Raw genomic sequence first — 56,556 nt, 5'->3', positions numbered from 1 at the left:
GCCGCGCTCAAGATCGCCGGCGTCGCCGAAGTCGAAACCGACAGCCAGATGGCTGCCCGCTAAGACAGACTACACCAATCTCCGGACCGTCCTCTCCCTCTCCCCGACGGATCCACAACACTGGGGCGGCACTCGACACGAGGCCGCCTCATTTGTTTATGCGCGCGCCGTGCGTTAGGATGTGCGCCGACATGAACCGAAAAAAACATCGCCGCGAAACGCCACCGACGTCTGGTGCCGCGATGCCGCTCTGCCGTTACGAAGAACTCGCAATGCGCGAAAACCAATTGCGGCGGGCCAGAACGGAGAAGCCCGTTCGCGGCGACTAGATCCGCCGGTAGCGAAAATACCAGACCTCGTGCCCTTGCGCGCGCGCCTTGGCTTCGTAACGCGTTTCGGGCCAACCGCCGGGCCGTACCTGAAAATCGCGGGCGTCCTTCGCCAGCCATTCGAACTGGTGGCGGTGGCGGCGCATCACCATCAATGCATGCTGAAGATAGACGGGGTGGTCGGTGCCGAAGCGGAACTCGCCGCCGGGCTTCAGCTTCGCCGCGATCAGGTCGAGCGGGCCGTCGTTCATCATCCGCCGCTTCGCATGGCGCGCCTTGGGCCAGGGGTCGGGATGAAGCAGATAGGCGAAGGAAAGCGCGCCGTCGGGAATCCGCTGCAGCACTTCGAGCGCGTCGCCGTGATGGATGCGGACGTTGCCGAGCGGCAGGCTCGCGCCGTGATCGCCCGCGACATGGACCAGCGCCTGCGCCACGCCGTTGATGAAGGGCTCGGCGCCGATGAAGCCGTGATCGGGCAGCATGTCGGCGCGCCCCGCCATATGCTCGCCGCCGCCGAAGCCGATCTCGAAATGGAGTGGACAGTCTTCGCCGAACAGACGCGCCGCGGTCACGTCGCCCTCGGCAGGAACCGCAATCTGCGGCAGCAGCGTGTCGACCAGGTCCTGCTGGCCCGCGCGCAAGGGCTTGCCCTTCGAGCGGCCGTAAAGGCGGTTGAGAGTCGTCGGATCGCCGGGTTTGTGCGCAGTCATGGCGCGCCCGTTAGCGCGGCGAGCCGGGAGCGGCAAGCGCCCCCGGCCGATATCAGGCCGCGAGCGCGGCCTTGAGCTTGTCAACGAGGTCGGTGCGCTCCCACGGGAAAGCGTCGCCCTCGGCGGTGCGGCCAAAGTGGCCATAGGCCGCGGTTTGGCGATAGATCGGCTTGTTGAGCCCGAGATGGGTGCGGATGCCCTTGGGCGTCAGGCGCACGAGTCCGGGGATCGCCGCCTCGATGCGGCTTTCCTCGACAGTGCCGGTGCCGTGCAGGTCGACATAGATCGACAGCGGCTCGGCGACGCCGATCGCGTAGCTGAGCTGGATCGTGCAGCGGCGCGCGAGACCCGCAGCGACGATATTCTTCGCCAGATAGCGGGTGATATAGGCGGCCGAGCGATCGACCTTGGTCGGGTCCTTGCCGCTGAACGCGCCGCCGCCGTGCGGGCTCGCGCCGCCATAGGTGTCGACGATGATCTTGCGGCCGGTCAGCCCCGCATCGCCGTCGGGTCCGCCAATCTCGAAGCGCCCCGTGGGGTTGATGTGATAAACGGTGTTCGCGGTGAGCAGCTCGGCGGGCAGCACGTCGGCGATCACGCCGAGGACGTACTTGCGAAGCTCGGTATATTTCGCTTCGTCGCCTTCGCCGTTGTGGAAATAATAGCCCGGCGCGTGCTGCGTCGACACGACGATCGCGGTCGCCTCGACGGGGCGCTCATTGGCGTAACGCAGCGTGACCTGGCTCTTGGCGTCGGGTTCGAGGAAGGGCGCGGTGCCCGCCTTGCGGTCGGCGGCCATGCGCTCGAGGATCTTGTGGCTGTAATCGAGCGTCGCGGGCATCAGATCGGGGGTCTCGTCCGACGCATAGCCGAACATGATCCCCTGGTCGCCCGCGCCCTCGTCCTTGTCGGCGCCTTCGTCGACGCCCTGCGCAATATGCGCCGACTGGCCGTGGAGATTATTTTCGAAGCGGAAGCTCTGCCAGTGAAAGCCCGACTGCTCGTAACCGATCTCGCGCACGGTGTTGCGCACGGTCGCCTCGATCTCGTCGAGCGCGCCCGGCGCCCAGGCGTCATTCTCGAACACACCCTTGCAGCGGATCTCGCCCGCCAGTACGACAAGCTGCGTCGTCGTCAGCGTCTCGCATGCCACGCGCGCCTCGGGATCCTTCGACAGGAACAGGTCGACGATCGAATCCGAAATCTGGTCGGCGACCTTGTCGGGATGCCCCTCCGACACGCTCTCGGAGGTGAAAAGGAAGCTGTTGCGCATGGGAAAGCCTTCTCGAAGTCGAATATAAAGGATGCTTTATGTCCGGGCGCTGTTAACGCCCCGAGCGCCGGAACGCAATGGCCAGCGCGAGCAACAGCAACGCGAAACCGACCGAGAGAATGTTACCGAAGCGTGCGAACAGAGTCGGCGGTTGTGCGGACGGCACCGTCGTGTCGATGCGCCCCGCCCTGTGCATCGGCAGTGCGTCGACAATGCGGCCGTCGGCGTCGATCACCGCGCTGATTCCGGTCGGCGTCGCGCGGATCACCGGCAAGCCCTCCTCGATCGCCCGGAGACGCGCCTGCGCCAAATGCTGCGGCGGCCCCCAGCTGCCGAACCAGGCGTCGTTCGACGGGTTAAAGATGAAATCGGGGCGGTGGTCGCGATCGACGACCTGCCCCGAGAAGATGATTTCGTAGCAGATTTGCAGTCCGGCGCGGCCGAAGGCGCCGAGGTCGAGCGTATGCGGCCCCGGCCCCGGCCAGAAATCGATATCGCCGGGCGCGAGCCGCGACAGGCCGATCGCCGAAAGGATCGGCCGCATCGGCAGATATTCGCCATAGGGCACAAGATGCGCCTTGTCGTAGCGCGGGCCGAGCGTCCCGTCGGCGTGGACGGTCATCACCGCATTGCGCGCGCCGACAACATCGCCCGCCTTGTCGAGTTCGAGCTTGAGCGCGCCGAGCAGCATGACATCGCCCGCGTTCATCAGAGCGACGATTCGCCGACGGGCTTCGGCGGGCGAACGATCATAATAGGCGGCGGGATAGCCGCGCTCGAGATAGTCGGGGACGGCAGCCTCGGGCCACAGGATCAGGCGCGGCGTGTCGTCCTTCGGCGTCGTCAGCCGCGCGAGCTTTGCGAAATTGGCGGCGGCCTTGCTGCCTTCCCATTTGTCTTCCTGGCCGACATTGGGCTGGACGACGGTGATGGGTGTCCGGGCAATACCCTTGGATCGGACGGCGGCGTCGGCGTTGCCGGCCATCTGCGAAAGGCAGGCGGCGCCCCAGAAGGCCAGCACGCTGCCGAATAGCGCGGCAGCAGCAACGCGGCGGCGGAACCACGCCAGTATCAGGACCCCGGCGAGCAGGAAGACGATCCCGCTCATGCCATAGGTTCCGATCCAGCGCGCGGGCATGGCAGCATGCGGCACGGCGATCACGCCCAGCGGATTCCACGCGAAGCCCGTAAAAATCCAGCTGCGAAGCCACTCGGCAAGGGTCCACAGCCCGCCGAACGCCAGCAGATAGGACGGCGCGGCAAAATGCGTTTCGCCCCTGGGCTTCATCATCCACGCCCCCCACGCCGCCAGCGCCGGATAGACCGCCAGATAGAGCGACAGCAGCACGACCGCGATCCACCCCAGCCACGCGGGCATCGCCGCCTGATAGGTGAAAGCGGTCGCGATCCAGTTGAGGCCGATCGCGAAATGGCCGACGCCGAACGCCCAGCCGATGCCGGCCGCCCGCCAGCCGCGCGGGCTTCGTGCGACCAGCGCCATCCAGCCCGCGAGCGCCAGCAGCGTCAGCGGCCAGAGATGGAGCGGCGCGAACCCCGTCGCCGAGATGGCGCCGAGCAACAGGGCGAGGAACTTTGGCCAGCGGTCGGCGAAAGCGGCGATGCGGAGGGAAGGCAGGGTCACCCGCGTTGCCTTAGCCGGGCGGCGGAGCCGCGACAATGACGATAGCGGCGGTTAGCGCAGCCCGGCCGCCTCGATCGCCGCCAGCGCGTTCTCGACGCGCGCGTCGCCTTCACCCTCGACCCATGCCCATGACAGGCGGCGCCGATCGAGTTCGCCGATCGCGACGTCCATGAACTGCGCGCGCGCGAGTTCGCTGCCAAACAGACGCGTGCCGTCCTCTTGCCAGGGCAGGTCCATCGCGGGGACGAGATAAAGGTCGGCGACATCGTCCCACAGGTCGATTTCGGGCAGGCGGCGGCCGAGCAGCATGATCGCCCACGCCTGCGTCATCAGCGCGTCGGTGTCGGACACAAGCCATTCGGGTTCCTGCGCGAGCGTCTCCCGGGTGGCGGCGCGATGTCCATCAAAGATCGCGAGCAGGTCGACTTCGTCAAGGCGTGTGCCATTGGCTTCGGCATAAGTGCGGCCATATTCGGGAACGACAAGCCCGCCGAGCCGCAGCGCGAGGCGCGGCGCGAGGGTCGACTTGCCGGTGCTCTCGGCGCCGTGGAGGCAGATGTGATGCGTCACAACGCCATCCTGCCGGTTGCGGCCGCGCGGCGCCACTGGATCAGCCCGTCGATCGACAAGCCGAGCAGCACGACATAGACAGCGCTGGTCGCATAAAGCCCGCGCGAGGCGAAGAGCGGCACCGCGATCAGGTCAACGAGAATCCACAGAAACCAGCTTTCGACACGGCGCCGCGCGAGCAGCCATTGCGCGGTGATGCTGAGCATCGCGATCGCGCCGTCGATCCATGGCGCGGCGGCGTCGGTGTAGCGGTCCATCGCGAAGCTCCAGCAGCCCCAGGCCGCGATCGTCGCCAGCGCCCAGCCCCCGCGCGCGCGATCGGTCATCCAGCGCACGGGCACGCCGCGGTCGTCGCGCGCGCGCATCCATGCCGCCCAGCCATAAAGGTTGAGCGCGAAGAAAAAGCCCTGGAGCAGCATGTCGCTATACAGCTTCGCTTCGAAGAATACGAAGGCATAGAGCGTGACCGCGACGAGCGCGAGGGGATAGTTCCACACGCTGCGCAGCGCGACGAGCGCGACGTTGATCAGCACGAACGCCGCGGCCACCCATTCGAGATAGCTCATGCCTCCGCCCGGCTATGGGGACGTGTCCAAAGCCCTTCGCGGCTGATCCGCCGTCCGGGCGGTCGGCGTAGCACCGACCACCCGGCGCGCGCGACCCAGCCCAGCTTGGCCCCCAGCGAGCTCGCGGCGCGGTGGTCCCACGCATGGTCGCCGCGGCGTCGAACCTCGCGCGCAATGTCGCCATAGATGCCCGCAGCGGCGAGTACCGCCCAGCGGCTGCGCGGCGGCAGCTTTCGGGCACCCCAGCGCCCCGACGCCTCATATTCCTCGGCCATTTCGGCGAGCCATTTCGCCATGACCGACAGGCGGCCGCGAAAGGCGGGGTGCATGTGCTGCCCCGGGGGGATGTCGAGTTCTACCATCCATTCGACGGGCAGGTAGCAACGATCGGCGGCCGCGTCCTCGGCGACATCGCGCGCGATGTTGGCGAGCTGGAAGGCGATGCCGAGGTCCGATGCTCGGTCGAGCGTCGCTTGATCGCGCGGGTCGACCCCCATCACCAGCGCCATCGCGACGCCGACCGCACCCGCGACATGATAGCTATAGCGCAGCAGGTCGTCTTCGCTGCGTGGACGCCAGTCGCGCGCGTCGAGTTCGAAACCCGCGATGATGTCGTCGATCACCGCGCGCGGAATATCGATCTCGGTGAGTAGGAGGCCAAGCGCGTCGAAGGCCGGTTCGCCGGTCGCCTCGCCGGCGAAGACCTTGTCGGTCTGCACTCGGATGTGCGCGACGGCGGCGGCCGGATCATGGCCCGGCGCCATCGTGCCGCCGTGATCCTGGCCGTCGGTCAGGTCGTCGGTCGCGCGGCACCACGCGTAAAGCAGCCACACGCGCTCGCGCGTTTCGCGGTCGAACAACTGGCTCGCCAGAGCAAAGCTTTTCGATCCGCGCGCGATGCTGTCGTGCGCGAAACCGTGGAGGGCGTGCGCGTCATAGGCCCCCTCCTCGCTCATCAAAGATTTTCGGCCTTCATCGCGAAGATCGTCTTGTGCGGGACGTAGGATGCCATCTTGTCGAGCAATTCGTCGAGCGCCGCATCGACGATCATGATCCCGGCGTGCGCGGGGCGGATAAAGCCGACCTCGACCATATGGCGGTTGAAGGCGATGAGGTCGTTGTAGAAGCCGGCGGCGTTGAGCAGCCCGACGGGTTTGCTGTGATAGCCGAGTTGCGCCCAGCTGATCGCTTCCCACAATTCGTCCATCGTGCCGACGCCGCCCGGGATGGTGAGGAAGCCGTCCGAGAGGTCGGTGAACATCTTCTTGCGCTCGTGCATACCGCCAACGACGTGCAGTTCGGTGCAGCCGCGGTGCGCGACCTCTGCACCGACAAGGGCGTCGGGGATGATGCCAATGACTTCGCCGCCCGCTTCGAGTGCGCTGTCGGCGACCGCGCCCATCAAACCGAGCCGGCCTCCGCCGTAAACGACGCCGATACCGCGCTCGGCAAGCGTCCGGCCGACGTGGCGCGCGGTTTCGATGTAGATCGGATCTTCCGGGGTCGCGGACCCGCAATAGACGGCAAGGCGTTTCATCATATTTCCAACATCAACTCGGCGGTCGCCTTGGCACTGCCGACGACGCCGGGAATTCCCGCGCCCGGATGCGTCCCCGCGCCGACGAAGTAAAGATTCGAAATGACGTCGTCGCGATTATGGGCCCGAAACCAGGCACTTTGCCACAGCACCGGTTCGAGGCTGAATGCGCTGCCGAGGTGCGCCGAAAGGTCGCGGCCAAAATCGGCTGGGGTGTAGTGGAATCGGGTGACGAGGTTGGCGCGAAGGCCGGGCAGCACGCGGCGTTCGACCTCCGCCAATATGGCGTCGGCGAATCGCTCGCCGAATTCGCCATCCCAATCGGCCTTTGCCTTGCCGAGATGCGCGACGGGGGCGAGCGCATAGAAAGTCGAATGTCCCGGCGGCGCCATCGCGGGGTCGGTGACACTCGGATGGTGAAGGTAGAGCGAGAAATCATCGGGGACGAAACCCCCGTAAATGTCGTCGAGCAGCCCTTTGTAGCGCGGGCCGAAAAGGATGCTGTGGTGCGCTATGTCGGGATATTCGCCCTTCACCCCGAAATGAACGACGAACAGCGAGGGCGACCAGCGTTTGCGCGACAGGCTGCGCGCGGCCCTGGCGCCGCGCGGGTGGTCGAGCAAATCCTTGTAGCTGTGCATCACGTCGCCGTTGCACGCGACCATGTCGGCGCGGGCGCGCCAGCCGCTTTGCGTCGTCACGCCCGTCGCGCGGTCGCCCGCCGTTTCGATGCGCGCCGCCGGATCGCCGAGGCGCAGTGTTCCCCCGAGCCGCTCGAACAATCGCACCATAGCGCTCACTAGCGCGTTGGTGCCGCCGCGCGCGAACCAGACGCCGCCCTCCTTTTCGATCGTGTGGATCAGCGCATAGATCGCGCTCGTCGTCATCGGATTGCCGCCGACGAGCAGCGTATGGAACGACAGCGCCTGCCGCAGCCGCTCGTCCTCGACATAAGAAGAGACGACCCCATAGACGCTGCGCCACGCCTGATATTTCATCAGCGCGGGCGCGGCTTTGATCATCGTCGCGAAATCGAGGAAGGCGACCGCGCCCAGCTTCACATAACCCTGCTCATAGACCCCCTTCGAATAGGTGAGAAAGCGGTCGTATCCGGCAACGTCGGCAGGGTTCAGCGCCATGATTTCGGCGCGGAGCGCGGCCTCGTCGTTCGAATAGTCGAAGCTCGTCCCGTCCGGCCAATCGAGCCGGTAGAAGGGCATCACCGGCATCAGGTCGACATCGGCCGCCATATCCTGTCCGCTGAGCGCCCATAGCTCTTCGAGGCACGGCGGGTCGGTGATCACCGTCGGCCCCGCATCGAAGGTGAAGCCCTTGCGCTTCCAGTGATAGGCGCGCCCGCCGGGTTGGTCGCGCGCCTCGACGATCGTCGTTTCGACCCCCGCCGATTGCAGGCGGATCGCCAGCGCAAGGCCGCCGAAGCCGGCGCCGATCACGATTGCGCGGCGACTCATTTCCAGTCCAAGCGCCGAAGTGCCGCGAGCGCGCGCCCGACCGGCACCGGCGGTTTGCCCGACAGGATGCGCAGCTTGTCCGCCGCCGACGAGCGCCCCGCATAGAAACGCGCGATCAGGCCGGGCGACAGGCGATAGAAGCGCTGGAAGATGCGGTAGCGTTCGTCCGGCTCGGCGGCGCGGAACAGCATCGCGCCGAGCATGCGATAGAAGCGCTGGTGCCGCCATGCCGACGCGGCGCGTTCGCGAAGTCGCTCGGGAAGGTCGGGGTGGCTGACCAGCGCGGGCAGCGCAGTGGCGGTGCGCACCGCGTCGGGCAGCGAATAGCCCGTCATCGCATGAAACATGCCGGCGCGCGCGCCGATCCGCGCGGTGCGGTCGGATGCGGGCCATAACCGCTCGAACTCGCCCGCGACCACCACCGCGAGCACGCCCGTCTCCTCGCGCGTCGTCGCCACGACCTCCCAGCCCTGCGCCCTGGCATAGGCGGCGATCCGTTCGCGGATGACGGATATGTCGATGTCGGGATTATCGCTGTAATAAGTGTCCTCGACGAATATCGTCTCGGCGTCGAACGGGAGCAGATAGACGAAGCGATAGCCGTCCGCCTGTTCGACAGCGGCGTCCATCACGACCGGATGCTCGACGCCGTGTCCGCCCCGCACGGTCAGCGCCTGCCCGACGAATTTCTGCCAGCCGCAATCGAGCGTCGGAAATTTCCCGGCGCCGCGCGCGTCGATAACATGCTTGGCCGACAGCCGTCCGCCCCGCGCCAGCAGCAAATGGTCGGGCGCGACATGCTTCGCCTTGTCGGGTATGATGTGCCCCGCGGGCAGCGCCGCCGCGACTGCCTCCGCGAGCGCATCGCCGGTAATGCTCTTGTAGCCCATGCGCAGACTGCGATCGTGCGAGGGGAAGCGGACGTCGTAGCGCGGCCAGTGATGGCGGACGAGCGGCGCAACGAGCCAGCGGTCCCTTTTCGCGATGTCGCTGTCGAAGAAGGACCAGACATGATTGCCGCCGACCGGTCCCGGCTCGACCAGCCTTATGTCGAGGTCGGGCCGCTTCGCCGCTAGGGCGAGCGCCGCGAGTCCGCCCGCGAGCCCGCCGCCGACGATCGCGATATCGCATTTATCGATGCTCTGCCCCACCATGAGTCCGCCTTAGCCACCCCGGCGCGCCGGCGCAAAGCGATTGCAACATGGTGCCGAACGGCTAGCCTCGCGCCATGACCGGCTGGACGATCCTTTTTTCCGCGCTTGCGATGACCGCGATCGTCGGGGTGCGCTATCTGATCACGAGCGGCGCCTTCGCCTTGGCGACCCGCTTGACGCGCCCCGGCCTCTATAACGGGCTCGAGCCCCAGATGAAGCGCGAGATCGGCTGGAGCCTCGCAAGCGCTGCGATATACGGGGTTCCGGCGGGCATCGTCGCCTGGGGATGGCGGGAGCATGGCTGGACGCGCATCTATACCGAGCTTCATGCCTATCCGCTGTGGTATCTGCCCGTCAGCCTCCTCGCCTATCTCCTGCTCCACGACACATGGTTCTACTGGACCCACCGCTGGATGCACCGCCCGCGCCTGTTCCGGATCGCGCATGCCGTCCACCACGCGAGCCGCCCGCCGACGGCCTGGGCGGCGATGAGTTTTCATCCGCTGGAAGCGATCACCGGCGCCGTCGTCGTGCCCGCGCTGGTATTCGTCATTCCGATCCACGTCGGGATGCTCAGCCTCGTGCTGGCGATCATGACCGTGATGGGCGTCGGCAATCATATGGGGTGGGAGATGTTCCCGCGCGCGCTTGTCCATGGACCGGCGGGACGATGGCTGATAACCGCAACGCATCATCAGGCGCATCATGCCGCCTACCGGGGGAATTATGGTCTCTATTTCCGCTTTTGGGACAAGGCGTGCGGCACGGATATCGGGCTTGGCACTTTTCCCGATGCTGCTGACCGCCGCCGCCCCGCCGCCGACGGTTGAGGTCAGCGTCACCGGGCTGCGCAGCACGAAAGGGCAGGTGCTTGTCTGCCTGACCACGAACCGCAAGGCCTTTCCCGATTGCAGCAAGGACGCAGGATCGGTGCGCATGGCGGTCAAGGCCGCCGACGCGGGGAATTTCGCCGTCCACGCGCCCGCCGCGGGAACCTATGCGATCGCGGTCGTCCATGACGAGAATGGGAACAACAAGCTCGACAAGGCGATCTTCCTGCCCAAGGAAGGCTTCGGCTTTTCGCGCAATCCCACGATCACCGTCGGGCCGCCAAGCTTCAAATCCGCCAGCTTCGCGGTCTCGGGCGACATGCGCCAATCGATCAAGATGAAATACATGCTGTAGGCGCCATGCACGCGGACGGAATCGTCGCCACTCCAGCGACGGGCGGGCGAGAGTTTCGGGAAGGGGTACGGGCTTCCTCCTATCCGTCATCCGGCCGAACCCACCTCAAAAAACCGGATTGTCAGTTCGCCGGTTTGGTCTCGTCGATCTTGTCGATCCATTCGGGGTAGAAGCTCGGCTCGCGCGCCGACCAGCCCGGCGCGGTCGCGGCGGCTTCGCTGATCGACTGGAGCAATATCTTGCGCTTGTCGGGGTGGAGGTGCGGCAAAGACGCCGCGGCGCAGAAGGCGCCGGGCAGCCACGGCCGCACATGTGCACCGAGAAGGCGTTCGTAAAGGAAGCGGTAGGCGGCGAAGGCCGGCAAGCGGTCTTGCCCGAGGTCGAACGCCGACACCGCGATCAGCGGCGCCATGAAATGTTCGAGCGCGTCTAGCCCGCTGTCGTCGGGGATGTTCGTGCGGATCTCGCCGAGCCGCTGGTAGACGCGCGCCTGGACGCGGATCGCGGTTTCCTCGACCATGTCGCGCGACCAGCGCAAGATCGCGTCGTCGCGTTCGAGCCCGATGTCGAGCGAACGCCGGATGTAACGCTGGGTCGCCGCGGGAAAGCCTGCGAATTCCTTGATCTCGGAAAGGGACAGGTCGCCTGCGGCCGGTCCTGAACGCGTCGCCATGGTCATGCTCCCGCTCGGCGCCCGGGGAGCCATCCCCCCCGGAGGCCTGCATTAAACAGTCTGCCACCGAATTGGTTAGTGGCAGGTTAACCATGGCGTCGGCGACCGTTCAGCTTCTTCGGGGCGTTGCGCGATGTCGCAGCGGAGCTTAATCATCGTGTCCTGAAACGATAAGACACGAGAGCCACCATGTCGCACATCCCGCAGCCGGTCATTTCCGCAACCGGCCTTTTCACTCCCGCCGAACGCATCTCCAACAAAGAACTTGTCGCCAGTTTTAACGAGTATGTTGCGCTGCACAATAGAGAAAATGCGGCGGCCATTGCCGCGGGCGAAGTGCCCGAACTGACTGAATCGAGCGTCGAATTCATCGAGAAGGCGAGCGGGATCGGATCGCGTTTCGTCGTCGACAAGGCAGGCATCCTCGACCCCCGGCACATGGCGCCGCGCATCGCCGAACGCGGTAACGACGAGCTGTCTATCCTCGCCGAAATCGGCGTCGCGGCGGCAAAGGATGCGCTGGCGCGCGCGGGCCGGGATGCTCCGGACGTGGATGCCGTCCTCTGCGCCGCGTCGAACATGCAGCGCCCCTATCCCGCGATGGCGGTCGAAATCCAGGACGCGCTCGGCATCGACGGGTTCGGCTTCGACATGAATGTCGCCTGCTCGTCAGCGACCTTCGGCATCCAGACCGCCGCCGACTATATTCGCGCCGGCCATGCGAAAAGCGTGCTCGTCGTGAATCCGGAAATCTGTTCGGGGCATCTGAACTGGCGCGACCGCGACAGCCATTTCATCTTCGGCGATGTCGCGACCGCAATCCTGATCGAGGACAAGGATATCGCGCCCGCGGGGCATTGGGACATCCTCGACACCAAGCTGAAGACGCAATTCTCGAACAATATCCGCAACAATTTCGGCTTCCTCAACCGCGGCCACGGCGGGATCGACCAGTCGGGGCCGAAGAGCGACAAACTCTTCGTCCAGGAAGGGCGCAAGGTGTTCAAGGAAGTCGTGCCGATGGTCGCCAACATGATCGTCGAACAGATGGAGGTGCTCGGTCTCGAAGGCGGCGATATGCGCCGGCTGTGGCTGCACCAGGCGAACACCAACATGAACCGGCTGATTGCGCAGCGCGTGCTCGGCCATGAGGCGAGCGAGGATGAAAGCCCGACGGTGCTCGACACCTATGGCAACACGTCGAGCGCGGGGTCGATCATCGCCTTTCATCGGAACCATGAGGATATGGTCGCCGGCGACATCGGGCTGATCTGCTCGTTCGGCGCCGGCTATAGCGCGGGTACGGTGTTCGTGCGGAAGACTTGAAGTTACAGCCGTTACGGCACGAACGTCGTGAACAGGTAGATCGCGAACAGCATCAGGTGGATTACCCCCTGCAATACGGTGGTTCGGCCGTTCGCGAGCGTCTGGACCGACACGATCAGCGACAGGAAGAGCAACACGGTCGATTTGGCGTCGAGGCCAAGGCTGATCGGCATGTCGGTCATGATCGACAGGATCGCGACAGCCGGAATTGTCAGCCCGATCGTTGCCAGTGCCGAGCCGAGCGCGAGGTTGAGGCTGGTCTGGAGGCGGTCGGCCTTCGCCGCGCGCACCGCGGCCAGGCCTTCGGGCGCGAGGATCAGCGCGGCGATCAGCACGCCCAGCACCGCCGGCGGTGCGCCCCAGTCGGCGAGCAACGCGCCCATCACCGGCGAGAGATTCTTGGCGAGCAGGACGACCGCGAAAAGGCTGGCGAGGAGCAGCGCGCCCGAAATCGCCGTGCGCTCGACGCTCGGCGGTGCCGCGTGCGCGTCGGGTTCGTCCTGCGCCTCGCCGTCGGGCAGGAAATAGTCGCGGTGGCGCACCGTCTGCACGAGCGCGAAGGTTGCATAGAGGATCAGCGATACCACCGCGACGAAACCGAGCTGCGTCGCCGAATAAAAGGGGCCCGGCACGCTCGAGGTGAAATTGGGGAGTACCAGCGTGACGACCGTGAGGACGGTGAGCGTCGCGAGCGCGGCGCCGATGCCGGTACGCTGGAACCGCTGTTCGTGATGGCGGATCGCGCCGCTCAAGAGGCAAAGCCCCATCAGCAGGTTGAGGATCACCATCACCGCCGCGAACACCGTATCGCGCGCCAGCGTCAGCGCCTTTTCGGGTTCGGCCTGCATCAGCGTCAGGATCAGCCCGACCTCGATCACCGTCACCGCGAGCGCGAGGATCAGCGTGCCGAAGGGCTCGCCGACGCGGTGCGCGATGACTTCGGCATGATGGACCGCGGCGACGACCGCACCCGCGAGGATGAACGCGACGAGCCAGGCATTGAGCGGCATCGCAAGGCTGGCCATCGCGGCGAGGAAGCCGAGGATCGGGAAAAGGTCGTTGGTGCGGTCGGCGATGCGAAGTTTTGCGGTCATCGGGCTTCTATTGCAGCCGCCTTTCCGCATGGCCACCCCAAGCCGGAATATCGGGCGAATTAATGCGCGCGGACGGGCAATCCGGCGGCGGCGAGCCGCGCGTGCGCTTCGGCGATCGTCGCTTCGCCGAAATGGAAGATGCTCGCGGCGAGCACCGCGCTGGCACCCCCTTCGATCACGCCGGCGACGAGATGGTCGAGATTGCCGACGCCGCCGCTGGCAATCACCGGCACGCTCACCGCATCGGCGATCGCGCGGGTGAGCGCGAGGTCGTAGCCGTCCTTGGTGCCGTCGCGGTCCATGCTGGTGACAAGCAGTTCGCCCGCGCCGAGGGTGGCGAGCCGCACGGCATGTTCGATCGCGTCGATCCCCGTCGGCTTGCGTCCGCCGTGGGTGAAGATTTCCCAGCGGCCCTCTTCGACCCGCCGCGCATCGATGCTGCCGACCGCGCACTGGCTGCCGAAGCGGCCCGCGATTTCGGCGACGAGTTCAGGGCGCGCGACGGCGGCGCTGTTCACCGCGACCTTGTCAGCGCCCGCAAGCAGCAGCGCGCGCGCATCGTCGGCGCTGCGCACCCCGCCGCCGACGGTAAGCGGCATGAAGCAGACTTCGGCGGTGCGGCCGACCATGTCGAGCAAGGTGCCGCGGCCTTGGTGACTGGCACTGATGTCGAGAAAGCAAAGCTCGTCGGCACCCGCGGCGTCATAGGCGCGCGCCGCTTCGACCGGATCGCCGGCGTCGCGCAGATCGACGAAGTTCACGCCCTTCACGACGCGGCCGTCAGCGACGTCGAGGCAGGGAATGACGCGGACGCGGACGGTCATTGACGCGCCTTTTCTTGTTCCCCGGCGAAGGCCGGGGTCCAGGGCGTTATCACGCAACGCCCGCTTAGTGGCGCTCTGGGGCCCGGCCATCGCCGGGGAACAAAAAGGATTTTACCGCTCACGCTTGCCCCGCCGCAATCGCCTCGGCGAGATCGAGCCGGCCGTCGTAGAGCGCACGGCCGGTGATCACGCCTTCGATGCCGTTTGCGACATGCGGGCGCAGCGCATGGATATCGCCGATATCGGCAACGCCGCCCGAAGCGATCACCGGGATGGCAACCGCCTCAGCCAGCGCGACCGTCGCCTCGACATTGCAGCCTTTGAGCAGTCCGTCGCGGCCGACGTCGGTGAAGAGCAAGGCCGCGACCCCCGCGTCCTCGAAGCGGCGCGCGAGGTCTTCGACGCAGACGTCGGAGACATCGGCCCAACCCTCGGTCGCGACCATCCCGTCGCGCGCATCGACCCCGACGACGATCCGGCCGGGCAGTTCGCGCGCGGCCGATCTGACGAATTCGGGGTCCTTCAGCGCTGCGGTGCCGATGATCACACGGCTGACGCCGAGCGCTAGCCAGCGGTCGACGCCGGCGCGGTCACGAATGCCGCCACCCACCTGCACCTTGCCCGGGAAAGCCGCTATGATGCTCTCCACCGCCGCGCCATTGACGCTCGCGCCCGCGAAGGCGCCGTCGAGGTCGACGACATGGAGGTGCGTCGCGCCCGCGTCGGCGAAGAGACGCGCCTGCGCCGCCGGGTCGTCGCCATAGACGGTCGCGCGCGACATATCGCCCTCGGCGAGCCGCACCACCTGCCCGCCCTTCAGGTCGATCGCGGGAAAGATGGTCAGGCCGGATACTACGGGCGCCATGCGAGGAATCTCTCTAGTGTCGCGAGACCATAGGCCTGGCTTTTTTCGGGGTGATATTGGACGCCGACGATATTGTCTTTCGCGACCGCGGCGACAAAGGTCTCGCCATGGCTGCTCGTCGCCGCGACATCGACCGCATGGACGAAGTGATAGCCATGGAGATAATAGGCCTCGCCCGCCGCTATCACGGGATGCGGATAAGCGGGCACGACGTCGTTCCAGCCCATGTGCGGGATGCGCAGCCCCGGCGCCGGTTCGAACGCGCGCACCGTCCCGGCGATCCAGCCAAGTCCCGCGTGCCGTCCATGCTCCTCGCCCGCGTCGGCAAGCAATTGCATGCCGACGCAAATGCCGAGGAAGGGGGCGCCCTCGCCGCGCACGCGCTGCTCCATCGCGCCAATCAGCCCGTCGATCGCCGACAGCCCGTTCATGCACGCGGCGAACGCTCCGACGCCAGGCAGCACGATGCGGTCGGCGCTGGCCACGACAGCGGGATCGGCGGTAACGGCGACATCCTCGGCGCCCGCCGCGACGAGCGCATTACGCACCGAGCGAAGATTGCCCGCGCCATAGTCGATCAGGGCAATGGCGGTCATCGGCTGGTCCTACAGGACGCCCTTCGTGCTGGGTATCGCATCGCCCTTGCGAGGGTCGATTTCGACCGCCTGCCGCAGCGCGCGGGCAAGCGCCTTGTACATGCTTTCGGCGATATGATGGTTGTTCTCACCGTACAGCATTTCGATGTGCAGCGTGATCCCCGCCGCCTGCGCGAAGCTGTGGAACCAGTGCGGGAACATTTCGGTGTCCATCTCGCCGAGCCGCGGCTGCGAGAAGGAGGATTTATAGACGCAGTGCGGACGCCCCGAAATGTCGAGCACGCAGCGCGTCAGCGTTTCGTCCATCGGCGCGTGCGCCTCGCCGTAACGCGCGATGCCGCGCTTGTCGCCGAGCGCCTTGGCGACAGCTTCGCCGAGCGCGAGCGCCGAATCCTCGACCGTGTGGTGCTGGTCGATGTGAAGGTCGCCCTTCACCTGCATCGAAATGTCGATCAGCGAATGGCGCGACAATTGCTCGACCATATGGTCGAGGAAACCGATGCCGGTGGACACCGAATAATCGCCCGTCCCGTCGAGATTGACGGCGATCGCGATATCCGTTTCCTTGGTCGTGCGCTGGACGGTGGCGGTTCGCATGGCGCACGCCTTAGAGCCTCATTTTCACGTTGCAAGGCGATTCTCCCCCCTTGACCGGTGCGCGGAGCGCGTTCATCCCCTCGCGCATGAGTGATGACGTTCGCGACAGCCTGATTCCCTATGACGAAATCGTGCAGGATGCGCTGCGCGCCGTGGTCGGCCGCGTGCTGAGCCAGATCGAAGGTTTTGACAGCCTGCCCGGCGAACATCATTTCTATATCACCTTCAAGACGCAGGCGATCGGGGTCGATATTCCGGCGCATCTGATCGCCAAATTCCCGGACGAAATGACGATCGTGCTGCAGAACCGCTTCTGGGACCTGAAGGTCGAAGAGGATCATTTCAGCGTCGGCCTGTCGTTCAACCAGACGCCGTCGATCCTGACGATTCCCTACGCCGCGATCACCGCCTTCGTCGATCCGTCGGTCGATTTCGGGCTGCAATTCCAGGTCAGCGACGACGAGGCCGCACAGCCCGAACCGCATGACGAGGCCGACAACGACCGCCCCGAGGTAACAACCGAGGACGGGTCGAACGTCGTGACGGTGGATTTCGGCAAGAAGAGGTAGCGTGACGGGCCCGCTCTGGCCCCCGAGCCGCTTTTGGCAATTCTGGGCAATCGCGGGAATGCTCGTCCTGACCGGCGCCTTCTGGTGGGGCGTCGAGGGCTATGCCTTGTTCGAGGGCAATTACGCGCGCGGACAGGTCGCCGACGGGCTGCTGCGCTTTAGCCTTCTCGTGCTGACCCCGGCGCTCGTCCTTGTCTGGCTTGCCGCCGCATGGCTGCGCCGCCGCGTCGGCGAAACCGGATATTGGCAATTGCTCGGCCTCGTCGCGATGATCTGGGCGGGGGCGATATTGGTGACGAGGATGCTGGTGGCATGAGCACGCGAATCGAAAGCGACAGCATCGGCGAGATCGAGGTTGCGGCCGACGCCTATTGGGGGGCGCAGACCGAGCGCAGCCGCCATAATTTCGCTTTCCCGGCCCACGAACGCATGCCGATCCCGATCGTCCACGCGCTCGCGCGGATCAAGGGCGCGGCGGCGCGCGTGAACCGCGCTCACGGGCTCGACGCCGACTTGGCAGACGCTATCGCTGATGCGGCCGAAGCCGTCGTCGCCGGCCGCTACGACGACCAGTTCCCGCTCGCGATCTGGCAGACGGGCAGCGGCACCCAGTCGAACATGAACGTGAACGAGGTGATCGCGGGGATCGCGAACGAGAAACTCGCGGGGACGCGCGGCGGCAAGTCGCCGGTCCACCCCAACGACCATGTCAACATGGGCCAGTCGTCGAACGACAGCTTCCCGACCGCGTTGCACGTCGCGGTCGCGGTCGAAACGACGGCGCGGCTGATCCCCGCGCTGAGCGACCTGACCGACGCGCTCGCTGCGAAGGCCGAGGCGTGGGGCGATATCGTCAAAATCGGCCGCACCCATTTGCAGGACGCGACCCCGCTGACGCTCGGGCAGGAATTTTCGGGCTATGTTACGCAATTGCTTGCGTGCCGGGCGCGGATCGAGGGCGCGCTGGCGCACAATATCTGCAAGCTCGCGCAGGGCGGAACCGCGGTCGGCACGGGGCTCAACGCGCCCGCGGGCTTCGACGTCGCCATGGCGGCGGAACTGTCGAAAGCCACCGGCATCGCCTTCGAGCCCGCGCCCAACAAGTTCGAGGCGCTGGCGTCGAACGACGGGCTCGTCTTCTTCTCGGGCGCGCTCAATACGCTCGCGGTCGCGCTCACCAAGATTGCGAACGACATCCGACTGCTCGGATCGGGTCCGCGAGCGGGGCTCGGCGAACTCGACCTGCCCGCGAACGAGCCCGGCAGCTCGATCATGCCGGGCAAGGTCAATCCGACGCAGTCCGAGATGCTGACGATGGTCGCGGCGCAGGTCATCGGCAATCATCAGGCGGTGACGGTCGGGGGCCTTCAGGGGCATCTTGAGCTCAACGTGTTCAAACCGCTGATCGGGTCGAACGTGCTGCGCTCGATCGAGCTGCTTGCGATCGGCATGGCGGGCTTCACCGAACATTGCGTCGTCGGCATCGCGCCCAATCTTGCCCGCATCGACGAGTTGATGAACCGCTCGCTGATGCTCGTCACCGCGCTCGCGCCCGAAATCGGCTATGACAAGGCGGCGAAGATCGCAAAGCACGCGCACGAGACGGGCAGCACGTTAAAGGAAGCCGCGCTCGACCTCGGCTATGTCGATGCCGCGACCTTCGACCGCGTGATCGATCCGCGCACGATGCTGGGCCCGGAGGGCTGAACGGGAACCCGAAGGCGGCGTCGCGGATTGATAGGAGGAAGGAGATATGGGCATGATCGGCAGGATCGTCGGCGGGGCGCTCGGCAGCGCCATCGGAAAGCAAAAGGGCAATCACCCGGTCGCCGGGGCCGTTATCGGCGCGGGCGCGCTGTTCGCGGCGCGGCGCCTGTTCCCGCAACGCTATGCCGCGCTCGCGGCGTGGGCGGCGGCGGGCTATCTCACCAAGAAATGGGCTGAACGCGCCGAAGCGCGCAGGACCGCCGAAGCGGCGCATTCGCTTGATCCCGAACTCGCGAATGCGGGCGTGGTCGATACCTATGCCGGAACGGCGAACGTGCCGACCGATGGCCAGACGATGGGCGATGCGCTGCCGCCGGCGATTCCGCTGGAAGGAAACGGGCGCAGCAGCGCGATCCACTAGCCGCCGGACTGCCATTCCTTGATCGCCTCGACGGGCGACACCAGCATCAGCACGTTCAGCGTCAGATTGTCGCGGATCGCCCATAGGGTGAACAGCTCGAACGCGATCGCAATCGCCACCGTGACCCACCAGCGCATCCGGCTGGCGGCGAGAAAACCGATCATCATGAAGAGTGCATCGCTCACCGAATTGAGGATCGAATCGCCCGAATAGCCATAGGCCATCGTGACTTCGCGATAGCGGTCGATGATGATCGGCGAATTTTCGAGGATTTCCCACGCCGCCTCGATCCCGATCGCGAGCGCCAGTGCGACCCAGAGCGGCTGGTTGGGCAGCAACCAGCGCCCGAGGCCGTAAAAGATAAAGCCGTGGATGACATGACTGAAGCTGTACCAGTCAGACACCTGCTGGCTGTTCTGGTTCGACTGCACGACGCCGTGCCACAGGCTGACGATGCCGCACGGGCAGATTGGCGGGCGCCCCATCGCGAAAAGGATCGCGGCGAAGGCCGCGAGAAGTCCAGCGGCGACCAACCAGCCCCGTCTTGAAACCCCCAAGATCATCGCCACCCCTTCCTGCTTGACCGCGCCCGTCTCTCGCGCAATTAGCGCCCATGGCTGAAAGCGTCCACCTGAACCGCCGCGGCGTGTTGTTCGTCCTCTCCTCGCCCTCTGGCGCGGGCAAGACCACCATCTCGAGAATGATGCTCGAGGCCGACAAGGATATCGCGCTTTCGATCTCCGCGACGACGCGCCCGCCGCGCCCCGGCGAGGTCGATGGCGTCCATTATCATTTCGTCGACACCGAAACCTTCAAGAAGATGGCGGCCGATGGCGAATTCCTCGAATGGGCGCATGTCTTTGGACACCGTTATGGCACGCCCCGCGCGCGCGTCGACGAATTGCTCGATGCCGGCAAGGACGTGCTGTTCGACATCGACTGGCAGGGCGCGCAGCAGCTGTATCAGGAGGCCGGCCCCGACGTCGTGCGCGTCTTTGTCCTGCCGCCGACGATGGAAGAACTCGAACGCCGCCTGCGCTCGCGGGGCACCGACAGCGACGAGGTGATCGCCGCGCGGATGGAACGCGCCGCGAACGAGATCAGCCACTGGGACGGCTATGACTATGTGCTGATCAACGACAATGTCGAAGGCTGTTTCGATGAGGTCTGCGCGATCCTGCGCGCCGAGCGGCTGAAGCGCCGCCGCCAGATCGGGCTGATCGGCTTCGCGCGCGACCTGATCCGCTCGGTGCCGGATGCCGACAAGAATCTGTAATAAGCCTCGTCATTGCGAGGAGCCAGGCGACGCGGCAATCAGGGGCGCATCAGGCCGCTCTGGATTGCTCCGCTTCACTCGCAATGACGGAAGTCAGGCCGACTTCACCAGGTTCGCTTCGAGCTCCGCGACCATGTCGGCGCGGAGCGGCTTCGCCTGACCATCGGTGCGGCACACGACTACGGTATCGCAGGTGGCAATGCAGCGGCCGTTCTGGAACATCGCCTGCACGATCGTCCAGCTCGACGTGCCGAGCCGGCCGATTCCCGTCGAGATCTCGACCGGATCGGGGAAATTGCCTTCGGCGAGATAGTTGATCTCGACCGCCGCGACCATCGTCCGCTCGTTCGACGGCCGCTCGTCCAATGGGCGCACCTGCCGGTTCAGCAGCACGCGGCCGCTTTCGAACAGCGCGGCAAAGGCCACATTGTTGAGGTGGCCGTTGATGTCCATGTCCTGAAAACGCGTCTGCAATTCGATTGCGACGGGGTAGCTGGCGGCAACGAGCCGCCAGCTTTCCGGTTTGGGCATATCAGCGCGGGCCCATGCGGATGCCGCCGTCGAGGCGGACGTCCTCGCCGTTGAAATAGCCATTCTCGATCATGCACATCGCGAGATTGGCATATTCGACCGGGTTGCCGAGGCGCTTCGGGTTGAGCACCGACGCGCCCAGCGCATCGCGGACATTCTGCGGCGCACCGGCGAGCAGCGGGGTGTCGAAAATGCCGGGCAGAATCGTGTTGACGCGGATATTCTCGTTACCGAGGTCGCGCGCGATCGGGAGCGTCATGCCGACGACGCCGCCCTTCGACGCCGAATAGGCCGCCTGACCGATCTGGCCGTCCTCGGCCGCGACCGACGCGGTGTTGACGATCGCGCCGCGCTCGCCGTCTTCCATCGGGTCGAGCGTCAGCATGCCCGCCGCCGACTTGGCGATGCAGCGGAAGGTGCCGACGAGGTTGATCTGGATGATCCAGTTGAACGCATCGAGCGGGAAATGCTTGATGCTGCCGTCTTCCTTTGAGCGGCTCGCGGTCTTGATCGCGTTGCCGGTGCCCGCGCAATTGACGAGGATGCGTTCCTGGCCGTGCGCTTCGCGCGCCTTGGCGAAGGCGGCGTCGACCGATGCGTCGTCGGTGACGTTGCATTCGCAGAAGATGCCGCCGAGTTCGGCCGCGATCGCGAGGCCCTTTTCTTCCTGCAGGTCGAAGATCGCGACCTTGACGCCCTTCGCGGCGAGCGCGCGCGCGGTCGCAGCGCCGAGGCCCGAGGCGCCGCCGGTGACGACGGCGGATACGGTGGAATCGAGTTTCATGGGTTTCTCCGTTTAAGCCCTCCCCTTCAGCGGAGGGTTTGGGTGGGGCATATTAGGGGAACGCCGGTAGTCTACAGACCCTCCCCCCGACCCCTCCCGCAAGCGGGAGGGGAGAAAGATTTACAGCCGCTCGACGATCGTGACGTTGGCCTGGCCGCCGCCCTCGCACATCGTCTGCAAGCCATATTTGCCACCGGTCGCGTCGAGCACGCCGAGCAAAGTCGCCATCAGCTTGGTGCCGCTGGCGCCGAGCGGGTGGCCGAGCGCGATCGCCCCGCCATGCTGGTTCAGCCGCGCATGATCGGCGCCGAGATATTGCAGCCAAGCGAGCGGGACGGGGGCGAAGGCTTCGTTGACTTCATACGCATCGATGTCGCCGATTTTCATCCCCGCTTTCTTGAGCGCGCGTTCGGTCGCGAACAGCGGTTCCTCGAGCATGATCACGGGATCGCCTGCGGTCACCGACACATGGTGGATGCGCGCGCGCGGGGTCAGCCCATGATCTTTGAGCGCTTGCTCCGACACGACGAGCGCCGCCGAGGCGCCGTCGCAGATCTGGCTTGAGGTCGCCGCAGTGATCGAGCCGCCTTCCTGCAGGATCTTGACCCCGGCAATGCCCTCAAGCGTCGCGTCGAAGCGGATGCCCTCGTCGACGAGGTGGGTCTGGCGCCCCTCGGGCGTGTCGATCTCGACCCCGACGATCTCGCGCTTGAAATGGCCCGCCTCGGTCGCCGCCTTGCCGCGGCGGTGGCTTTCGAGCGCATAGGCGTCGAGGTCGTCCTTGGTCAGGCCGTATTTCTTGACGATCATCTCGGCGCCCATGAACTGGCTGAACATGATGCCGGGATATTTTTCCTCGAGCCGCTCGGACTTGTAATGGCCGAGACCTTCCTTGATGAACAAGGTCGCGACGCTGCCCATCGGCACGCGCGTCATGCTTTCGATGCCGCTCGCAAGCACGATGTCCTGCGTCCCCGACATCACCGCCTGCGCGGCAAACTGGATCGCCTGCTGCGACGACCCGCACTGACGGTCGATCGTCACCGCGGGGATCGCGTCGGGCAGCTTCGAGGCGAGAACGGCGTTGCGGCCGACGTCCATCGTCTGCTGCCCGCCCTGCGACACACAGCCGGTGATGACGTCGTCGATCTTCGACGTGTCGAAATCATTGCGGTCGGCGATCGCGTCGAACACTGCGGCGCCGAGGTCGACGGGGTGAATGCCGGCGAGGCGGCCGCCGCGCTTGCCGCCCGCGGTGCGGACGGCGTCGACGATATAAGCAGTAGCCATGGGAGAATTCCTTTCCTGCGATTTCAAACGATCAGAGCTTGCGCCCGATCAGTTCCTTCATGATCTCGTTCGTGCCACCGAAGATGCGCGTCACGCGCGCGGCGCGCCAGGCGCGGGCGATAGGATATTCGTTCATATAGCCCGCACCGCCGAAGAGCTGGAGACATTTGTCCATGACCTCCCACTGAAGTTCGGTGTGCCACAGCTTCGCCGCCGCGCCCTCTTCGGGGGTCAACTCCTTTTTCAGGTGCCGCGCCAATGCCCAGTCGAGATGCGCCCAGCCGACCTGCAATTTGGCCTTGAGGTCGGCGAGCACGAAACGGCTGTTCTGGAAATCGAGGATCGGCTTGCCGAACGCCTTGCGGTCGCGGGTATATTCGACGGTGTCGTCGAAGGCGCGCTGCGCCGACGCCTGCGCGCTGACCGCGATCGAAAGCCTCTCTTGGGGAAGCTCGCTCATCAGATAGATGAAGCCCTGCCCCTCTTCGCCGAGGCAATTGGTGATCGGCACGCGGACGTCGTTGAAGAACAGCTCCGACGTATCCGCCTCGTCCTGCCCGATCTTGTCGAGGTTGCGACCGCGTTGGAACCCTTCGCGATCGGCCTCGATGAGGACGATCGACACGCCCTTCCACGCCGGCTCGACCTCGGTATCGGTCTTGACGCACACCAGGATCAGGTCGGCGTTCTGGCCGTTGGTGATATAGGTTTTCGACCCGTTGATGACATAATGATTGCCATCCTTCTTCGCGGTCGTGCGCATGCCCTGAAGGTCGCTGCCGGTGCCCGGTTCGGTCATCGCAATCGCGGTGATCACCTCGCCCGACACCATCTTGGGCAGCCAGTGCTTCTTCTGCTCTTCGCTGCCGTAGCGCGTGATATAATTGGTGACGATATCCGACTGGAGCGAAAAGCCCGTGGTCACGCGGCCATAATAGGCGCTTTCTTCGTCAACGATCGCGTTGTAGCCGAAATCGAGACCGAGGCCGCCATATTCCTCGGGCACCGTCGGGCAGAGGAGGCCAAGCTCGCCGGCCTTGGGCCAGATACTTTTCGGCACGATGCCGTCCTCGGCCCATTGCGCCTGGTTGGGGGCGACTTCCTTTTCGAGGAACTGGCGAACCGTCGCGCGGAACGCCTCATGATCCTCGGTATAGGCGGAGCGCGAGAGGCTATCGAGCGACATATTGTTCCTTTCCCTTGGGGCAGCCGAGCGCGAGCGGGGAGTCGGCCGCATTTTTCGCCCGCCAACAGACCTTACGTTTACGTGCACGTCAAGTAGAAAGACGTTACGGCGGGAAACTCTTTCCTCCGCGCTCTTTCCTTCATCGTCACCCCCGGACTTGATTCGGGGTGACGGAGGTTTGCGGTGGCGGGCCGATGATCCCCGGCCCCGAACGAATAGCTTTGCAGCCCTGTGCAGCCGTTGCGGTGCGCGCTAGGCTCCGCATCATGGTAGACCTCCTCTTCGATGCCGGCGCGCTGCTCGGCGAATCGCCGCGCTGGCATGCCCGCGAAGCCCGCCTCTATTGGGTCGATATCGACGCGCAGCAGATCCACCGGCTCGATCTCGCGAGCGGCACGCACGAATGGATGCAGCTGGACGAGCCCGTCGGCTGCGTCGCGCCGCGCGCCGGGGGCGGGCTGGTCGCGGCGCTCGGCAACGGCTGCGCGCTGATCGACGAATGGGGCGCGGCGCCGCGTCCCTTCGGTCCGGCGGCGCTCGCGGGCCTGCCGCACCAGCGCTTCAACGACGGCTGCGTCGATGGTGCCGGGCGACTGTGGGTCGGCAGCCTGACCGCCGACAAGCCCCGGCGCGACGCGGCGCTCTATCGGCTCGATCCCGATGGCACACTTATCGAAGTCTTCGGCGGGCTGATGACGAGCAATGGCGCGGCGTTCAGCCCCGACGGGCGGACCTTCTATCACGCCGACACCCCGACGCACCGCATCCACGCCTATGACGTCGATCCCGCGACCGGCGAGCTTGGCGGCAAGCGACTGTTCCACGAATTTCCTGAGGGCAACGGCCGCCCCGACGGCGCGGCGGTCGATGCCGAGGGTTGTTACTGGTCGGCGCTGTGGGACGGCTGGCGCGTCGTGCGCCTGTCGCCTGCGGGCGAACTCATCCAGACGGTCAACCTCCCGGTGCAGCGCCCGACGATGATCGCCTTCGGCGGGCCCGACCTCCAGACCGCCTTCGTCACCAGCGCGGGCAAGAATCTGACCGACGAGGAGCGCGAGGCGCAGCCGCATGCCGGCGGGATCTTCAGCTTCCGCGTCGATGTGCCTGGCCTGATCCAGCCGGGTTTTGGCGCCTAGGCGTCTTGCACCCCGCTGTCATATAAGGTTAAGACCGCCCCCGACATGGTTTCGTCCGAAACCTTATCCTCCGGGGAGATTTATCGATGTCGCGCACCGCGCAGCCCTTTGCCCGTTCTTTGTCGATCCTGCTTGCATCCACCGCGATGATGGTGGGTTATAGCCAGATGACCGTGACCGCCGCCGAACCGACCGCCGCCGCCAAGCCGGCCGCCACCGCCCCCGCGGGCGAAAACCCCCTGCTCCAGCCCTGGACCGGCCCGTTCGAAGGGGTGCCGCCGTGGGACAAGATGGACCCCGAGCTGTTCCCCGACGCCTTTACCAAGGGCATGGCGGAAACCAGGGCGCAGGTGCAGGCGGTCATCGACAACCCCGAAGCGCCGACCTTCGAGAATACCCATGTCCCGATGATGCTAGCGGGCGAGACGATGGAGCGCGTCTTCGCGATGTGGGGCGTGCAGACCTCGAACAAGTCGAACGACCGCGTCGAGGATATCGACGCCGAATGGAGCCCGAAGCTCACCACCTTCTATACCGAGCTGTTCCTCGATCCGAAGCTCTTCGCGCGCTACAAGGCGGTTTACGACAAGCGCCATTCGAGCGGTCTCGACGCGCAGCAGATTCGCATCGTCGAGCGCAGCTATGACGAAATGGTGCGCGACGGCGCCAATCTGTCGCCGGCCGACAAGACGAAGCTCGTCGAAATGAACTCGAAGCTCGAAGGGCTGTTTTCGGCCTTTTCTTCGAAGCTGCTCGGCGACGAAAAGCTTTATACCTTCGTCACCGACAAGGATGAGCTGGCGGGCCTCGAGCCGAGCTTCGTCGCCTCGCTCGCCGCAGCGGCCGAAGCCAATGGCAAGCCCGGCCAGTGGGCGATCAAGAACACCCGCTCGTCGGCGCAGCCAGTGCTGCAGGGCGCGACCAACCGCGCGCTTCGCGAACGCGTTTACAAGGCGTTCGTCAGCCGCGGCGACAATGGCGACGCGAACGACACCAATGCGACCATTGCCGAGATATTGAAGCTGCGCCAGCAGCGCGCCGAGTTGCTCGGCTTCCCGACGCACGCGCATTACCGCATGGCCGACACGATGGCGAAGACCCCCGAAGCCGCGATGGGCCTGATGATGAAGGTGTGGCCTGCCGCGGTCGCCCGCGTGAAGGAGGAGGTCGCCGACATGCAGGCGATCGCCGATCAGGAGGCCAAAGCCGGCAAGGGGCCGAAGATCACGATCGAGCCGTGGGACTATCGCTTCTATGCCGAGAAGGTCCGCAAGGACAAATACGACCTCGATGAGAGCGAGGTGAAGCCCTATCTCCAGCTCGACAAGCTGACGCAGGGCATGTTCTGGGCGGCGGGGCAGCTCTACGACCTCGGTTTCCGCGAAAACACCGGCACCATCCCCGTTTTCGACCCCAAGGTCCGCACCTTCGAGGTCTATAATCTCAAGACGAACGAGAATGTCGGCGTCTTCTACCTCGACAATTTCGCGCGTGATGGGAAGCGCTCGGGTGCGTGGATGACGACCTATCGCAGCCAGCAGACGCTGGGCGGCGAACGCAATGTGCTCGCGTCGAACAACAATAATTTCACCGAAGCCGCCAAGGGCGAGCCGACGCTGATCAGCCTCGACGATGCGACCACCTTGTTCCACGAATTCGGCCACGGCATCCATTACCTGCTCCAGCAGGTCAATTATCCCGCGCTCGCCGGGGTGCCGCGCGACTTCGTCGAATATCCGAGCCAGGTAAACGAGAATTGGCTGATGACCCCCGAAGTGCTGTCGAAATATGCGACGCACTACAAGACGGGCGAACCGATGCCGCAAGCGCTGGTCGACAAGATCCTCGCGTCGAACAAGTTCAACCAGGGGTTCGACACGGTCGAATATCTGGCGAGCGCGATCGTCGACATGAAGCTGCACGACCGCAAGGCGCCGCCGACCGACGTCGACCGGTTCGAACGCGAGACGCTGGCGGAAATCGGGATGCCGAAGGAGATCGTCATGCGGCACCGCCTGCCGCAGTTCGGCCATCTGTTCAGCTCCGACGCCTATTCGGCGGGCTATTACTCCTACCTCTGGTCGGAAACGATGGACGCCGACACCTGGGCGGCCTTCACCGAAGCTGGCGGCCCGTGGGACCGCAGCGTCGCCGACAAGTTCCGCACCATATTGCTGATGACCGGCAACGAAACCGACCGCGCCGAGGCCTATCGCGCCTTCCGCGGCCGCGATCCCGACGTCAAGGCGCTGCTCGAAAAGCGGGGTTTTCCTACCGAATAGGGCGGCCGGAAACGCTATTTCGCAAAGGGGGCTTCGGCCCCCTTTGTTATTTCGGCCACCCCACACGTGTGCATAGAGCGAGCCGAGACGCCCCAAAGCCGTATCGGCGCCGATTCTTCCGATTCCGCTTGACCGCCGCCGAGTTCGATATAAATATGATATCATAATTATATCGGAGGGCATTATGAGCGATTCGAGTGGTGCGGCGGGCTTGACCCCGACGAGAGAGGTCCGCGCGGCGACAGCCAGCGGCTATGTGATGCTGTTGGTCTGGCTGCTTTTGTTTGGCGTCGCCATCTGGGCGGCGGCGACCAATCTCGGCGGCGACGTCGACTGGAACTGGAAGTGGGGCCTTGTCGTCGCGAGCGGTATCGCCGGCACCGTCATCCTGTGCGGTTTCTACCTGATCAACCCGAATGAGGCGGCGGCTATCCAGCTGTTCGGCAGCTACAAGGGCACCGACCGCGAAAGCGGGCTGCGCTGGGTGCTGCCGTGGCTGACGCGCAAGAAGATCGCGGTGCGCGCGAACAACGTGATTTCCGACAAGATCAAGGTCAACGACCTGCGCGGCAACCCGATCGAGATGGCGGCGCAGGTCGTGTGGCGCGTCACCGACACCGCACAGGCGCTGTTCGACGTCGACGATTACAAGGAATTCGTGATGGCGCAGATCGAGGCGGCGGTGCGCTCGATCGGTTCGCGATATCCCTATGACGATATCGAGCATCAGGAAGTCACGCTGCGCGGCAATCACGACGAGGTCGGGGTCGAGCTGCGCAAGGCATTGATCGAACGACTGTCGGTCGCCGGGATCACCGTCGACGAATGCGGCCTGACGCACCTTGCCTACGCGCAGGAAATCGCCGGCGCGATGCTTCGCCGCCAGCAGGCCGAGGCGGTGATCTCGGCGCGCAAGAAGCTGGTCGAAGGCGCGGTCGGCATGGTCGAAATGGCATTGGAGCAGCTCAGCGCCAAGAATGTCGTCGATCTCGACGACGAGCGTCGCGCCGCGATGGTATCGAACCTGATGGTCGTGCTGTGCAGCGAGCGCGACACGCAGCCGGTCGTGAACGCCGGATCGCTTTACTGAGCTGGAATGATGGCTGCATCCGCCAAGAAAGCCTTCGCCCTCCGTCTCGATCCGGCGCTCTACGCCGAGATCGAGCGGATGGCAGCGGCCGAATTGCGCAGCGCCAACGCAGAGATTGAGGTCTTGCTACGCGAGGCGCTGGAGCGGCGCGGCGTAAGGGTCAAACAATCGCAAGCCCCGAAACGGGGCCGCCCGCCGAAGGAGGAGAGCTGAGATGCTACATCTTTTGTTCGACAATCGCCCATGGTTCCGCGCCAAGAGCCACGGCTATGGCACGGGGCTGCCGATCGCCTGGCAGGGCTGGGCGTTGATGGCCCTGCACGTCACGCTGATCACCGGCGTGATCATGCTGTTTCGCGACCGGCCCGTAATGCTGACCGTCGTGGCCGTGCTCGCGGCGCTCGCCCCGATGCCGATCTATCGCGCCAAGACCAAGGGCGGCTGGCGCTGGCGATAGACGCAGCGCCACTTTTATTGGGGATAGCTGTCGATAGCGCCTCGGGCCCGCTTGCTCCCGACTCGCTAGATGGTTAAGGCCGGTCCATGATCGGCTCCACAACTCCCGTCCGCATCGCCCCTTCGATCCTGAGCGCCGATTTCGCGAAGCTGGGCGAGGAAGTGCGCGCGATCGAGAGCGCGGGCGCCGACTGGGTCCATATCGACGTCATGGACGGCCATTATGTCCCCAATCTGACGATCGGCCCGGCGGTGGTAAAGGCGCTGCGCCCGCATTCGACCCTGCCCTTCGACGTCCATCTGATGATTTCGCCGGTCGACCATTTCCTCGACGCCTTTGCCGCGGCGGGCGCCGACATCATCACCGTCCACCCCGAGGCGGGGCCGCACATCCACCGCACCGTCCAGCACATCAAATCGCTCGGCAAGCAGGCCGGCGTGTCGCTCAATCCCGCGACCCCGGCGAAGATGCTCGATTATCTGATCGACGACATCGACCTGGTGCTGATCATGAGCGTCAACCCGGGCTTCGGCGGCCAGAGCTTCATTTCGAGCCAGCTTCGCAAAATCGAGGCGGTCAAAAAGATGATCGAGAAATCGGGCCGCGACATCCGGCTGGAAGTCGATGGCGGGATCGATGCCGGGACCGCGCCGCTCGCGATCGACGCCGGTGCCGACGTGCTGGTGGCGGGCACCGCGACCTTCAAGGGCGGGCCGGACGCCTATGCCGACAATATCCGGCGGCTGCGCGGAGCCTGATCGATGGAGGGGAGACCGCTGACTTCCGCCCCCGTCGACCCGCCGCTCGACCCCGGCGCCGACGCCGCTTCCCCTGACGATACGATCGAGCCCGGCAAGCGGCTGATCCGCCTGCCCGCCGACAAGGGCCTCTCGCTCGGCGACCGTGTCGCCAACGCGATCACGCGCCTGACCTGGCGCACGCCGCTCCACGCCTTTCGCCTCAAAGGGCGTTTCCCGCTCAAGCTGCTCGGGGTGCCGGCCGACCCGGTACCGGGCGACACGCGCGCGGGCACCGCAATCCGCGCCGGCCATTTCCTGCACCGCGGATTGAAGCTGCCGCTCGGCGAGCTCGACTTTGCGGCGCTGAATGTGGCGCCGACCTTCGCCGACTATCTTCACAGCTTCGGCTGGCTGCGCGATCTCGCCGCGACAGGCACGCGCGCCGATGGCGCGCCGATCGCCGAAGCGGTTGTCCGCCACTGGCTCGGCACCCACGGCGAAACGGTGAGCGAACCCGCGTGGAAGGCCGACAATAGCGCGTGGCGCATCCTCTTCTGGGCCGCGCACGCGCCGCTGATCCTGTCGTCGAGCGACCTCGTCTATCGCTCAGCGGTGCTCAACCATCTCGCGCGCGCGGCGCGCCACCTCGACCGCGTCGCCGACAAGACACGGCCGGGCACGGGGCAGATGGTCGCGTGGGTCGGCATCGTCGCCGCGTCGCTGCTGATGCCCGGCGGCGAGCCGCGGCAGGTATTCGGCGAGGCAGGGCTGCGCAAGGTTCTCGAAACGAGCTTTTACGCCGACGGCGGCAATATCTCGCGCTCGCCGCAGGCGCAGCTCGACGCGATCATGGCGCTGTCGATGCTCGCGAAAATATACGACATGCGCCGCATCGAAGTGCCGCCTTTCGTGCAGGAGGTGCTGGCACGCGCGGTCCCCGCGCTGCTTGGCCTCACCCACAGCGATGGCGGCATGGGCAACTGGCAGGGTAGCGGGGCGACGCCGGCCGCGACGATCCAGGCGATCGTGAACGCGAGCGGGGTTCGCACCCGCCCGCTCAAACAGGCGCGCGACTGGGGGTATCAGCGCCTCGTCGCGAACAAGGTCGTGCTGCTTGCCGATGCGGCGCCGCCGCCGATCGCTCGCGTGACCGAGGCCGGCTGCGCCTCGACGCTCGCCTTCGAACTCAGCGACGGCGACGAGCGCATCGTCGTCAATTGCGGCGGCGCGGCGCTGACCGGCGCGACAATCCCCGCCGATCTCGCGCGCGGGCTGCGCACTACCGCGGCGCATTCGACGCTGACGCTCGGCGACAGCAATTCGACCGCGATCCTGCCCAACGGCTCGCTCGGCAAGGGTGTCACGGAAGTCGAGCTCGACCGCCGCGAGACCCCGCAGGGCAGCCGCGTCGAGATGAGCCACGACGGCTATGCGCGGCGCCACGGGCTGATCCATCGCCGCCTGCTGATCCTGTCGCCGAACGGACGCGAGCTCCGCGGCGAGGACATGCTGCTCCCCGCCCCGCGCACGCGGCGCAAGGGCGACAAGGGCTTTACGCTACGCTTTCACCTCGGCCCGCATATCTCCGCCAGCCTGACCGCCGACAAATTGGGCGCGCTGCTCCGCGTCGGCGGCGGCCCGCTGTGGCAATTCCGCACCTCGGAAGGCGCGCTCGAAATCGAGCAGAGCCTGTGGGTCGACGGCGAAGGCCGCCCGCACCCGACCGAGCAGCTCGTCGTCACCGGCAACGCACCCGCGGGCGGCCTCAGCGTGGGGTGGATCTTCAAGCATATCGGTTGACGGGTGTGCCGTCGCCGAGCGGCAGGGTGGGGTTGGTTTCCAGCCATTCCTCTCTCTCCGTTCGTGTCTAGCGAAGTCGAGACACACCTCGACGTGGCGCCCAGCCCAAGGGGCATCTCGACTTCGCTCGATGCCGACGGGGTTGGGAGGCGGCACGTCCGCGATCCTTCGCAACCGGACGATGCTGACATCTCAAATGACCGATCGACGAATTTTCTCCGCCGTCACATCGCCGCAATTCCACAGGCTTGCGCGACACCGCTTTCCTTCTGTTTCAATAGTGTGACAGCCGCGTAACACAGCGGTCATAGAGCCCTGCCAGTGCGCCCTCGACTCGCCGGGAACCAATAGGAACCGGCGATCTTCTCATTCCTCGGGGGATCTCCATGAACAAGCTTCGCACCGTCCGTTCGCGCATCCTGCTCGGCACCTGCCTCTCGCTCGCAGCCGCCCTGCCCGCGCCCGCCTTCGCCGGCGACGTCACCGGCAGCGTGACCGACGCGACCGACACCCGGGCGCTGCAGGGCGCGCAGCTGCGCATCGTCGAGTTGGGCCGCGTCGCCGAAGCCAACCGCGACGGCAGCTTCCGCTTCGCCGACGTTCCGCCCGGCACCTATACCCTCGAAGCGCGCTATGTCGGTGCCGAGACGCGCACGCAGACGATCACCGTTCCCGAAAGCGGCAATGTGACCGCAAAGGTCATTCTCGGCACCGACGACAGCATCCTCGTCATCGGCCAGTCGGCGAACCAGGCGAGCGCGCTGTCGCGGCAGAAGGCCGCCGACGGCGTCGAAAGCGTGCTGACCCGCGACGCGGTCGGCCAGTTCCCCGACCAGAATGTCGCCGAAGCACTGCGCCGCCTGCCCGGCGTCAACATCCTGAACGATCAGGGCGAAGGCCGCTTCGTCTCGGTGCGCGGTCTTGACCCCGAACTCAACGCCACCTCGGTCAACGGCGTGCGCCTGCCCGCCCCCGAAAGCGACGTCCGCTCGGTCGCGCTCGATGTGATTAGCAGCGACAGCATCGAATCGATCGAGGTCAAGAAATCGCTGACCCCCGACATGGACGCCGACACGATCGGCGCCTCGATCGAGATCCACACGACGAGCGCGTTCGAACGCCGCAAGAATTTGCTGACCGCGAAGATCGAGGGCAGCTATAACGACTATTCGGAAAAGCTGACGCCGAAAGGCAGCATCGATTTCGCGCAGCGCGTATCGGACAATTTCGGCGTGTCGGGCGGCATTTCCTATTATCAGCGCAAGTTCGAAACCGACAATGTCGAAGCCGACGGCTGGAACGAGGACGACGGCCAGATCACGACCGAAGAGGTCAATTATCGCGACTATGACGTCGAACGGAAGCGTCTCTCGGCGAACCTCAACCTCGACTTCCGCCTGGGTTCGTCGACCAAGCTCTATGCGCGCGGCATCTACAGCCAGTTCGACGACCAGGAATATCGCCGCGAAACGAGCCTCAAGCTCGAGGACGCGGGCGAGGTGACCGGCGACGGCGCCGACCTGATCTACAGCGACACCGACGGCGAGCTCCAGGTCCAGCGTTCATTGAAGGACCGCTTCGAGCGTCAACGCATCCGCAGCCTCACGCTGGGCGGCGAGACCGACAGCGACGGCTGGCATGCGAAATATTCGGTCAGCTATGCCAAGTCGACCGAGCGCGAGAACGGGTCGATCGACCCCGCCAACTTCGAACAGAGCTTTGAAGACAATGGCCTGCTGCTCGGGCTCGATTTCGCCGACCCGCGCCGGCCGCTCTACACGGTCGGCGGCGATGCCGGCGCGATCGCCGACTTCTCCGACCCCGATGCCTATGAACTCGACAGCATCCAGGTCACCGACCTGTCGGACTCGCGCGACAAGGAATGGGGCGCAAAGCTCGACCTCGCCCGCGAATTTGCGATGAGCAATGGCACCTTCACCGTCCAGGCCGGCGCCAAGGGCCGCTGGCGCGACAAGAGCTACAACCTCGAAACGCAATATTGGGAGATGGACGGGCTGACACTCGCCGACTTCGTTGGCACCCAGACCTATCGCCTCACCGACATTTCGCCCGTTCCCGACAAAAAGAGCGTGCGCGCCTTCTTCAACGCCAACCGCGACGGTTTTGAACTCAACGAACTCGATTCGCTGTTCGATTCGAGCGTCGAGGATTATTCGGTGAGCGAGGATGTGGCCGCGGGCTATTTGCTCGGCCGCTGGGACAGCGACACGCTGCGCGTCATCGGCGGCGTGCGGTACGAGCACACCAAGAACGATATTCGCGCGAATACGGTGACGCTGATCGAGGAAGGCGGCGAACTGCCCGACGGATCGGAAGCCGATGACGACACCGTCATCAGCGTGCCGAACCAGTTCAAGCGCAGCTATGGCGACTGGCTGCCGAGCCTGACGATCCGCTGGGAGCCGCAACAAAATCTCGTCCTGCGCGCCGCAACCTCGAAAAGCCTCGTCCGCCCGAAACTGTCAAAGCTCGCGCCGCGCTTCACGATCGAGCAGAATGACGACAACGAGCGCGAGGGCGAGTTCGGCAACCCCGATCTCAAGCCCTATGAATCGTGGAATTTCGACGCCGGGGTCGAATATTATCTGCCGAACAACGGCGCACTGTCGGCGGGTGTCTTCTACAAGAACATCAAGAATTTCATCGTCGATACCAATCTGGAGGATGCGGGCGAATATAATGGCATTGCATTCGACGAGGCGACGATCCCGATCAACGGCGACAGCGCCGAAATCTGGGGCGTCGAACTGAGCTATACGCAGGCGCTACGCTTCCTGCCTTCGCCGCTCGACGGCTTCCTCGTCAACGCCAACTATACCTATACCGACGCGACCGGCACCGTGCCGACCGACGGCGACATCACCGACCTGCGCAAGATCAACCTGCCAGCCGCGTCGAAACACACCTTCAACGCGGCGCTGGGTTATGAAAAAGGCCCCCTGTCGTTGCGTCTCGCGGGCACTTATCGCTCGAAATATCTCGACGAGCTGGGCGATACGGCGGCCGAAGACCGCATCATCGACAATCATTTCCAGCTCGACCTGTCGGCCAAATATGATGTCACCAAGCAGGTTCAGGTCTTTTATGAATGGGTGAACATCAACAACGCCAAATATTATGCCTACAACAATGTCGGCGCCCGCCAGAACCTGCTCCAGTTCGAGCAATATAAGTGGACGATGAAATTCGGCGCGCGGGTGAAGTTCTGATGCGTTGCCGGATCGCCCTGCTGCCGCTGGCGGCAGGGCTGGCCCTTTCAGTCACGCTCGCCGCGCACGCCGAGGAAGAGGGTGGACCGATCCCGCGTTCGCCGGGCCTTCCCTATGCGCCCAAAAATCTTCCCGACCGCATCGTCCTCACGCCCGGGGCTGACCCGGCGCGCGAGATGGCGGTCGCCTATCGCACCGACACCGCGCAGGCCGAGTCCCAGGCCCAGCTCGCGGTGTCGGTCGATGGGCCGACGCTCGAGGAAAAGGCGCAGCTGATCACCGGTATCGCGATGCCGGTGGGCAGCAGCTATGGCCCGTCGCTCTATCATCAGGTGCGCTTCACGGGCCTCGCGCCCGGCACCGTCTATGCCTACCGCGTCAAGGGCGCGGCGGGCTGGAGCGAATGGCATCAGTTCCGCACCGCGGCCGCCGAAGCGAAGCCCTTTCGCTTCCTCTATCTCGGCGACGTCCAGAACGGCATATTGACCTATGCCAGCCGGGTGATCCGACAGGCGTTCCACGCGCATGGCGACATCCGCCTGACCGTCCATGCCGGCGACCTCGTCAGCCAGCGCGACGATCTCGACCATGACGACGAATGGGGTGAGTGGAACCAGGCGGGCGGCTATAATTACGCGATCGTCCCGCAGGTCCCTGCGACGGGCAATCACGAATATGTCGACGTGGTGCAGCCCGACGGCAGCGAAGTCTACAAGCTCGGCCCCTATTGGCCCGCGCAATTCGCGCTGCCCGCCAACGGCGCCGCGCCAGCGAAGGCGACGACCTATTACACCGATTATCAGGGCGTGCGCTTCATCGTGCTCGACGGGACCTCGGCGATCAACCTCGGAACGATGAAGGCGCAGACCGACTGGCTCGACGAGGCGCTCGCGTCGTCGAAGGCGAACTGGAACGTCGTACTGTTCCACCAGCCGGTCTTCACCTGTGCACGGCCTAACGACACCAGCGAAATCAAGGCGGCGTGGAAGCCGGTGTTCGAAAAGCGCAAGGTCGACCTGGTGCTGCAGGGCCACGACCATTGCTATAGCCGGCTGACATCCGAAGCCGGCCGCGAAGCGAGCGCAAAGGCGCGCGCCGACGGCAGCGTGCAGGGGCCGGTGTATCTCGTGTCGGTGACGGGGTCGAAAATGTACCGGCTCAACGACCGCGCGGGCAGCCAGCCCGACAATATCGCCGAAGCGACCGAGGTGTACCAGATCGTCGATGTCGAGCCGCAGCGATTGAAATTCCGCACTTACACGGCATCGGGCAGGCTTTATGACGGCTTCGATCTGGAACGGACGGCGGCGGGCAATCGGCTTCACGAAATAGCCGAGCCGACGATCGCGGCGCGCACCTGTTCGGGCGAAACCGGCCCCGACGGCGGCCGCTGTGTCGCGCGCGGCAAATAGGATAAGGGGGATATGATGATCCGGACGACCAAATTGCTCAGCCTCGCGGCGCTCGCCGCGAGCCTTGCCGGTTGCGCTGCGAGCGCGCCAGCGATCCGCGGCCTGCCGCCGGTCCAGGTGACCGCGAGCGGCGAGACGCAGCCGGTCGGTACGAACCGCGCCGACGCCGCCGACGACCCGGCGATCTGGATCGATCCCGCCAACCCGAACCGCGCGTTGATCGTCGCGACAGACAAGAAGGCGGGGCTGCACGTCTATGACCTTGCTGGCAAGGACATTGCCTTCACGCAGGCAGGCCTCGTCAACAATGTCGACGTCGCGGGCGACATCATCGTCGCCAGCGACCGCAACGACGAGATGAGCGCCGCGCTCGCGGTCTTTCGCCTTGATGCCGCAACCCCCGCGATCACCGCTCTCGGCCGCGCGCCTGCAGGGGCGGGCGAAGCCTATGGCCTCTGCCTCAAGAAAAGCGCGCCGGGTCAGCCGATCACCGCGGCGCTGATCGTCAAGGACGGCACGGTGCGCGTCGGCACGGTCGGCATCGACGGCACTCCGACCTTCACGGTCCAATGGGAACACAAGATCCCGACCCAGTCTGAAGGCTGCGTCTTCGACGGCGACACGCTTTATGTCGGCGAGGAAGTCGGCGGCATCTGGGAGCTGAAACCGGACGGCAAGACCGCGACCGCGCGGATGGTCGCGTCGGTCGACAACCAGCGCCTCGTCGCCGACGTCGAAGGGCTCGCAACGATCGACTACAAGGGCCAGCGCTACCTGCTCGCGTCGAGCCAGGGCGACAATGCCTATGCGGTGTTCCGCCTGCCGGGCGTCGAATATGTCGGCCGCTTCGCGGTCGCGGCGGGCGCATTCGGCGCGACGAGCGAAACCGACGGGATCGAAGCGGTCGCGGGCAATTTTGGTCCCGCCTTTCCCGATGGCATCTTCCTCGCGCAGGATGGCGACAACGGCGCGCTGGCGCAGAATTTCAAACTGGTACGCTGGGACCAGATCGCGGCGGCGCTGGGGCTCTAAAAAGGGCCGAAGGGTTGCGATCAGGACGGCGCGCGCCTAGGGGGGCCGCGTCATCCCATCGCCAGCCGAGGCCCTCCCCAATGACCGACCTGATTCCCGTCCGCCGCGCCCTTCTGTCCGTCAGCGACAAGGCGGGGCTCGCCGAGCTTGCCGCCGCGCTCGTCAAACATGGCGTCGAACTCGTGTCGACCGGCGGCACCGCAAAGGCGCTGCGCGAGGCGGGGCATATTGTCCTCGACGTGTCCGACCTCACCGGCTTCCCCGAGATGATGGACGGCCGCGTCAAGACGCTGCACCCGACGGTCCATGGCGGTATCCTGGCGGTGCGCGACGATGCGGCGCATGTCGCCTCGATGAAAGAGCATGGCATCGGCGCCATCGATCTTGTCGTCGTCAACCTCTATCCGTTTGCCGCGACGGTCGCCAAGGGCGCGGCGCGCGACGAGATCATCGAGAATATCGACATCGGCGGCCCGGCGATGGTGCGCTCGTCGGCGAAGAATCATGCCTTCGTCGGCATCGTCACCGAGCCCGAGGATTATGCGGCGGTGATCGCGGAGATGGACGCCAATGGCGGCGCGACCACGCTGGCGTTGCGCAAGCGCCTCGCTGCGACCGCCTTCGCGCACACCGCGACCTATGACGGCATGATCGCAAGCTGGTTCGCCTTTGCCGACCAGGGCAAGCTGTTCCCCGACACGCTGCCGCTGACCGCGAAGCTGGCGACCGAGCTGCGCTATGGCGAGAATCCGCACCAGCAGGCCGCGCTCTACCTGCCCGCCGGCCCCGCGTCGCGCGGGATCGCGCAGGCCGAACAGGTGCAGGGCAAGGAACTCAGCTACAATAATATCAACGACGCCGACGCCGCGCTCGAACTCGTCGCCGAATTCCGCGAGGCCGAACCGACCTGCGTCATCGTCAAGCACGCGAACCCCTGCGGCGTCGCGAGTGCCGCGACGATCGCAGAGGCCTATGACGCGGCGCTGAAGTGCGACGACGTCTCGGCGTTCGGCGGCATCATCGCGGTCAACCGGCCGCTCGACGGGCCGACGGCCGAGGCGATCAGCAGCATCTTCACCGAAGTCGTCTGCGCGCCCGACGCCGACGCCGACGCCCGCGCGGTGTTCGCAAAAAAGAAGAACCTGCGCCTGCTGCTGACCGGCGAACTGCCCGACCCGGCCCGCGGCGGACTGATGATGAAGACGATCGCCGGCGGCTGGCTCGCGCAGAGCCGCGACAATGGCCGCATCACGCGCGCCGACCTGAAGGTCGTTACCGACCGCGCCCCGACCGAGGAAGAACTGGCCGACGCGCTGTTCGCCTGGACGATCGCGAAGCATGTGAAGTCGAACGCGATCGTCTATGCCAAGGGCGGATCGACCGCCGGCATCGGCGCGGGGCAGATGAACCGCCGCGACAGCGCGCGCATCGCGGCGGTGAAGGCGCGCGAAGCCGCCGAATCGCACGGCTGGGCGCAGCCCCGCACCGTCGGCAGCGCGGTCGCGAGCGACGCCTTCTTTCCCTTCGCCGACGGGCTGCTTGCGGCGGTCGAGGCGGGCGCGACCTGCGTCATCCAACCCGGCGGCTCGATCCGCGACGACGAGGTGATCGCGGCGGCGAACGAAGCGGGGCTCGCGATGATCTTCACCGGGATGCGCCACTTCCGCCACTGATCGCGCGCCCGAGGCGCGCCAGTCGCCCGGCTTCCTGCCTGCAGTCGTAACGCAGGCCGGGCTCGCTGCAAAAGTCGGGCCAGCGATCTTGCCGCCGCCAGAAATCGACGAGTCCGATCCGCGCCAGTGTCCTGAAGAACAACGGATCGCGCCGGAGCGGGGCGACCGACGGCCAGTAAAGCAGCGACCATTGGCCATCGGTATTGCGCACCGGCGCGCGCGCCAGCCATGAAAGTGCCTTTGGCATGTCGCCGATCCGCGCATAATGCGCGGCGATCGCATAAGCGACGGATCTGTTCTGGGCGAATTCGGCTTCTGCGGCAACTTCGACCGCGCGCGATCCGGCCGATGGGTCGGCAAATTGGCGAATGAGCAGCATGTCGAATGTGCGCCGCTCTTCCGCAGTGGCCGCGCGATACGCCTCGGCCGCGTTAGTCCTGCCGAGTTCGACCGCAAGGCGACGGCGATGTTCGGTCAGGTCGGGATGGCCCGGCCAGATCGCCTCCGCAGCCGCGAACTGCGCCATTGCCTCCTCCATCTGCCCCGCCGCGGCATAGCGGCGCACCACACCCAATGCCTTGTAGATCGAGGTCGGGTCGCCCCGTGCGGCGCGCTCCGCCGGATCCACGCCGGCACGGACATATCCCGCCATGAAGAGCCCCACCGCACTGCTCATCAATGCCGCCGGATATTCAGGGTCCGTCGCAAGCGCACGATCGAGGAGCGGCAAGGCCTCAACCATGAACAATTCGCTGACACCCGTCTGCGACAGCGCTGTCAGCGCCGCCGCATTGCCCGGATCTATCGCCAGCGCGCGCTGCGCCGCATCGATCGCTCGCGACCGTTCCGCGCCCAAAGCCGCCGGATCCCCGTCGTGCGAGAGATGCTTGATGCGAACCTGCGCCAGCATTCCGAGTGCGTCGGCGTCCCCCGGCCAGCGCTCGACGAGTTCCTCCATCAAGCGGATCGCGCGCGGCCCGTCATAGGCGATATGTGCGTCGCAGATCGCGAAGACCAGCGACCGGCGATCGGCATCGGTGGAGAGCGGCTGGCTCCGGCCGTTCAGCGTCAAAGCGCAGTCGACGAGGCCGGCAACGGCAAGGGCGGTTCGCTCGCGCAGCCGGCTGAGATCGCCGACCGGAGCTGTCAGACGGCTGGACCAGAGAATCGACCCGTTCAGCGGATCCACGACACGCGGTTCGCTGACGAACTCGCCGCCGTCGCGCTCGATCGCGACGCGGACGACGAAATCGCCGCCGCGTCCCGCCGCCTTGCTATCGAGGACGCGGACCACTCCGCCCGATGCCTTGGCTAAACGGGCGAAATCGCCTGCCAGCGCGTCAGCAAAGCGGTCCTCGATCGCGTCGCGCCCGCGCGCCTCGATCGGCTCGACGCGCACCGCGGGCGCGGCAAGCATCGCCGCCGGCGCCGCAGTGCGCGGTGCGTCGGCACCGACCAGCGCCAGCGTCAATGCTGCCGCACCGAGCCCGATCGCGCTGCGCAGCGACGGGCTCCCCCCGGCGCTCGCCGCCGAGCGCTGCGCAGGTATGGCCGGGGCCGGCGGGCATTGTCGTTCGGACAGGCTCCGATAGAGCTCGGCCGTTTCGACCGAAGGCCTGTCGTCGATTCCGCGGGCCAACGCATCCTCGATCCGATGCCAGGCATGGCGCAAGCCATCGCCATCTCCCGCCTCCCAGCGCGCGTGCATGACAATCCGCGCGGCATGCTCGCTGCACGGGTCGAATCGCGTCACCCGGTCGGCGACGGTCAGCGCCTGCTCGAGGTGGCCCCTTTGCAGCAGCCGGTCGGCCATCGCGAGCACCTCGCGAACAATTACCTCCTCCTGCCGCGCCCGTTCGACCATCAGCCAGTCATCCCAGGCGTCGTCGACGCCCTCGAGGTCGGCAAGAAACCTTACGTCGTGCGCGGGCAGGCGCGTCAGCACCGCGGCGACATCGTCCGCCGCGCACGCGGCGCGAAGCAGCGAAATGTCGTCTGCGACTTGCGTATGATCGATGGCGACGGTCTCGCGACCGGCTTGCAGCAACGGCGGCGATGCACGCGTCCATGGCTTAAGCTCGACGAGACATTGCCGCAGGCTGGCATGCGCCTGCGCATCGGGGCGGCGGCTCCAAAGAAGCGCGCTCAGCCGGTCGCGCGCAAGCGGTGCGTCGGCAAGGACGAGCCGGGCCAGAAGCGCGCGCGCCTTGCGGCCCGAAGGCGCCAGACCGGCGGGCTCGACCGCGAAATCGCCAAGGAGCCGCAATATCGGCGTGGCGGCGACGGCGTACCGCTCGTTTTTTGCGAATGCAGAATTCACGGCGCGACCTCCTGAGTCGGGGATGCGGCCGTATATTTTTCCCGAAGACCGAAATAACATCATTTTGACGATCGAACGAACGGTAAATTTCAACATACTGGATTTTGACGCATTTTTAATACCCGATTGACGATCTCCTCACGGTCGCCGGCATGCGCCCCGGCTACTCCTTTCGCATCCGCAGCCTCCCCTTGGGCTGGGATGAAATGAAAGGGAGTAATTCGATGCGTATCTTTATGGCTCTGCCCCTGTTGCTGCTCGGCGCAGCACCCGCCTTTTCGCAGCCCATCGTGGCGACCGCGCCGACAGGCGAAATCGAGGTGGTGAAGGTCAGCTATGCCGATCTCAATCTCGCCAGCGAAAGCGGCATGGCGCGTCTGGACAGCCGCCTGCGCGCTGCGGCGCGGTCAGTATGCGACGTCCGGCCCGAATTTGAAACGACCCTGCGGGAAATGGCCACCAGCCGCTGCTTCCGCAGCGCGCTTTCCAGGGGGCGCGATGCCAGCCGGGATATCATCGCCGCGCGGAAAGCCGGCGTGCCGATGGCCGTCGCCAGCGCGATCATGATCACGCGACGCTGACCATTGCCCGTCCGCGCCAAGGGCGCGGACGCGACGAAGTCCCTTGCCCCCATCGATGGTGGGCGCCGCGCCGGAACCGCTCGCGGACGGTTCCGGCGTTTTGGTCTCAGCACGCAGGCTCGGCTCGACTTCCGCCGAGGCGCGCTGCATAGGAGGCCACCACCACCGCAAGGACCAGCATGACCGCCACACCGCGTAACAAGTCCATGATCCAGAATCTCTACAACTGGACCATGGAGAAATCCGCGCACCCCCACGCCGAATATTGGCTGGCGCTGGTCTCCTTCGTCGAAGCGAGCTTCTTTCCGATTCCCCCGCACCCGATGCTCGGCCTGATGTGCCTTGCCGATCCGAAGAAGGCAGTGCGCTATGCCGCGATTTGCACGCTCGCGTCGGTCGCGGGCGGCATGCTCGGCTATCTGATCGGATTCTTCCTCTATGAAAGCGTGGGCCTCGCGTTGCTCGGCGCGCTCGGGCTGACCGATGCCTTCCCGCCCGCCGCCTGCTATCTGCGTGAATATGGGGCGGAGATCATCCTGATCAAAGGCGCGACGCCGATCCCGTTCAAGCTGCTCACGATCACCGCCGGCTTCATCCACATGAGTTTCTGGACCTTCCTGTGGGCGAGCCTAGCCAGCCGAGCCTTTTCCTTCATGCTCGTCGGCATATTGTTCCGCTTGTTCGGGGCGCCGATCAAGGCGTTCATCGACAAATATCTGATCTGGGTCACCGGCGCGTTTTTAGTCGCGGTGGTCGCGGGCTTCCTCGCGATCGGCGCGCTGTCGGGCGGCGGAGAGACCAAGGAAGCCGACAAGTGCAGCGGCGCGACGCTTGAGAGCATCGGGCTGGATCGGACGTAAGTTCCGTCATTGCGAGCGAAGCGAAGCAATCTCCAGCTATCGGCTTGGTGCAAGGTCGATGGCTGGAGATTGCTTCGTCGCTACGCTCCTCGCAATGACGTTTAATCCTACTCGTTCGCCGCCGTATGCAGCCAGTCGGCGTGGCGCGGCGCCTTTTTGGTCTGGCTCCACTCTTCCAGCATCAGCGGCGCGACGCGCTTCAGTTCGGCATATTGCTCGGCGGTGCCGATGTCGCACGCCAGCTCGACGCGGTGGCCGTTGGGGTCGAAGAAATAGATCGACTTGAAGATGCCGTGGTGCGTCGGCCCGAGCACTTCGACGCCTTCGCTTTCCAGATGCGCCTTCGCCGCCACGAGTTCGTCATAGCTGCCGACCTTGAACGCGAGATGCTGGACCCACGCGGGCGTGTTCTCGTCGCGCCCCATGACGGGCTGGTTCGGCAGTTCGAAGAAAGCGAGGATGTTGCCGTTCCCCGCCTCGAGGAAGACGTGCATGTAAGGGTCATATTCGCCGGTCGACGGCACATGATCCTCGGCAAAGGCGGTGGTGTAGGTCATGCCGAGCATACGCTCGTACCAGTCGACCGTCTCCTTCGCATCCTTGCAGCGATAGGCGGCGTGGTGGACGCCGCCCAATTTGATCGGGCTTTTGATCGGGCTGGTCATTCGGCGGGCTCCTCGACGGTCAGGGCGCCTCGGCGAATCTGGTCCATTTCCATCGATTTGAACAGCGCGGTGAAATTGCCCTCGCCGAAACCTTCATCCTTCTTGCGCTGGATGAATTCGAAGAAGACCGGACCGATGACGGTCTGGCCGAAAATCTGGAGCAGCAGGCGCGGGTCGCCCTCGGTCGTCGAGCCGTCGAGCAATATGCCGCGCGACCGGAGGCCCTCGACCGGCTCGCCATGGCCCGGAAGCCGCTCTTCGAGCATCTCGTAATAGGTCGCCGGGGGTGCGGGCGCGAAGGGATTGCCGAGCGCCTTGAGCTTGTCCCACGCGGCGTAAAGATCGTCGCAGCTGAACGCGATATGCTGGATGCCCTCGCCATTATAGGCGCGCAGATATTCCTCGATCTGGCCCTTGCCGCCCGCGCCTTCCTCGTTGAGCGGGATGCGGATCTTGCCGTCGGGGGCCGTCATCGCCTTTGACGTCAGGCCGGTATATTCGCCCTTGATGTCGAAATAGCGGATCTCGCGGAAACCCGCGATGCGTTCGTAGAAGGCCGCCCAATGCGCCATGCGGCCGCCGTAGACATTGTGCGTGAGGTGATCGATCAGCTGCATGCCGGCGCCGACGGGGTGGCGATCGACGCCGTCTTCGTAAACGAAGTCGATGTCGTAGATGCTGAGATCGTCGCCGTAGCGGTCGATCAGATAGATGATCGAGCCGCCGATGCCGCGGATCGCGGGCAGGCGCAGTTCCATCGGGCCGGGGTTGACTTCGACCGGCTCGGCGCCGCGTTCGATCGCTTCGGCATAGGCTTTGGCGGCGTCGCGAACGCGCCAGCCCATGCCGCACGCCGACGGTCCATGCTCGGCGGCGAAATAGGCGGCGGGCGACTTGGGTTCGTAATTGGCAATCAGGTTGATGCCGCCCTGACGCCACAACTGGACGTCCTTCGAGCGGTGATGCGCGATCTGGGTGAAGCCCATCGCTTGGAACACGGGTTCGAGAATGCCCTTTTCGGGCGCCGAAAATTCGACGAACTCAAAGCCGTCGAGGCCCAGCGGATTATCGAAAAGGTCGGCCATGTCGCATTCCCATCTGGTTTCAATTGAAACTATTATGATGGAATGGGGCGCGCGAGTCAATGCGGGTGAGCCCCCAACAACTTCGCCATGCCGGACTTGATCCGGCATCCATGACAGCTTCGATGTTTGGACCCCGGATCAAGTCCGGGGTGACGATATCGGGGCGGATGATCTAGGCAGGCGCGCTCTCGAACGCCTCCAGCGCTTCGCTCGCCGCGACCCAGCGCGCTTCGGCGGCTTCCTGTGCGGCGACGATCTTGCCGCGCCGCTGCGACAGCTCGCTCATCGTCAGGCCCTTATATTCGCTCGCGGCGCCCTGCGGATCGAACATCGCGCGGTCGATCGCCGAGAGCACGACTTCATATTTGGCGAGGTCGGCCTCGGCATCCGAGACGTCCCGCTTGATCTTCGCTGCCGCCTCGCGCGCCGCTGCGGCCGCCTTGCGGTCTTCCTTCTTGTCGGCCTTTGACACGCGGTCCTTTTGCGGTCCCTTCCCCAAGATCATGTCGACATAATCGTCCATGCTGCCGTCATATTCGCGCGCAGTGCCATCATCGACGAGCACGAGCCGGTCCGCGGTGAGTTCGAGCATGTGGCGGTCGTGGCTGACGAGCACCACCGCACCCTCGAAGCCGTTGAGCGCCTGCACCAGCGCTTCGCGCGCATCGACGTCCAAATGGTTGGTCGGTTCGTCGAGGATGAGCAAGTGCGGCGCATCGCGCGTGATGAGCGCGAGCGCGAGCCGCGCGCGTTCGCCGCCCGACAGTTTTGCGACCTGCGTGGTTGCCTTGTTGCCCGAAAAACCGAAGCGGCCGAGCTGCGCGCGCACGGCGCCCTGCGTCTTGCCCTCCATCACGCGCGTCATATGCGCGAGCGGGGTGTCGCTGCCGTCGAGTTCCTCGACCTGATATTGGGTGAAATAGCCGACGCGCATCTTGCCCGACGCCGCCATCGCGCCCGCCATCGGGCTGAGCTGCGCCGCGAGCAGGCGCGCCAGCGTCGTCTTGCCATTGCCGTTGCGCCCAAGCAGCGCGATCCGGTCGTCGGGATCGATCCGCAGATTGAGCCGCTGGAGCACCGGTCGGTCGGCATAACCCACGCTGGCAAGGTCGAGCGTGATCAGCGGCGGCTTCAATTCGTCGGGGCTCGGGAAATCGAACGCGAGCGTCTGATCCTCGGCGAGCGCGGCGATCGGCTGCATCCGCGCGAGCATCTTGGCACGCGACTGTGCCTGCTTTGCGGTCGAGGCGCGGGCGCTGTTGCGCGCGACATAATCCTGGAGCTTCGCGCGCTGCGCATCTTGCGACGCCTTGGCCGCGGCGAGCTGTGCGGCGCGTTCGGCGCGCTGACGTTCGAACGCGTCATAGCCGCCAGCATAGAGCATGACCTTGCCACCCTCGAGGTGGAGGATATTGTCGACGACATTGTTGAGCAGGTCGCGCTCGTGGCTGATCACGACAAGCTGCCCCGGATAGGCGCGCAGGAAGTTTTCGAGCCACAAGGTCGCTTCGAGGTCGAGGTGGTTTGAGGGTTCGTCGAGCAGCAGCAAATCGGGTTCGGAGAAGAGCAGCGCCGCGAGCGCGACGCGCATCTTCCACCCGCCCGAGAAACTGTCGAGCGGCTGGCCCTGCATCTCCTCGTCGAAGCCGAGGCCGATCAGGATGCGCGCGGCGCGCGCGGGCGCGGTATAGGCGTCGATCGCGATCAGCCGTTCGTGGATATCGCCGAGCTTGTCGGGATCCTGTTCGGTCTCGGATGCCATGAGCAGCTGCGCGCGCTCTGTATCGGCGGCGAGCACGGTATCGAACGGCGTCGCGGTGCCGTTCGGCGCTTCCTGCGCGATATAGCCGACGCGCGTCTTGCGCGGCATGTCGATGCTGCCCTCGTCGGGCTCGAGCTGGCCGATCATCACTTTCATCAGCGTCGATTTGCCTGCCCCATTGCGTCCGATCAGCCCGACGCGGCTTTTCGCCGGCAGGCTCGCGGTGGCGCGTTCGAGGATGGCGCGCCCACCAAGGCGTACAGTGATTCCGTTGATCGTCAGCATGGCGCGCGCCTAGCATGTTGCGGCGCACAACCCAAGTCCCGGGCTGGCTTTCCATGCGCGGCTGCGGCAAATGGGCGGGATGGCCGACCTCGCCCCCTTTCATATCGCCTTTCCTGTCGACGACCTCGATGCCGCGCGCCATTTCTATGGCACGGTCCTCGGCTGCCCCGAAGGACGCAGCGATGCCGACTGGATCGACTTCAACCTTTACGGCCACCAGATCGTCGCGCACCGCGTCGATACGCCGCCCGCCAGCGCCGCGCACAATCCGGTCGACGGTCATGCCGTACCGGTGCCGCATTTCGGCGTCGTGCTGCCGCCCGCCGAATGGCAGACGCTCGCCGAGCGGCTGAAGGCGCACAATGTCGAATTCGTGATCGAACCGCACACACGTTTTGCCGGCCAGCCGGGCGAGCAGTCGACGATGTTCTTTCACGACCCGGCGGGCAATGCGCTTGAGTTCAAGGCCTTTGCCGATCTGGGGCAGCTCTTCGCCAGATAGCGGCTAGTGCGACGCGCCCATCGACACCTGTTTGGGCCGGGGCGCGATCCAGACGGCGGCGGCCGCGATGACGAAGACGACTGCTGCCGCAAGGAAGATGTGGAGCACCGCGAGCGTCGAGGCCTGCACCTCGACCAGCCGGTCGAGAAGCGCGCGTGCCTGTTCGAGCGTCAGCCCCGCGCGTTCGAGCGTCGCCATGAAGCCACCCGAATCGTTGAGCGACGACACGAGTTCGGATCGCGAGGTGCGGCTGGCGTCGTCCCATGCGGTCGTCGCGACCGCGGTGCCGATCGCGCCGCTCAGCGTGCGTAAAAAGCTCATGAGTCCCGCGGCCGAGGTCTGGTCCTTGGCCGGGACCGAGCTCAGAACTAGCGCGGTCAGCCCGACGAAGAAGAAGGGCATGCCCATGCCCTGAAGGACGTGCGGCAAGGCAAGCGTCCAATAGTCGACGTCGGCGTTCCAGCTGGCGCGCAGGATCGACATCGCCGCCATCCACAGAATGCCGGCGCTGACCGTCAGCCGGACGTCGATCTTGCCGAGCGTTCCCGCCGCGACCGGCGACAGCAACACCGCGAAACAGCCAAGCCATGCGACGACATAGCCCGTCTCGGTAGCGGTATATCCCGCGACCTGCTGCAACCAGAGCGGCGTCAGCACGACTTGCGCGAAGAAAGCGCCGAAACCAAGCGAGAGCGCGATGGTCCCGAAGGTGAAGCCGCGGAACCGGAAGATGCGCAGGTTGACGATCGGGTTGGCGTCGGTGAGTTCCCAGATGACGAAAGCGGCGAAGCTGATCGCCGAGACGACCGCAAGCATCACGATCCACGCCGATCCGAACCAGTCATGTTCGCGCCCGGTGTCGAGCATGATCTGGAAGGCGCCCACCGACACGACGAGCAGGATCAGGCCGACGGTATCGATGCGCGCCTTTTCCCGCTTCGTCTCGAACGGCGTCAGCAGGGTGAACACGCCGAAGGCACAGATCGCGACGACGGGAAGGTTGATGAAGAAGATCCACGGCCAGGTCCAATTGTCGCTGATCGTGCCGCCAAGGATCGGCCCGAGGATCGGCGCGGTGGTTGTCGTCATCGCCCAGATGGCGAGCCCGATGCCTGCCTTTTCCTTCGGAAAAATCTTGAGCAGCAAGATCTGCGACAGCGGCATCAGCGGCCCGCCCGCTAGCCCCTGAAGCACGCGGAAAAGGATGAGCGCGTCGAGCGTGCGCGACACGCCGCAGAGGAAGGAGAAGATACCGAAGCCGATGATCGAGATCATGAACCAGCGCACCGTGCCGAAGCGCATCGCGAGCCAGCCGGTGAGCGGCACGCTGATCGCGTCGGCAACCGCATAGCTGGTGATCACCCATGTGCCCTGCGTCGGCGACACCGCGAGCCCCCCGGCGATATGCGGAACGGAGACATTGGCGATAGTGGTGTCGAGCACGACGACGAAATTGGCGAGCGCGAGCGCGAAGGCCGCGACAATCAGACGCACGCCGGTCAGCGGTTGCGGTTCTGCCGGGACGCTGGCGGATAAGGGCGGGGCTGCGGCGCTGGCCATGACTCAGTTTCCGCGCGTGTCGACCGTGGCTTCCATCGACAAGCCGACGCGCAGCGGATGTTCCTTGAGCTGCTTCGGGTCGAGCGCGATGCGCACCGGCAGGCGCTGCACCACCTTGACCCAATTGCCCGTCGCATTTTGCGCGGGGATCAGCGAGAAGGCTGCGCCGGTGCCGCCGGCGATGCCGACGACCTTGCCGCGATAGACGACGTCGCCGCCATAATAGTCCGACACCAGCTCGACCGGCTGCCCGAGGCGAATGTCCCCGAACTGGCTTTCCTTGAAATTGGCGTCGACATAGGCGGTCGCGATGGGGACTATCACCATGATCGGCGCACCCGCGGCGATCCGCTGGCCGACCTGCACCTGCCGGTTGGTGACGATGCCGTCGACCGGCGCGCGCAGCACCGTGCGCGCAAGGTCGAGCCGCGCCTTTTCGAGCCGCGCCTCCGCGGCGGCGACATCGGGGGCGGTGTCGATCGTCGTCCCGCGCACCACGGCCTCGGCGGCGCCGAGATCGCCGCTCGCCGAGCCACGCGTCGCTTCGGCCGAGGCAATGCCGGCCGCCGCAAGGTCGCGCGCTGCTGTCGCCGAAGCCAAAGCCGCGCGCGCGGCAGTCAGCTCTTCGCCCGAGACCGCGCCGGTGCCCGCGATGCTTTCGCGCCGCGCCAGTTCGGCGCGCGCGCGCTCGACCGTCGCATTGGCGTCGCGCAGTCGCGCCTTAGCCTGCGCGATATCGGCGCCGCGCGCGGCTACACGCGCCCGCGCCGCATCGGCGTTCGCATCGGCCTGTCCGTAACGTTGCCGCGCGAGGCGCAGCGCCGCTTCGGCATCGGCGACCGCGATGCGCTGGTCGGCATCGTCGAGGATGACGAGGATGTCCCCCTTCTTCACCGCCTGAGTGCCACTGACCCGCACTTCTTTGACCGGCCCTGACACGAGCGCGGTCACCTGTGCCGAATCAGCGCCGACATAGGCGTTATCGGTATGGACGCGCCCCGCCTGGGTCAGGAAATACCAAGCCCCCCAAAGGATCGCGACCGCCACGACGACGGTCGCGAGGATGCGGAGAAGCTTCTTGCGCCGGGCGCCGTTGGTTTCGGCGTCTGGAATGGTTTCGGGAGCGCCGGTTTCGGTCGCAGCCGTTTCGTCGGCCATCATTCGTCTCCTGTTGGGGTTGGCGCGCTATATCCGCCGCCAAGTGCACGGATCAGGGCGATATCGAGAGAAAGCTGCCGTGCCTCAAGGTCGGCGACCGCGCGATCGAGCGCGACCAGGCTGTCCTCGGCGGTGAGCTGGACGATCTGGGTCGAGAGGCCGGCGCGATAGCGCAGCCCGGCGAGCTTCGACGCTTCAGCGGCAGCGGCCAGCGCCTCGCGTCGCCCGGTGAGTTGACGCATGGTCGCGGCGCGGCTGGCGACGATATCGGCGACATCGCGCAGAGCGTCGATCAGCGTGCGGTCATAGGTCGCGACCGCCGCGTCATATTCGGCACGCGACCCGCGATAGCGGCCAGCGAGCCGCCCGCCCTCGAAGACCGGCAGGCTGATCGCGGCGCCGCCATTGCCATATTCGGACCCCGACTTGAACAGGTTCGAGAGGCCGAGCGACTGGAGCCCGACGAGCGCCGACAGGCTGATATTGGGATAGAAATCGGCGCGCGCGACGTCGATGCGCTTGGCGGCGGCTTCGGACCGCAGCCGCGCCGCGACGATATCGGGACGCCGCCCGATCAGGTCGATCCCGGCGTCGCCTGGCAGGCCGAGCGCCGGGCGCGCCATCTGGGGGCGCGCGATCGAAAGGCCGCGATCGGGGCCCGCGCCGAGCAGCGCGGCGATCCGATTGCGCGTCGTCGCGATCGCTTCCTCGAGCGCGACGACGTCCGCCCGTGCAGACGCGGCGCGACTTTCGGCCTGCCGCTGGCTCGCCTGATTTTCGATGCCGGCGCGCGCGCGCGCGCCTGACAGGTCGGCGCTCGCCGTGCGGACGCGAACCGCCTCGTTCGCGACGTCGAGCGCATGATAATAGCCGTCGAGATCGGCATAGGCGGCGGCGATGCCGGTGGTAAGCATCAAGCGTGCCTGCGCCTCGTCGACGCGGGCGGCCTCCGCCTCCGACGTCGCTGCGGCGAGCGCCGCGCGGTTCTTGCCCCATAGGTCGAGATCGAAACCGAACGTCGCGGCGATATGGCCGGTGTCCTGAATGCCATCGGGAACGAATTCGGGCGGGATGCCCATATTCTTGCTCTGCTGAACGCCGCCCGCGCTCGCCTCGGCACCAACGCGCGGCAGCAGCGCCGCTCCTGCTTGTTGCGCCATGGCATCGGCCGCGCGCACACGCGCGGCGGCGATGGCGACGTCGGGCGAACCCTTCACCCCCTCGGTGATCAGCGTATCGAGCTGCGTATCGCCAAAGCTCCGCCACCAGCCTTCGACTGGCCATTCGCCATTGGCGTCGGCGAAACTGGCCGCCGACTCGAACGACGCAGCGGTCGCAGGGGCAGGCTTCGGACCAAGGTCGGGAACGCTCGCGCAACCCGCCAACAGGCCGAAAACCGCGGTTGTGAGAAATAATGATCGGGGCATGGCTTCCAACGATACTAGCTGGTATCATGCGCCAATGAACTTCGGAGGATGCGTTGTCAATCGAAATGATACCAGACAGTACGGCGGCGCCCGACGCCGCTGCAACGATCCGGCGCAAGGCGTTCGTCGATGCGGCGCGCGAGCTGTTCTTCGCGAATGGCTATGCGGGAACAACGATGTCGTCGATCGCGAGTAAGGTTGGCGGATCGAAGACAACGCTGTGGACCTATTTCCCGTCGAAGGAGGAGCTGTTCGAAGCCGTGGTCGACGATATCGTGGAGCAATATGGCCAGGCGCTGGCGATTGAGTTGCCGCTCGACGAGCCTGTCCCCGACGTGCTGGGGCGTTTCGGAAACCTGCTCATGACCAAGCTCACCGCAACGCCGATCCTGTCGCTCTTTCGGCTCGTCGTCGGCGAGGCCGAGCGCTTCCCGCATCTCGCCGAAACCTTCTACGAGCGCGGGCCGCGCCGCGGAAAGGCGCGCGCGGCCGACTGGATCGGGGAGAAAATGGCGCGCGGTGAACTAAGGGCTGGCGATCCGATGCGCGCGGTGCAGCAATTCACCGGACTGTGCCAGTCGGGCCTCTATCAGTTCGCGATGCTCAATCTTCCCGAAAGCCGCGATCTTCCTCGCCTGCAGGACGATGTCGATGCCGCGGTCGACGCTTTCTATCGCGCGTGGCGGCCCGACGCCTAGCCGCCTGTCCCGAGCTTGCCCGATAGGTTGTCCTGTGCAATAGGCGCCGCCCCGCGAGGGATCCCATCGCCACAGGAGCATGTCATGAACAAGGCGGCCGCGAGCGCGCTCGGCCTCGATTTCGGCACGACGAATAGCGTCGTGGCACTTGCCGACGGCCGAGGCGGCACCAGGCTCGTCGAGTTTGGCGACGCGGGCGATGCGGTGTTCCGTTCGGCGCTCTGCTTCTGGGAAGAGGAGCGCGGCTGGAACGGCATCGCGCACGAGGCGGGTCCGTGGGCGATCGACGAATATCTGCAATCGCCGCTCGACAGCCGCTTCATCCAGTCTTTCAAGAGCGTCGCTGCGAGCCCGCTGTTCGAGCGCACGATGATCTGGGGCAAGCCGCTCCGTTTCGAGGATCTTGGCCGCCTCTTCCTCCAGCGCCTTGTCGCCCATGCGGGCGGCGCGCTCGACGAACGACCACGCCGCATCATCGTCGGGCGCCCGGTCGAATATGCCGGCGCGCGGCCTGATCCCGAACTCGCGCGCCAGCGCTACGATGCGATGCTCGCGGCGTTCGGCACCGAAATCTATTATGTCCACGAACCGCTCGGCGCCGCGCACAGCTATGCCTCGCGCCTGACCGAGCCCGCGACGATCCTCGTCGCCGACTTTGGCGGCGGCACCACCGACTTTTCGATCGTCCGCGTCGCCGAGCCGGGTGCGCCGCGACGCTGCGTGCCGCTCGCCTCATCGGGGATCGGGATCGCGGGCGATCGCTTCGATTACCGCATCGTCGACCGGCTGGTGCTGCCGCTGCTCGGCAAGGGCAGCCACTATCGCTCGTTCGACAAGATCCTCGAGATTCCGGGCGGCTATTTCGCCGATTTCGGCGACTGGTCGCGGCTCGCGATGATGCGCAACCGCCGCACACTCGACGAGCTCCGCCGCCTGCAACGCGACGCCGACCGCCCTGAACTGGTCGGCCGGATGATCGCGCTGATCGAGCATGAGCAGGGATTTCCGCTCTACGACGCTGTCGGTAAGCTGAAGCGCGCGCTCTCGGGCAGCAACGAGGCGCCATTCCATTTTTCCGGCGGCGGAATCGAGATCGGCGCCGATGTCCGGCGCGCCGATTTCGAGCGCTGGATCGCCGACGACCTCAAGCGCATCGAGGCGGCGATGGATCAGGCACTCGCCCGCGCGGGCATCGCGCCCGAGGCGATCGACCGCGTCTTCCTGACCGGAGGATCGTCGCTGATCCCGGCTATCAGCGCTTTGTTCGAGCGCCGTTTCGGCGAAGAGCGTATCGCGACGGGCGGCGAGTTGACCTCGATCGCCCACGGGCTCGCGCTGATCGGTGAGGAATCCGATCCCGCCGAATGGGCGGCTTGAGCCTAGAATAGCCGCAACGCCCGGAAAGTCACCCGCGCTTCAGACGCAAAAAAGCCCGCGCCCCAATGGGATCGCGGGCTTTTTGTTGGTTGCGGGAGTAGGATTTGAACCTACGACCTTCAGGTTATGAGCCTGACGAGCTACCGGGCTGCTCCATCCCGCGTCAACCAGCTTGCGATCCGTTCGGATCCGCAAAAACAGCAAAAGGCCGGCATCGCTGCCGGCCTCTAACTTTGTGAATGGGTTTTTTCGACCTTACGCCGGCCACAATGCCTGGCGACGTCCTACTCTTCCGGGGCTTAAGCCACAGTACCATCGGCGCTGTCAGGTTTCACGTCCGAGTTCGAGATGGGATCGGGTGGGTCACTGACGCCATGGTCACCAAGCAATGAAGCCGGCGTAGGTCAAAAAAGGGTTCAATCGATGCCCGTGCAATACTGTCTGATCAATCATCCACTTATCATGGACAAACCGGTCAGGCTTGTCGTTGATGGCGGGACTCTTAAGTGCGAATAGAGCAATTAGTATCGGTTAGCTCCACGCGTTACCGCGCTTCTACATCCGATCTATCAACGTGGTGGTCTTCCACGGCTCTAAGAAATCTTATCTTGAGGGAGGCTTCCCGCTTAGATGCTTTCAGCGGTTATCCCGTCCATACATAGCTACCCTGCTGCGCGGCTGGCGCCACGACAGGTACACCAGAGGTATGTTCAACCCGGTCCTCTCGTACTAGGGTCAACTCCTCTCAAATTTCGACGCCCACGGCAGATAGGGACCAAACTGTCTCACGACGTTCTGAACCCAGCTCACGTACCACTTTAATTGGCGAACAGCCAAACCCTTGGGACCTGCTCCAGCCCCAGGATGTGATGAGCCGACATCGAGGTGCCAAACGATTCCGTCGATATGAGCTCTTGGGAATCATCAGCCTGTTATCCCCGGCGTACCTTTTATCCGTTGAGCGATGGCCCTTCCACTCGGGACCACCGGATCACTATGACCGACTTTCGTCTCTGCTCGACTCGTCAGTCTCGCAGTCAGGCAGGCTTATGCCATTGCACTCTAACAGACGGTTTCCAACCGTCCTGAGCCTACCATCGCGCGCCTCCGTTACTCTTTAGGAGGCGACCGCCCCAGTCAAACTACCCGCCACAGAGGGTCCCTGATCCAGTTTCATGGATCGAGGTTAGACATCAGAAAACAACAGGGTGGTATTTCACCTATGGCTCCACACCGGCTGGCGCCAGTGCTTCAAAGCCTCCCACCTATGCTACACAGTTCTTTCCTAATGCCACTCTGAAGCTGCAGTAAAGGTGCACGGGGTCTTTCCGTCTAACCGCGGGTACTCCGCATCTTCACGGAGAATTCAATTTCGCTGAGCATCTCCTGGAGACAGTGGGGAAGTCGTTACGCCATTCGTGCAGGTCGGAACTTACCCGACAAGGAATTTCGCTACCTTAGGACCGTTATAGTTACGGCCGCCGTTTACCTGGGCTTCATTTCGGAGCTTGCACCCCTCCACTTAACCTTCAGGCACCGGGCAGGCGTCAGGCCCTATACGTCGTCTTGAAGCCGACTTAGCAGAGCCCTGTGTTTTTGCTAAACAGTCGCTACCCCCTGGCCTGTGCCCCCCACAACTGGTTGCCCAGATGTGGGGCCTCCTTCTTCCGAAGGTACGGAGGCAATTTGCCGAGTTCCTTCAGGAGACTTCTCTCAAGCGCCTTGGTATACTCTACCATCCCACCTGTGTCGGTTTAGGGTACGGTCTATAATGGAGGGGCTATTTCCTGGAACCTCTTCAAAGCCTGACCAATCCAATAAGGTCAGACAATTTACGAGATCCGTCACACACCTCCAGGCCCACGAATATTAACGTGGTTCCCATCGACTACCCCCTTCGGGCTCGTCTTAGGGGCCGGCTTACCCTGCTCAGATTAGCTTTAAGCAGGAACCCTTGGGATTTCGGCGAGAGGGCATCTCACCCTCTTTATCGCTACTCATGTCAGCATTCGCACTTCCGATACCTCCACGACCCATTACCAGATCGCTTCATCAGCCTACGGAACGCTCCGCTACCGCGTGTATTGCTACACACCCTAAGCTTCGGTGCACGTCTTGAGCCCCGTTACATTTTCGCCGCAGGAACCCTTAATTAGACCAGTGAGCTGTTACGCTTTCTTTAAAGGATGGCTGCTTCTAAGCCAACCTCCTGGTTGTTTTGGGATTCCCACATGCTTTCCCACTTAGACGTGACTTGGGGACCTTAGCTGTAGGTCAGGGCTGTTTCCCTTTTGACGACGGACCTTAGCACCCGCCGTCTGTCTGCCGGATATTACTCATGGGTATTCGGAGTTTGGTTAGAATTGGTAGATCTCGCGACCCCCGCATCCATCCAGTGCTCTACCCCCCATGGTATTCATCCGACGCTCTACCTCAATAGATTTCGCGGAGAACCAGCTATTTCCCGGTTTGATTGGCCTTTCACCCCTAAACACAACTCATCCGACAATTTTTCAACATTGAACGGTTCGGTCCTCCAGTGCGTGTTACCGCACCTTCAACCTGGTCATGCCTAGATCACCGGGTTTCGGGTCTAATGCAACAAACTCATTCGCCCTATTCAGACTCGCTTTCGCTGCGCCTACACCTAACGGCTTAAGCTTGCTTGTTACACTAAGTCACTGACCCATTATGCAAGAGGTACGCAGTCAGGCCTCAAGGGCCCTCCTACTGCTTGTAGGCGTTCGGTTTCAGGTACTGTTTCACTCCCCTCATCGGGGTGCTTTTCACCTTTCCCTCACGGTACTAGTTCACTATCGGTCATACAGGAGTACTTAGGCTTAGAGGGTGGTCCCCCTACGTTCAGACAGGGTTTCACGTGCCCCGCCCTACTCAAATCCTTCAACATCAGTTTCGCATACGGGACTGTCACCCGCTATGGTCACACTTTCCAGAGTGTTCTGCTACTTGAATTGAAGGCATTGGCCTGGTCCCGGTTCGCTCGCCACTACTACGGGAGTCTCTGTTGATGTCCTTTCCTCCGGGTACTGAGATGTTTCAGTTCCCCGGGTTCGCTTCACCAAAGCTATGTATTCACTTCGGTGATACCCTTCCCATTTAACCTTCGATGCCGACAAGTCGGCAGCGAAATTAAATGGTGAGGGTGGGTTTCCCCATTCGGAAATCGTTGGATCAAAGCTTGCTCACAGCTCCCCAACGCTTATCGCAGCGTGCCACGTCCTTCATC

Annotated in this window: 52 protein-coding genes, 1 tRNA gene and 2 rRNA genes (2 of these 55 cut by a window edge); 25 read left to right on the top strand and 30 right to left on the bottom strand. The window is 65.0% G+C overall.

What is annotated here, in order from left to right:
• Nucleotides 1–63, top strand: the 3' end of a protein-coding gene (locus VSX79_RS01030) for a hypothetical protein (RefSeq protein ID WP_179498489.1). Its footprint begins 273 nt before the window's first position; 63 of the gene's 336 nt are visible here — the last part of the coding sequence; its start codon lies beyond the left edge, outside the window; it ends in the stop codon at nt 61–63.
• A 262-nt stretch (nt 64–325) separates the two neighbouring features.
• On the opposite strand, the gene trmB is transcribed toward VSX79_RS01030, so the two are convergent.
• Genes trmB through crtY form a run of 9 tightly spaced genes read right to left on the bottom strand, consistent with a single transcriptional unit; the run spans nt 326 to nt 9,253 of the window.
• Complete coding sequence (gene trmB, locus VSX79_RS01025) at nt 326–1,039, bottom strand: tRNA (guanine(46)-N(7))-methyltransferase TrmB (protein WP_326914160.1); 714 nt, start codon at nt 1,037–1,039, stop codon at nt 326–328.
• A gap of 52 nt (nt 1,040–1,091) precedes the next feature.
• Complete coding sequence (gene metK / locus VSX79_RS01020) at nt 1,092–2,312, bottom strand: methionine adenosyltransferase (RefSeq protein WP_179498485.1); 1,221 nt, start codon at nt 2,310–2,312, stop codon at nt 1,092–1,094.
• 52 nt (nt 2,313–2,364) lie between these two features.
• Nucleotides 2,365–3,954, bottom strand: a complete 1,590-nt coding sequence (lnt, locus tag VSX79_RS01015) for an apolipoprotein N-acyltransferase (protein ID WP_326914159.1) — start codon at nt 3,952–3,954, stop codon at nt 2,365–2,367.
• A 51-nt stretch (nt 3,955–4,005) separates the two neighbouring features.
• Nucleotides 4,006–4,524, bottom strand: a complete 519-nt coding sequence (locus VSX79_RS01010; RefSeq protein ID WP_179498481.1) for an AAA family ATPase — start codon at nt 4,522–4,524, stop codon at nt 4,006–4,008.
• Entirely contained in the window at nt 4,521–5,090 is a 570-nt protein-coding gene (gene pnuC, locus VSX79_RS01005; RefSeq protein WP_179498479.1) for a nicotinamide riboside transporter PnuC, read from the bottom strand. The genes VSX79_RS01010 and pnuC overlap by 4 nt, the downstream gene beginning before the upstream one ends.
• Complete coding sequence (locus VSX79_RS01000) at nt 5,087–6,046, bottom strand: phytoene/squalene synthase family protein (RefSeq protein WP_179498477.1); 960 nt, start codon at nt 6,044–6,046, stop codon at nt 5,087–5,089. The genes pnuC and VSX79_RS01000 overlap by 4 nt, the downstream gene beginning before the upstream one ends.
• On the bottom strand, nt 6,046–6,627 hold the full coding sequence (locus VSX79_RS00995) for an LOG family protein (RefSeq protein WP_179498952.1): 582 nt from the start codon (nt 6,625–6,627) through the stop codon (nt 6,046–6,048). The genes VSX79_RS01000 and VSX79_RS00995 overlap by 1 nt, the downstream gene beginning before the upstream one ends.
• A complete protein-coding gene (locus tag VSX79_RS00990; protein WP_326914158.1) occupies nt 6,627–8,099 on the bottom strand; it encodes a phytoene desaturase in 1,473 nt (490 codons plus the stop codon). The genes VSX79_RS00995 and VSX79_RS00990 overlap by 1 nt, the downstream gene beginning before the upstream one ends.
• Entirely contained in the window at nt 8,096–9,253 is a 1,158-nt protein-coding gene (crtY, locus tag VSX79_RS00985; protein ID WP_179498473.1) for a lycopene beta-cyclase CrtY, read from the bottom strand. The genes VSX79_RS00990 and crtY overlap by 4 nt, the downstream gene beginning before the upstream one ends.
• A 74-nt stretch (nt 9,254–9,327) precedes the next feature.
• On the opposite strand from crtY, the gene VSX79_RS00980 reads away from it, so the two are divergent.
• A complete protein-coding gene (locus VSX79_RS00980; RefSeq protein WP_179498471.1) occupies nt 9,328–10,083 on the top strand; it encodes a sterol desaturase family protein in 756 nt (251 codons plus the stop codon).
• Complete coding sequence (locus VSX79_RS00975; protein WP_326914157.1) at nt 10,031–10,438, top strand: DUF2141 domain-containing protein; 408 nt, start codon at nt 10,031–10,033, stop codon at nt 10,436–10,438. Before VSX79_RS00980 ends, VSX79_RS00975 begins: the two co-directional genes overlap by 53 nt.
• Nucleotides 10,439–10,559: 121 nt before the next feature.
• Here the strand turns inward: VSX79_RS00975 and VSX79_RS00970 are convergent, their stop codons facing one another.
• Nucleotides 10,560–11,111, bottom strand: coding sequence for a hypothetical protein (locus VSX79_RS00970; RefSeq protein WP_179498469.1), 552 nt, complete (start codon nt 11,109–11,111; stop codon nt 10,560–10,562).
• Nucleotides 11,112–11,300: 189 nt separating this feature from the next.
• Here VSX79_RS00970 and VSX79_RS00965 point away from each other — a divergent pair, with 189 nt between their 5' ends.
• Entirely contained in the window at nt 11,301–12,437 is a 1,137-nt protein-coding gene (locus VSX79_RS00965; protein WP_326914156.1) for a beta-ketoacyl-ACP synthase III, read from the top strand.
• 11 nt (nt 12,438–12,448) lie between these two features.
• Here the strand turns inward: VSX79_RS00965 and VSX79_RS00960 are convergent, their stop codons facing one another.
• The 5 genes from VSX79_RS00960 to hisB all read right to left on the bottom strand — a co-directional run bounded on the left by VSX79_RS00960 (nt 12,449) and on the right by hisB (nt 16,413).
• Entirely contained in the window at nt 12,449–13,531 is a 1,083-nt protein-coding gene (locus VSX79_RS00960; protein WP_326914155.1) for a calcium:proton antiporter, read from the bottom strand.
• A gap of 59 nt (nt 13,532–13,590) precedes the next feature.
• On the bottom strand, nt 13,591–14,355 hold the full coding sequence (gene hisF / locus VSX79_RS00955; protein ID WP_179498463.1) for an imidazole glycerol phosphate synthase subunit HisF: 765 nt from the start codon (nt 14,353–14,355) through the stop codon (nt 13,591–13,593).
• 118 nt (nt 14,356–14,473) lie between these two features.
• Nucleotides 14,474–15,220, bottom strand: coding sequence for a 1-(5-phosphoribosyl)-5-[(5-phosphoribosylamino)methylideneamino]imidazole-4-carboxamide isomerase (gene hisA / locus VSX79_RS00950; protein ID WP_179498461.1), 747 nt, complete (start codon nt 15,218–15,220; stop codon nt 14,474–14,476).
• Entirely contained in the window at nt 15,208–15,816 is a 609-nt protein-coding gene (hisH, locus tag VSX79_RS00945) for an imidazole glycerol phosphate synthase subunit HisH (RefSeq protein ID WP_179498459.1), read from the bottom strand. Before hisH ends, hisA begins: the two co-directional genes overlap by 13 nt.
• Before the next feature lie 9 nt (nt 15,817–15,825).
• Nucleotides 15,826–16,413 (bottom strand): imidazoleglycerol-phosphate dehydratase HisB, encoded by a 588-nt coding sequence (gene hisB / locus VSX79_RS00940; protein ID WP_179498457.1) that lies wholly within the window; start codon nt 16,411–16,413, stop codon nt 15,826–15,828.
• An 86-nt stretch (nt 16,414–16,499) separates the two neighbouring features.
• On the opposite strand from hisB, the gene VSX79_RS00935 reads away from it, so the two are divergent.
• From VSX79_RS00935 to VSX79_RS00920, 4 genes are read left to right on the top strand one after another with little or no spacing between them, the layout of a single operon-like run.
• Nucleotides 16,500–16,982 (top strand): SspB family protein, encoded by a 483-nt coding sequence (locus VSX79_RS00935; protein WP_179498455.1) that lies wholly within the window; start codon nt 16,500–16,502, stop codon nt 16,980–16,982.
• 1 nt (nt 16,983) lies between these two features.
• Nucleotides 16,984–17,298 carry a hypothetical protein gene (locus VSX79_RS00930; protein ID WP_179498453.1) on the top strand — a complete coding sequence of 105 codons (315 nt, stop codon included), beginning with the start codon at nt 16,984–16,986 and terminating at the stop codon, nt 17,296–17,298.
• Nucleotides 17,295–18,689 carry a class II fumarate hydratase gene (fumC, locus tag VSX79_RS00925; RefSeq protein WP_326914154.1) on the top strand — a complete coding sequence of 465 codons (1,395 nt, stop codon included), beginning with the start codon at nt 17,295–17,297 and terminating at the stop codon, nt 18,687–18,689. Before VSX79_RS00930 ends, fumC begins: the two co-directional genes overlap by 4 nt.
• Before the next feature lie 52 nt (nt 18,690–18,741).
• Complete coding sequence (locus VSX79_RS00920; RefSeq protein WP_326914153.1) at nt 18,742–19,110, top strand: hypothetical protein; 369 nt, start codon at nt 18,742–18,744, stop codon at nt 19,108–19,110.
• On the opposite strand, the gene VSX79_RS00915 is transcribed toward VSX79_RS00920, so the two are convergent.
• Entirely contained in the window at nt 19,107–19,673 is a 567-nt protein-coding gene (locus VSX79_RS00915; protein WP_179498447.1) for a DUF2585 domain-containing protein, read from the bottom strand. The genes VSX79_RS00920 and VSX79_RS00915 overlap by 4 nt on opposite strands.
• A 50-nt stretch (nt 19,674–19,723) precedes the next feature.
• Between VSX79_RS00915 and gmk the strand changes: the two genes are divergently transcribed.
• Nucleotides 19,724–20,386 (top strand): guanylate kinase, encoded by a 663-nt coding sequence (gmk, locus tag VSX79_RS00910; RefSeq protein ID WP_179498445.1) that lies wholly within the window; start codon nt 19,724–19,726, stop codon nt 20,384–20,386.
• Nucleotides 20,387–20,479: 93 nt separating this feature from the next.
• Here the strand turns inward: gmk and VSX79_RS00905 are convergent, their stop codons facing one another.
• The 4 genes from VSX79_RS00905 to VSX79_RS00890 all read right to left on the bottom strand — a co-directional run bounded on the left by VSX79_RS00905 (nt 20,480) and on the right by VSX79_RS00890 (nt 24,177).
• On the bottom strand, nt 20,480–20,917 hold the full coding sequence (locus tag VSX79_RS00905) for an acyl-CoA thioesterase (RefSeq protein WP_326914152.1): 438 nt from the start codon (nt 20,915–20,917) through the stop codon (nt 20,480–20,482).
• 1 nt (nt 20,918) lies between these two features.
• Nucleotides 20,919–21,701, bottom strand: coding sequence for an SDR family NAD(P)-dependent oxidoreductase (locus VSX79_RS00900; protein WP_179498441.1), 783 nt, complete (start codon nt 21,699–21,701; stop codon nt 20,919–20,921).
• Between the two features lie 120 nt (nt 21,702–21,821).
• A complete protein-coding gene (locus VSX79_RS00895; protein ID WP_326914151.1) occupies nt 21,822–22,991 on the bottom strand; it encodes an acetyl-CoA C-acetyltransferase in 1,170 nt (389 codons plus the stop codon).
• A 31-nt stretch (nt 22,992–23,022) separates the two neighbouring features.
• The gene (locus VSX79_RS00890; protein ID WP_179498436.1) at nt 23,023–24,177 is read right to left on the bottom strand and encodes an acyl-CoA dehydrogenase family protein; all 1,155 of its coding nucleotides are present in this window, start codon (nt 24,175–24,177) and stop codon (nt 23,023–23,025) included.
• A gap of 266 nt (nt 24,178–24,443) precedes the next feature.
• Here VSX79_RS00890 and VSX79_RS00885 point away from each other — a divergent pair, with 266 nt between their 5' ends.
• The 11 genes from VSX79_RS00885 to purH all read left to right on the top strand — a co-directional run bounded on the left by VSX79_RS00885 (nt 24,444) and on the right by purH (nt 39,029).
• Complete coding sequence (locus tag VSX79_RS00885; protein ID WP_326914150.1) at nt 24,444–25,313, top strand: SMP-30/gluconolactonase/LRE family protein; 870 nt, start codon at nt 24,444–24,446, stop codon at nt 25,311–25,313.
• An 86-nt stretch (nt 25,314–25,399) separates the two neighbouring features.
• A complete protein-coding gene (locus tag VSX79_RS00880; RefSeq protein ID WP_179498432.1) occupies nt 25,400–27,595 on the top strand; it encodes a M3 family metallopeptidase in 2,196 nt (731 codons plus the stop codon).
• A gap of 184 nt (nt 27,596–27,779) precedes the next feature.
• Entirely contained in the window at nt 27,780–28,685 is a 906-nt protein-coding gene (locus tag VSX79_RS00875; protein WP_326914149.1) for an SPFH domain-containing protein, read from the top strand.
• Between the two features lie 9 nt (nt 28,686–28,694).
• A complete protein-coding gene (locus VSX79_RS00870) occupies nt 28,695–28,898 on the top strand; it encodes a toxin-antitoxin system HicB family antitoxin (RefSeq protein WP_179498948.1) in 204 nt (67 codons plus the stop codon).
• Nucleotide 28,899: 1 nt separating this feature from the next.
• Nucleotides 28,900–29,142: a hypothetical protein gene (locus VSX79_RS00865; protein WP_326914148.1), complete on the top strand. Its 243-nt coding sequence runs from the start codon at nt 28,900–28,902 to the stop codon at nt 29,140–29,142.
• Nucleotides 29,143–29,228: 86 nt separating this feature from the next.
• The gene (gene rpe, locus VSX79_RS00860) at nt 29,229–29,900 is read left to right on the top strand and encodes a ribulose-phosphate 3-epimerase (RefSeq protein WP_326914147.1); all 672 of its coding nucleotides are present in this window, start codon (nt 29,229–29,231) and stop codon (nt 29,898–29,900) included.
• 3 nt (nt 29,901–29,903) lie between these two features.
• Entirely contained in the window at nt 29,904–31,682 is a 1,779-nt protein-coding gene (locus VSX79_RS00855; RefSeq protein WP_326914146.1) for a heparinase II/III family protein, read from the top strand.
• Between the two features lie 386 nt (nt 31,683–32,068).
• The gene (locus VSX79_RS00850) at nt 32,069–34,912 is read left to right on the top strand and encodes a TonB-dependent receptor (protein WP_326914145.1); all 2,844 of its coding nucleotides are present in this window, start codon (nt 32,069–32,071) and stop codon (nt 34,910–34,912) included.
• Nucleotides 34,912–36,324 (top strand): fibronectin type III domain-containing protein, encoded by a 1,413-nt coding sequence (locus VSX79_RS00845; protein ID WP_407697273.1) that lies wholly within the window; start codon nt 34,912–34,914, stop codon nt 36,322–36,324. The genes VSX79_RS00850 and VSX79_RS00845 overlap by 1 nt, the downstream gene beginning before the upstream one ends.
• 15 nt (nt 36,325–36,339) lie before the next feature.
• Entirely contained in the window at nt 36,340–37,356 is a 1,017-nt protein-coding gene (locus VSX79_RS00840) for a phytase (RefSeq protein WP_326914143.1), read from the top strand.
• Between the two features lie 80 nt (nt 37,357–37,436).
• Nucleotides 37,437–39,029, top strand: coding sequence for a bifunctional phosphoribosylaminoimidazolecarboxamide formyltransferase/IMP cyclohydrolase (gene purH, locus VSX79_RS00835; protein ID WP_179498422.1), 1,593 nt, complete (start codon nt 37,437–37,439; stop codon nt 39,027–39,029).
• Here the strand turns inward: purH and VSX79_RS00830 are convergent.
• Nucleotides 39,001–41,349: a BTAD domain-containing putative transcriptional regulator gene (locus VSX79_RS00830; RefSeq protein WP_179498421.1), complete on the bottom strand. Its 2,349-nt coding sequence runs from the start codon at nt 41,347–41,349 to the stop codon at nt 39,001–39,003. The two genes, purH and VSX79_RS00830, sit on opposite strands and share 29 nt — an antisense overlap.
• Nucleotides 41,350–41,501: 152 nt before the next feature.
• Between VSX79_RS00830 and VSX79_RS00825 the strand changes: the two genes are divergently transcribed.
• Both VSX79_RS00825 and VSX79_RS00820 read left to right on the top strand, forming a co-directional pair.
• Entirely contained in the window at nt 41,502–41,930 is a 429-nt protein-coding gene (locus VSX79_RS00825; protein WP_179498420.1) for a UrcA family protein, read from the top strand.
• 206 nt (nt 41,931–42,136) lie between these two features.
• Nucleotides 42,137–42,790 (top strand): YqaA family protein, encoded by a 654-nt coding sequence (locus tag VSX79_RS00820; RefSeq protein ID WP_179498942.1) that lies wholly within the window; start codon nt 42,137–42,139, stop codon nt 42,788–42,790.
• A gap of 107 nt (nt 42,791–42,897) precedes the next feature.
• Here VSX79_RS00820 and VSX79_RS00815 read toward each other — a convergent pair whose 3' ends face one another.
• From VSX79_RS00815 to VSX79_RS00805, 3 genes are all read right to left on the bottom strand, one after another.
• Nucleotides 42,898–43,455, bottom strand: coding sequence for a VOC family protein (locus VSX79_RS00815; protein ID WP_179498419.1), 558 nt, complete (start codon nt 43,453–43,455; stop codon nt 42,898–42,900).
• Nucleotides 43,452–44,540: a 4-hydroxyphenylpyruvate dioxygenase gene (hppD, locus tag VSX79_RS00810; protein WP_179498418.1), complete on the bottom strand. Its 1,089-nt coding sequence runs from the start codon at nt 44,538–44,540 to the stop codon at nt 43,452–43,454. Before hppD ends, VSX79_RS00815 begins: the two co-directional genes overlap by 4 nt.
• Before the next feature lie 172 nt (nt 44,541–44,712).
• Nucleotides 44,713–46,587: an ABC-F family ATP-binding cassette domain-containing protein gene (locus tag VSX79_RS00805; RefSeq protein ID WP_326914142.1), complete on the bottom strand. Its 1,875-nt coding sequence runs from the start codon at nt 46,585–46,587 to the stop codon at nt 44,713–44,715.
• A gap of 79 nt (nt 46,588–46,666) precedes the next feature.
• Here VSX79_RS00805 and VSX79_RS00800 point away from each other — a divergent pair, with 79 nt between their 5' ends.
• On the top strand, nt 46,667–47,089 hold the full coding sequence (locus VSX79_RS00800) for a VOC family protein (RefSeq protein WP_326914141.1): 423 nt from the start codon (nt 46,667–46,669) through the stop codon (nt 47,087–47,089).
• A gap of 3 nt (nt 47,090–47,092) precedes the next feature.
• Here VSX79_RS00800 and VSX79_RS00795 read toward each other — a convergent pair whose 3' ends face one another.
• Genes VSX79_RS00795 through VSX79_RS00785 form a run of 3 tightly spaced genes read right to left on the bottom strand, consistent with a single transcriptional unit; the run spans nt 47,093 to nt 51,234 of the window.
• Nucleotides 47,093–48,649 carry a DHA2 family efflux MFS transporter permease subunit gene (locus VSX79_RS00795; RefSeq protein ID WP_179498415.1) on the bottom strand — a complete coding sequence of 519 codons (1,557 nt, stop codon included), beginning with the start codon at nt 48,647–48,649 and terminating at the stop codon, nt 47,093–47,095.
• A gap of 3 nt (nt 48,650–48,652) precedes the next feature.
• Nucleotides 48,653–49,807 (bottom strand): HlyD family secretion protein, encoded by a 1,155-nt coding sequence (locus tag VSX79_RS00790; protein WP_326914140.1) that lies wholly within the window; start codon nt 49,805–49,807, stop codon nt 48,653–48,655.
• The gene (locus tag VSX79_RS00785) at nt 49,807–51,234 is read right to left on the bottom strand and encodes an efflux transporter outer membrane subunit (RefSeq protein WP_326914139.1); all 1,428 of its coding nucleotides are present in this window, start codon (nt 51,232–51,234) and stop codon (nt 49,807–49,809) included. Before VSX79_RS00785 ends, VSX79_RS00790 begins: the two co-directional genes overlap by 1 nt.
• 53 nt (nt 51,235–51,287) lie before the next feature.
• Between VSX79_RS00785 and VSX79_RS00780 the strand changes: the two genes are divergently transcribed.
• Both VSX79_RS00780 and VSX79_RS00775 read left to right on the top strand, forming a co-directional pair.
• Complete coding sequence (locus tag VSX79_RS00780) at nt 51,288–51,932, top strand: TetR/AcrR family transcriptional regulator (protein WP_326914138.1); 645 nt, start codon at nt 51,288–51,290, stop codon at nt 51,930–51,932.
• 84 nt (nt 51,933–52,016) lie between these two features.
• On the top strand, nt 52,017–53,309 hold the full coding sequence (locus VSX79_RS00775; RefSeq protein WP_326914137.1) for an Hsp70 family protein: 1,293 nt from the start codon (nt 52,017–52,019) through the stop codon (nt 53,307–53,309).
• An 86-nt stretch (nt 53,310–53,395) separates the two neighbouring features.
• On the opposite strand, the gene VSX79_RS00770 is transcribed toward VSX79_RS00775, so the two are convergent.
• The 3 genes from VSX79_RS00770 to VSX79_RS00760 form a co-directional block, all read right to left on the bottom strand.
• Nucleotides 53,396–53,472 (bottom strand) — tRNA-Met (locus VSX79_RS00770).
• A 108-nt stretch (nt 53,473–53,580) separates the two neighbouring features.
• Nucleotides 53,581–53,695 (bottom strand): 5S ribosomal RNA (rrf, locus tag VSX79_RS00765).
• Between the two features lie 116 nt (nt 53,696–53,811).
• Nucleotides 53,812–56,556: ribosomal RNA gene (locus tag VSX79_RS00760) — 23S ribosomal RNA — on the bottom strand (it continues 46 nt past the right edge of the window).

The sequence above is a fragment of the Sphingopyxis chilensis genome (assembly GCF_035930445.1).
Taxonomy (GTDB): Bacteria; Pseudomonadota; Alphaproteobacteria; order Sphingomonadales; family Sphingomonadaceae; genus Sphingopyxis; species Sphingopyxis chilensis.
This window is presented reverse-complemented; position numbering and strand designations above follow the sequence as displayed.

Coding starts and splice junctions, on each gene's coding strand:
- VSX79_RS00960 (WP_326914155.1), bottom strand. CDS start 13,531: ATGACCGCAAAACTTCGCATCGCCGACCGCACCAACGACCTTTTCCCG.
- metK (WP_179498485.1), bottom strand. CDS start 2,312: ATGCGCAACAGCTTCCTTTTCACCTCCGAGAGCGTGTCGGAGGGGCAT.
- VSX79_RS00785 (WP_326914139.1), bottom strand. CDS start 51,234: ATGCCCCGATCATTATTTCTCACAACCGCGGTTTTCGGCCTGTTGGCG.
- fumC (WP_326914154.1), top strand. CDS start 17,295: ATGAGCACGCGAATCGAAAGCGACAGCATCGGCGAGATCGAGGTTGCG.
- hisH (WP_179498459.1), bottom strand. CDS start 15,816: ATGACCGCCATTGCCCTGATCGACTATGGCGCGGGCAATCTTCGCTCG.
- VSX79_RS00775 (WP_326914137.1), top strand. CDS start 52,017: ATGAACAAGGCGGCCGCGAGCGCGCTCGGCCTCGATTTCGGCACGACG.
- VSX79_RS00990 (WP_326914158.1), bottom strand. CDS start 8,099: ATGAGTCGCCGCGCAATCGTGATCGGCGCCGGCTTCGGCGGCCTTGCG.
- VSX79_RS00805 (WP_326914142.1), bottom strand. CDS start 46,587: ATGCTGACGATCAACGGAATCACTGTACGCCTTGGTGGGCGCGCCATC.
- hppD (WP_179498418.1), bottom strand. CDS start 44,540: ATGGCCGACCTTTTCGATAATCCGCTGGGCCTCGACGGCTTTGAGTTC.
- hisF (WP_179498463.1), bottom strand. CDS start 14,355: ATGACCGTCCGCGTCCGCGTCATTCCCTGCCTCGACGTCGCTGACGGC.
- VSX79_RS00855 (WP_326914146.1), top strand. CDS start 29,904: ATGGAGGGGAGACCGCTGACTTCCGCCCCCGTCGACCCGCCGCTCGAC.
- pnuC (WP_179498479.1), bottom strand. CDS start 5,090: ATGAGCTATCTCGAATGGGTGGCCGCGGCGTTCGTGCTGATCAACGTC.
- VSX79_RS00970 (WP_179498469.1), bottom strand. CDS start 11,111: ATGGCGACGCGTTCAGGACCGGCCGCAGGCGACCTGTCCCTTTCCGAG.
- VSX79_RS00795 (WP_179498415.1), bottom strand. CDS start 48,649: ATGGCCAGCGCCGCAGCCCCGCCCTTATCCGCCAGCGTCCCGGCAGAA.
- VSX79_RS00885 (WP_326914150.1), top strand. CDS start 24,444: ATGGTAGACCTCCTCTTCGATGCCGGCGCGCTGCTCGGCGAATCGCCG.
- crtY (WP_179498473.1), bottom strand. CDS start 9,253: ATGGTGGGGCAGAGCATCGATAAATGCGATATCGCGATCGTCGGCGGC.
- VSX79_RS00840 (WP_326914143.1), top strand. CDS start 36,340: ATGATCCGGACGACCAAATTGCTCAGCCTCGCGGCGCTCGCCGCGAGC.
- rpe (WP_326914147.1), top strand. CDS start 29,229: ATGATCGGCTCCACAACTCCCGTCCGCATCGCCCCTTCGATCCTGAGC.
- VSX79_RS00865 (WP_326914148.1), top strand. CDS start 28,900: ATGCTACATCTTTTGTTCGACAATCGCCCATGGTTCCGCGCCAAGAGC.
- VSX79_RS00825 (WP_179498420.1), top strand. CDS start 41,502: ATGCGCCCCGGCTACTCCTTTCGCATCCGCAGCCTCCCCTTGGGCTGG.
- VSX79_RS00820 (WP_179498942.1), top strand. CDS start 42,137: ATGATCCAGAATCTCTACAACTGGACCATGGAGAAATCCGCGCACCCC.
- VSX79_RS00935 (WP_179498455.1), top strand. CDS start 16,500: ATGAGTGATGACGTTCGCGACAGCCTGATTCCCTATGACGAAATCGTG.
- VSX79_RS00895 (WP_326914151.1), bottom strand. CDS start 22,991: ATGGCTACTGCTTATATCGTCGACGCCGTCCGCACCGCGGGCGGCAAG.
- VSX79_RS00890 (WP_179498436.1), bottom strand. CDS start 24,177: ATGTCGCTCGATAGCCTCTCGCGCTCCGCCTATACCGAGGATCATGAG.
- VSX79_RS00870 (WP_179498948.1), top strand. CDS start 28,695: ATGGCTGCATCCGCCAAGAAAGCCTTCGCCCTCCGTCTCGATCCGGCG.
- hisB (WP_179498457.1), bottom strand. CDS start 16,413: ATGCGAACCGCCACCGTCCAGCGCACGACCAAGGAAACGGATATCGCG.
- hisA (WP_179498461.1), bottom strand. CDS start 15,220: ATGGCGCCCGTAGTATCCGGCCTGACCATCTTTCCCGCGATCGACCTG.
- trmB (WP_326914160.1), bottom strand. CDS start 1,039: ATGACTGCGCACAAACCCGGCGATCCGACGACTCTCAACCGCCTTTAC.
- VSX79_RS00850 (WP_326914145.1), top strand. CDS start 32,069: ATGAACAAGCTTCGCACCGTCCGTTCGCGCATCCTGCTCGGCACCTGC.
- VSX79_RS00965 (WP_326914156.1), top strand. CDS start 11,301: ATGTCGCACATCCCGCAGCCGGTCATTTCCGCAACCGGCCTTTTCACT.
- VSX79_RS00880 (WP_179498432.1), top strand. CDS start 25,400: ATGTCGCGCACCGCGCAGCCCTTTGCCCGTTCTTTGTCGATCCTGCTT.
- VSX79_RS00790 (WP_326914140.1), bottom strand. CDS start 49,807: ATGGCCGACGAAACGGCTGCGACCGAAACCGGCGCTCCCGAAACCATT.
- VSX79_RS00905 (WP_326914152.1), bottom strand. CDS start 20,917: ATGCCCAAACCGGAAAGCTGGCGGCTCGTTGCCGCCAGCTACCCCGTC.
- gmk (WP_179498445.1), top strand. CDS start 19,724: ATGGCTGAAAGCGTCCACCTGAACCGCCGCGGCGTGTTGTTCGTCCTC.
- VSX79_RS00800 (WP_326914141.1), top strand. CDS start 46,667: ATGGCCGACCTCGCCCCCTTTCATATCGCCTTTCCTGTCGACGACCTC.
- purH (WP_179498422.1), top strand. CDS start 37,437: ATGACCGACCTGATTCCCGTCCGCCGCGCCCTTCTGTCCGTCAGCGAC.
- VSX79_RS00875 (WP_326914149.1), top strand. CDS start 27,780: ATGAGCGATTCGAGTGGTGCGGCGGGCTTGACCCCGACGAGAGAGGTC.
- VSX79_RS00815 (WP_179498419.1), bottom strand. CDS start 43,455: ATGACCAGCCCGATCAAAAGCCCGATCAAATTGGGCGGCGTCCACCAC.
- VSX79_RS00995 (WP_179498952.1), bottom strand. CDS start 6,627: ATGAAACGCCTTGCCGTCTATTGCGGGTCCGCGACCCCGGAAGATCCG.
- VSX79_RS00900 (WP_179498441.1), bottom strand. CDS start 21,701: ATGAAACTCGATTCCACCGTATCCGCCGTCGTCACCGGCGGCGCCTCG.
- VSX79_RS01000 (WP_179498477.1), bottom strand. CDS start 6,046: ATGAGCGAGGAGGGGGCCTATGACGCGCACGCCCTCCACGGTTTCGCG.
- VSX79_RS00920 (WP_326914153.1), top strand. CDS start 18,742: ATGATCGGCAGGATCGTCGGCGGGGCGCTCGGCAGCGCCATCGGAAAG.
- VSX79_RS00980 (WP_179498471.1), top strand. CDS start 9,328: ATGACCGGCTGGACGATCCTTTTTTCCGCGCTTGCGATGACCGCGATC.
- VSX79_RS00915 (WP_179498447.1), bottom strand. CDS start 19,673: ATGATCTTGGGGGTTTCAAGACGGGGCTGGTTGGTCGCCGCTGGACTT.
- VSX79_RS00845 (WP_407697273.1), top strand. CDS start 34,912: ATGCGTTGCCGGATCGCCCTGCTGCCGCTGGCGGCAGGGCTGGCCCTT.